The 45997-nt window shown below is 53.2% G+C and carries 43 protein-coding genes and 1 pseudogene; 10 read left to right on the top strand and 34 right to left on the bottom strand.

Features of this window, described 5'->3' with window-relative positions:
- Positions 1–241 precede the first annotated feature (241 nt).
- The 3 genes from J7M22_13900 to J7M22_13890 all read right to left on the bottom strand — a co-directional run bounded on the left by J7M22_13900 (position 242) and on the right by J7M22_13890 (position 1276).
- Complete coding sequence (locus J7M22_13900; protein MCD6507698.1) at positions 242–592, bottom strand: DUF86 domain-containing protein; 351 nt, start codon at positions 590–592, stop codon at positions 242–244.
- 3 nt (positions 593–595) lie between these two features.
- A complete protein-coding gene (locus tag J7M22_13895) occupies positions 596–916 on the bottom strand; it encodes a nucleotidyltransferase family protein (protein MCD6507697.1) in 321 nt (106 codons plus the stop codon).
- A gap of 123 nt (positions 917–1039) precedes the next feature.
- Positions 1040–1276 carry a DUF2283 domain-containing protein gene (locus J7M22_13890; GenBank protein ID MCD6507696.1) on the bottom strand — a complete coding sequence of 79 codons (237 nt, stop codon included), beginning with the start codon at positions 1274–1276 and terminating at the stop codon, positions 1040–1042.
- A 432-nt stretch (positions 1277–1708) separates the two neighbouring features.
- On the opposite strand from J7M22_13890, the gene J7M22_13885 reads away from it, so the two are divergent.
- A complete protein-coding gene (locus J7M22_13885; GenBank protein MCD6507695.1) occupies positions 1709–2170 on the top strand; it encodes a phage integrase N-terminal SAM-like domain-containing protein in 462 nt (153 codons plus the stop codon).
- A gap of 131 nt (positions 2171–2301) precedes the next feature.
- Positions 2302–5421, top strand: coding sequence for a beta-galactosidase (locus J7M22_13880; protein MCD6507694.1), 3120 nt, complete (start codon positions 2302–2304; stop codon positions 5419–5421).
- 22 nt (positions 5422–5443) lie between these two features.
- Here the strand turns inward: J7M22_13880 and J7M22_13875 are convergent, their stop codons facing one another.
- The 3 genes from J7M22_13875 to J7M22_13865 form a co-directional block, all read right to left on the bottom strand.
- The gene (locus J7M22_13875; protein ID MCD6507693.1) at positions 5444–6904 is read right to left on the bottom strand and encodes a tetratricopeptide repeat protein; all 1461 of its coding nucleotides are present in this window, start codon (positions 6902–6904) and stop codon (positions 5444–5446) included.
- A gap of 122 nt (positions 6905–7026) precedes the next feature.
- Entirely contained in the window at positions 7027–7824 is a 798-nt protein-coding gene (locus J7M22_13870; GenBank protein MCD6507692.1) for an adenosylcobinamide-GDP ribazoletransferase, read from the bottom strand.
- 19 nt (positions 7825–7843) lie between these two features.
- Positions 7844–10399: a VWA domain-containing protein gene (locus J7M22_13865; protein ID MCD6507691.1), complete on the bottom strand. Its 2556-nt coding sequence runs from the start codon at positions 10397–10399 to the stop codon at positions 7844–7846.
- A gap of 207 nt (positions 10400–10606) precedes the next feature.
- On the opposite strand from J7M22_13865, the gene J7M22_13860 reads away from it, so the two are divergent.
- The gene (locus J7M22_13860) at positions 10607–12181 is read left to right on the top strand and encodes a GH32 C-terminal domain-containing protein (GenBank protein ID MCD6507690.1); all 1575 of its coding nucleotides are present in this window, start codon (positions 10607–10609) and stop codon (positions 12179–12181) included.
- Positions 12182–12185: 4 nt separating this feature from the next.
- Positions 12186–12908 carry a class I SAM-dependent methyltransferase gene (locus tag J7M22_13855; GenBank protein MCD6507689.1) on the top strand — a complete coding sequence of 241 codons (723 nt, stop codon included), beginning with the start codon at positions 12186–12188 and terminating at the stop codon, positions 12906–12908.
- Positions 12909–12950: 42 nt separating this feature from the next.
- Here J7M22_13855 and J7M22_13850 read toward each other — a convergent pair whose 3' ends face one another.
- The 8 genes and pseudogenes from J7M22_13850 to J7M22_13815 form a co-directional block, all read right to left on the bottom strand.
- On the bottom strand, positions 12951–13202 hold the full coding sequence (locus tag J7M22_13850; GenBank protein MCD6507688.1) for a type II toxin-antitoxin system HicA family toxin: 252 nt from the start codon (positions 13200–13202) through the stop codon (positions 12951–12953).
- A 113-nt stretch (positions 13203–13315) separates the two neighbouring features.
- A pseudogene (locus J7M22_13845) lies at positions 13316–13471 on the bottom strand (type II toxin-antitoxin system HicB family antitoxin).
- A 264-nt stretch (positions 13472–13735) separates the two neighbouring features.
- A complete protein-coding gene (locus tag J7M22_13840) occupies positions 13736–14926 on the bottom strand; it encodes a VWA domain-containing protein (protein ID MCD6507687.1) in 1191 nt (396 codons plus the stop codon).
- Between the two features lie 91 nt (positions 14927–15017).
- A complete protein-coding gene (gene miaA / locus J7M22_13835) occupies positions 15018–15989 on the bottom strand; it encodes a tRNA (adenosine(37)-N6)-dimethylallyltransferase MiaA (GenBank protein MCD6507686.1) in 972 nt (323 codons plus the stop codon).
- Between the two features lie 8 nt (positions 15990–15997).
- Positions 15998–18364, bottom strand: coding sequence for a hypothetical protein (locus J7M22_13830; protein MCD6507685.1), 2367 nt, complete (start codon positions 18362–18364; stop codon positions 15998–16000).
- Between the two features lie 19 nt (positions 18365–18383).
- The gene (locus J7M22_13825) at positions 18384–19841 is read right to left on the bottom strand and encodes a hypothetical protein (GenBank protein MCD6507684.1); all 1458 of its coding nucleotides are present in this window, start codon (positions 19839–19841) and stop codon (positions 18384–18386) included.
- A gap of 78 nt (positions 19842–19919) precedes the next feature.
- A complete protein-coding gene (locus tag J7M22_13820; protein MCD6507683.1) occupies positions 19920–23030 on the bottom strand; it encodes an alpha-mannosidase in 3111 nt (1036 codons plus the stop codon).
- A gap of 99 nt (positions 23031–23129) precedes the next feature.
- The gene (locus J7M22_13815; protein ID MCD6507682.1) at positions 23130–25742 is read right to left on the bottom strand and encodes a carbohydrate binding domain-containing protein; all 2613 of its coding nucleotides are present in this window, start codon (positions 25740–25742) and stop codon (positions 23130–23132) included.
- 136 nt (positions 25743–25878) lie between these two features.
- Between J7M22_13815 and J7M22_13810 the strand changes: the two genes are divergently transcribed.
- The 3 genes from J7M22_13810 to J7M22_13800 are packed head-to-tail and all read left to right on the top strand — an operon-like array spanning position 25879 to position 28307.
- Positions 25879–27000, top strand: coding sequence for a PorV/PorQ family protein (locus tag J7M22_13810; protein MCD6507681.1), 1122 nt, complete (start codon positions 25879–25881; stop codon positions 26998–27000).
- Positions 27001–27015: 15 nt separating this feature from the next.
- Entirely contained in the window at positions 27016–27756 is a 741-nt protein-coding gene (locus J7M22_13805) for a hypothetical protein (GenBank protein ID MCD6507680.1), read from the top strand.
- 11 nt (positions 27757–27767) lie between these two features.
- Positions 27768–28307, top strand: coding sequence for a hypothetical protein (locus J7M22_13800; protein MCD6507679.1), 540 nt, complete (start codon positions 27768–27770; stop codon positions 28305–28307).
- A gap of 23 nt (positions 28308–28330) precedes the next feature.
- On the opposite strand, the gene scpB is transcribed toward J7M22_13800, so the two are convergent.
- The 18 genes from scpB to J7M22_13710 form a co-directional block, all read right to left on the bottom strand.
- On the bottom strand, positions 28331–28864 hold the full coding sequence (scpB, locus tag J7M22_13795) for an SMC-Scp complex subunit ScpB (GenBank protein ID MCD6507678.1): 534 nt from the start codon (positions 28862–28864) through the stop codon (positions 28331–28333).
- Positions 28845–29618, bottom strand: coding sequence for a class I SAM-dependent methyltransferase (locus tag J7M22_13790; protein MCD6507677.1), 774 nt, complete (start codon positions 29616–29618; stop codon positions 28845–28847). The genes scpB and J7M22_13790 overlap by 20 nt, the downstream gene beginning before the upstream one ends.
- Positions 29599–30318, bottom strand: a complete 720-nt coding sequence (locus J7M22_13785; protein ID MCD6507676.1) for a segregation/condensation protein A — start codon at positions 30316–30318, stop codon at positions 29599–29601. Before J7M22_13785 ends, J7M22_13790 begins: the two co-directional genes overlap by 20 nt.
- Positions 30311–30763, bottom strand: a complete 453-nt coding sequence (locus J7M22_13780) for a type II toxin-antitoxin system VapC family toxin (protein MCD6507675.1) — start codon at positions 30761–30763, stop codon at positions 30311–30313. Before J7M22_13780 ends, J7M22_13785 begins: the two co-directional genes overlap by 8 nt.
- A complete protein-coding gene (locus tag J7M22_13775) occupies positions 30760–30978 on the bottom strand; it encodes a hypothetical protein (protein MCD6507674.1) in 219 nt (72 codons plus the stop codon). The genes J7M22_13780 and J7M22_13775 overlap by 4 nt, the downstream gene beginning before the upstream one ends.
- An 86-nt stretch (positions 30979–31064) precedes the next feature.
- Positions 31065–32045 (bottom strand): tryptophan--tRNA ligase, encoded by a 981-nt coding sequence (gene trpS, locus J7M22_13770; GenBank protein MCD6507673.1) that lies wholly within the window; start codon positions 32043–32045, stop codon positions 31065–31067.
- 15 nt (positions 32046–32060) lie between these two features.
- Positions 32061–32723, bottom strand: a complete 663-nt coding sequence (locus J7M22_13765) for a site-2 protease family protein (GenBank protein MCD6507672.1) — start codon at positions 32721–32723, stop codon at positions 32061–32063.
- Positions 32714–33976: a CCA tRNA nucleotidyltransferase gene (locus J7M22_13760; GenBank protein MCD6507671.1), complete on the bottom strand. Its 1263-nt coding sequence runs from the start codon at positions 33974–33976 to the stop codon at positions 32714–32716. Before J7M22_13760 ends, J7M22_13765 begins: the two co-directional genes overlap by 10 nt.
- A gap of 1 nt (position 33977) precedes the next feature.
- Complete coding sequence (gene xerD / locus J7M22_13755; protein MCD6507670.1) at positions 33978–34874, bottom strand: site-specific tyrosine recombinase XerD; 897 nt, start codon at positions 34872–34874, stop codon at positions 33978–33980.
- Complete coding sequence (gene dtd / locus J7M22_13750) at positions 34874–35323, bottom strand: D-tyrosyl-tRNA(Tyr) deacylase (protein MCD6507669.1); 450 nt, start codon at positions 35321–35323, stop codon at positions 34874–34876. The genes xerD and dtd overlap by 1 nt, the downstream gene beginning before the upstream one ends.
- The gene (locus J7M22_13745) at positions 35320–36009 is read right to left on the bottom strand and encodes a SagB/ThcOx family dehydrogenase (protein MCD6507668.1); all 690 of its coding nucleotides are present in this window, start codon (positions 36007–36009) and stop codon (positions 35320–35322) included. Before J7M22_13745 ends, dtd begins: the two co-directional genes overlap by 4 nt.
- 2 nt (positions 36010–36011) lie before the next feature.
- On the bottom strand, positions 36012–36998 hold the full coding sequence (locus J7M22_13740; GenBank protein MCD6507667.1) for a hypothetical protein: 987 nt from the start codon (positions 36996–36998) through the stop codon (positions 36012–36014).
- A 6-nt stretch (positions 36999–37004) separates the two neighbouring features.
- On the bottom strand, positions 37005–38180 hold the full coding sequence (locus tag J7M22_13735) for a hypothetical protein (GenBank protein ID MCD6507666.1): 1176 nt from the start codon (positions 38178–38180) through the stop codon (positions 37005–37007).
- Positions 38181–38254: 74 nt separating this feature from the next.
- A complete protein-coding gene (locus J7M22_13730; protein ID MCD6507665.1) occupies positions 38255–38977 on the bottom strand; it encodes a hypothetical protein in 723 nt (240 codons plus the stop codon).
- Between the two features lie 123 nt (positions 38978–39100).
- Positions 39101–40537: an aldehyde dehydrogenase EutE gene (locus tag J7M22_13725; GenBank protein MCD6507664.1), complete on the bottom strand. Its 1437-nt coding sequence runs from the start codon at positions 40535–40537 to the stop codon at positions 39101–39103.
- Positions 40538–40552: 15 nt separating this feature from the next.
- Positions 40553–40849, bottom strand: coding sequence for a BMC domain-containing protein (locus J7M22_13720; GenBank protein ID MCD6507663.1), 297 nt, complete (start codon positions 40847–40849; stop codon positions 40553–40555).
- Positions 40850–40873: 24 nt separating this feature from the next.
- Positions 40874–41584: a hypothetical protein gene (locus J7M22_13715; GenBank protein ID MCD6507662.1), complete on the bottom strand. Its 711-nt coding sequence runs from the start codon at positions 41582–41584 to the stop codon at positions 40874–40876.
- Entirely contained in the window at positions 41581–42390 is an 810-nt protein-coding gene (locus J7M22_13710; GenBank protein MCD6507661.1) for a class II aldolase/adducin family protein, read from the bottom strand. The genes J7M22_13715 and J7M22_13710 overlap by 4 nt, the downstream gene beginning before the upstream one ends.
- A 284-nt stretch (positions 42391–42674) precedes the next feature.
- On the opposite strand from J7M22_13710, the gene J7M22_13705 reads away from it, so the two are divergent.
- The 3 genes from J7M22_13705 to J7M22_13695 all read left to right on the top strand — a co-directional run bounded on the left by J7M22_13705 (position 42675) and on the right by J7M22_13695 (position 44688).
- Positions 42675–43073, top strand: a complete 399-nt coding sequence (locus tag J7M22_13705) for a hypothetical protein (GenBank protein ID MCD6507660.1) — start codon at positions 42675–42677, stop codon at positions 43071–43073.
- A gap of 140 nt (positions 43074–43213) precedes the next feature.
- On the top strand, positions 43214–44011 hold the full coding sequence (locus J7M22_13700) for a CPBP family intramembrane metalloprotease (protein MCD6507659.1): 798 nt from the start codon (positions 43214–43216) through the stop codon (positions 44009–44011).
- Positions 44005–44688 carry a hypothetical protein gene (locus J7M22_13695; protein MCD6507658.1) on the top strand — a complete coding sequence of 228 codons (684 nt, stop codon included), beginning with the start codon at positions 44005–44007 and terminating at the stop codon, positions 44686–44688. The genes J7M22_13700 and J7M22_13695 overlap by 7 nt, the downstream gene beginning before the upstream one ends.
- Before the next feature lie 75 nt (positions 44689–44763).
- Here the strand turns inward: J7M22_13695 and J7M22_13690 are convergent, their stop codons facing one another.
- Entirely contained in the window at positions 44764–44913 is a 150-nt protein-coding gene (locus J7M22_13690; protein MCD6507657.1) for a hypothetical protein, read from the bottom strand.
- 88 nt (positions 44914–45001) lie between these two features.
- Complete coding sequence (locus tag J7M22_13685) at positions 45002–45805, bottom strand: hypothetical protein (GenBank protein ID MCD6507656.1); 804 nt, start codon at positions 45803–45805, stop codon at positions 45002–45004.
- Positions 45806–45997 lie beyond the last annotated feature (192 nt).

Raw genomic sequence — 45997 nt, 5'->3', positions numbered from 1 at the left:
TATGTGAGTTTGTATCAGTTGCACATCAGGGTTGCGAGTATGAATCTGTTTGATGGTTTCAGGTATGTAATGGAGGTGATACTCTCTGAGGAACCTTCTCATCCCACCAACATCCTCGGTAAATAAGGGCGATCATAATTTTCGCTCATACTTTATTCCTTTCAATCAGCTAACGACCAAGCTCAGCCGCCCGCCGGAGCGCAGCGGGGCGGGTCGGCTGCAGCGAGAAGTTAGGCTCTCTTCAATAGGAATTTGTCGGTTCGCTTGGGAGTAACGAATTTATTTCGCCCAGCAAATCGGGTATATCCTTCTTAGTTGTTTTCCATACCTCATCCCAATCCACAATGTCATAACCGTGTATGAGATGATCACGCATCCCGACAATTAAAGACCAGGGAATGTGAGGATGTCGAGCCCGAAATTCACGTGAAAGCCGCTTGACAGCTTCCCCCATGACCAAAAGCTGATACAGAACCGCCGATTGGGTCTTGATGTCCTCGAAAAATTGCTCCTTGGTCATACCTTGAGTAAATTCGATCACCAATCGAGCGGCTTGGGCTATGTCGAGCAATGTTACCTCATCCCTTCGCATCGGTTACTCCGTTTTGGAGAAAAAGACCTTGGTCGTGTTCAGAACTTCCCGGCGAAACAGCCAATTCCTACTGCGTTCCAGAGCACGTTTGCTGATGAGGTCTACCTCACGGCCCAGCAATGTCTGCAATTCCTGCTGCATTTGAATATGGTTCAACAGGCTCCAATCCGCATCCGTGTCGAACTCGACAAGGATATCCACATCACTATCCGGCCCGAAATCATCCCGTAAGGCTGAGCCGAAGAGGGCCAGTTCACGGATTTTCCATCGCTGACAAAACTCTGCAATTTTATCTGCGGATATCACTGTAATCGGATTTTTCATCTTCGCCTTTCCCCGTTAGATGATATGGCCTAACGACCAAGCTCAGCCGCCCACCGGAGCGCCAGCGGAGGAGGGTCGGCTGCAGCGGATGTTAGGCGGCTCTTTGAGGGTGTATCCAACACCTCATGCTGGCGCAGAAGCCCTCTCCGTCAGGATCAGGTTAACAACGGGAAGCGCTCTCAATTCCAATCTTGACAGATCAATGATCTTGCTGGCATCTTCAATCTCAACCCCAATGACACGATTGTGCTCATCAAAGTCCAACACAACCCCTGGTGCAATCTCTTCAGACTCGGTGCTTACCCCTTCAACAAGTTTGATATACAATATGTCTGTTTCAGGATAATATTCGAAAACCATCTTTTATCTCCTCCTCAAGGCTTGAAACGACGGTCGAAGAAAGCGTTATGCACGGTCTCCCCATCCGGTTCTGTGATAACTCTCAGGTGCCTGTCCCTTTCAGCAATATACCCCCAATGACGAATGCGCCCATTAGGCTGCACCTCAGTGCGAATAGGATTATTAAGGACATGCTCAATCCATTCCATCTTGAGATAAGGGCGACGAGCCATGACGCTTATTCTGAAGTAAGCCGTCGTTTTCATGTGTCATTGCCAGCCATATCTGAATTCACATAGCCACCTAATATGATTATACAGACACCGTTTTTTACCCTTTTTATTGGGATTATGCGGATTCCGTATAATCCCAATAAAAATTGACTTATACAGCATGTTGTAGTAAAATTAAATTATCTTGAATTTTGGAGTATTGTAGCACAGGAAAGCCAATATGTCAAGACTTGTTCCCAGAAAGTCATATCAACCTTCATCTCCTCCAAAGCTCCTGGACAGGGTGAGGGAAACGTTACGTCGCAAGCATTACTCCTACCGCACCGAGCAAGCGTATGTCAACTGGATTAAACGCTACATCACCCACTTGGCAGTGAACGAAAACGTCGCTTCCTCCACTCAGAATCAAGTTCTCAGCGCGCTGCTGTTCCTCTACCGTGAGGTGTTCCGTCAGGAGCTAGGGCCTATTGATGCTTTACGCGCCAAGAAACCCAAACGTTTGCCCACCGTCCTGACCAAAAATGAAGTCCACCGTCTCCTCAACCACCTGTCAGGCATTTATCGGCTGATGGCTCAACTTCTCTATGGCTCCGGCCTGCGCTTGATGGAATGCCTACGTCTGCGCGTTAAGGATCTGGACTTCACCCGCCGTACTATTACCGTCCGCGATGGCAAAGGGTAGGAAGTCATGCGCAAAAGCCCTTACTCCGTTCGTAGCCCACTGGATGCCTGACCCTATCTTCTCCTCGTCAGCAATATGATGTAACCGATCGAACGCGAAACTCTGACGAACGATAAGGAGGAGTTTGAGGAATGAGAGAGGGTTTCCCCCTTATATTAACGCTTTTTCTGATCACATGTGCCTCTGGAGAGCAGCTCACGTTCCACGACGACTTTTCCGGCTATCCGGACGGTTCCTCAGGAGAGCCGGGATGGGAACCGCTATCGATCGGATGGACGGTCAAAGACGGCAGGTATGTGAACGACGAGCCGGTGAAGGTCTTCGCCCTCATAAGCTCGATTCCACACGTCAGGAGGCTTAAGATCGAGGCCACTCTGACGGTGATGGGGAAGAGCTCGAACGGCTGGAAGGTGGCGGGGATCGCCCTATACGAAAACAACCGTAACAACTGGCATCTAGCCCTGGTCGAATCGCCCGACTCACAGGGCGCCGAACATTTTTTCGAGCTTCAGGAGCTCTACGAAGGGGTATGGCTCGCTCAAAACCTGCCCCGAACGAAGCTCGCCCCTGAGGAAGGATTCAACTCCGGGATCGGATGGGAGTACGGCAAACCCTATCGCTTGAGGTTAACCCTCACCCCACAACGTATCCTCGGCGAGATATTCGATTCGGGCGGGAGGCTTCTTTTCAGGCAGGGGTATAGGTTCGATAATCCCAGATCGGTTTCCTTCGGCAGGCCCGCCCTTGATAATGGAGGCTTCATAGCCGCCTTCGACGACGTTAAGGTCGAGGCGGAGGAGGTGGTCGAGATGAAAGAGGAAGAAAGGGAAATACCGAGATATACGAAGTGCGCTTATGAGGGGATCAAAGGCGAGAGAACCGGCTTCTTCCACCTCGAGGAGAAAGACGGTAGATGGTGGGTTATCGATCCGAACGGGTGCGGTTTCTTCGCCATCGGGACGGATCACATCAGGTTCACCGGCCATTGGTGTGAAAAGCTGGGATATGCCCCGTATCACAAGAACAACCTCGAAAAATATGGGACTGAGGAGAGATGGGCCAAAGAAACGGTAAAGAGACTGCTGGATTGGGGTTTCAACCTGTTGGGGGCAGGACATTCTGAATCGCTCCGATACAGCGGTCTGGCACATACCCTCTTTCTGAGCTTCGGATCCGGATTTGCATCCTATGAGGATATTGTTCCTAAGGTCCACTGGACGGGCTTCCCGAACGTCTTCAGCCCGAAGTTCGAGAGATATTGCGATATGAAGGCCAGGGAGATCTGCTCGAAGGCGAAGGGTGATCCGTGGCTTTTCGGATATTTCCTGGATAACGAGCTGGAGTGGTATGGGAAGGTTCACAGGCCCTGGGGGATATTCACCGAGGCGGTCAAGAAACCTCCTGAACACACCGCCAAAAAGGCGTTGATCGATCTGCTTAAAAGGAGGTATCGCTCGATAGATGAGCTGAATGACGCTTGGGAGACCGACTTCAAATCGTTCAACGAGATGCTGGAGAGGACGGATTGGGGCGAGCCGAAGAGCGGAAATATGGAGAGGGATGCTATGGATTTCGTCGCTTTGGCGGCCGACAGATACTTCTCAATAGCCACCGCTGCGATAAGAAAGTACGATCCGAATCATATGATCCTCGGCTGTAGGTTCGCCGGGAACGCGCCTGATCCGGCATGGAGGGCCGCCGGCAGATATTGCGACATCGTCACCCTCAACTTCTATGGAAGGGTTGATCTGGATACCGGCGAACCGATCGGGTTAGAGGATCATCTGAGACGGTGTTACGAGCTTTCGGGACGGCCCTTGATGATAACCGAGTGGTCCTTCCCGGCGCTCGACAGCGGCCTGCCGTGCAAACACGGGGCCGGGATGAGGGTGGACACGCAGGAACAGAAAGCCAGATGTTTTGAGATCTATCAGACCACCTTCTTCTCGCTGCCCTTCGTCATCGGCTCGGACTACTTCATGTGGGTCGATGAGCCGGCCCTTGGAATCTCCAGCACCTTCCCCGAAGACAGCAACTACGGGCTCGTTAACGAAAAGGACGAGCCGTATTGGGAGTTTGTAAACGTCGTCAAAAGGATCAACCGGAGGGTCTATGAGATCAGGGAAAGGGGATATGAGAAGCGAAGGGCGCCGCGGCCGGAATCCGTCCCCTGGCCTAAGCCGTCTGAGGGGACGAGATGGATCGGAAGGGTGCCGATCCTTCTGGAGAATCCCCGGGAGGTTCCTACCTCCAATCCGTTCGTATCGCTGAGTTTGGATCAGATCTCATCCGATATCGACTGGTCGAAGCTCTCGCCGTCGCGGATCGTCGCCTTCGACTCCAAGGGTGAGGAGGTTCCGATCCAGATCGACTCGTTTGAAGACGGGAAGCTCTCGAAGTTCGACGAGATCTGCCTGAGATGTCCGCTTCGGCCGGGCGAGTCGAAGACGGTCTATCTCTATCTTGCGTCCGCGCCCGTGAGGGAAACGGCGAGGAAATCGCCGGAGGGGATCGAGCTGAAGGAGGAAAAGGATAGGATCGTGATATCCAACGGTTTCCTCACCTTGGTCAAATCGGGGGGAAGCGGCGATCTCGCGGACGAGCTTAAGCTGGATGGGACGCTCCTTGGAAGGATCTACCCGCTTTTGAGGGAGGAGATCGGCGGTGAGCTCCGGTATCCCGCTCCCGATTCGACGAAGATTCTGAGGGTCTCAGTCGGGCCGTTGAGGGTGGTCCTCTGGACCTTTCTCAGCTCACGCGGGATAGGAGCTTATCGGATAATGGGCAGGATTGCCGTGTATCCAAGGAGGAGATGGGTCTCTGTCAGGGTGTTTCGGATCGAAAATATCTCTGAGGGCGATTGGAAACTCCACGGCTATTTCATCTTCGCGTATCCTCAGATCGGCGGCTCGATCGAAGGAGATGAGGTCGGGGGGCCGGACGTGCCGAACTATTATCTTAACCTTGGGATGTGGGCCGATCGCGGGGTGGGGATGTTCTATGGGACGGCGAGCAGATCGAGCGGAGTGCATGTGCGCTACTGGATCGACACTGCTTACCATGCTGACGCTTTCAGATCGTTGGATCGGCCTCTTCCTCTTCCGCCCGGGAGCTCGTTCGAAGAGAGCAACGGAGTGGAGTTCGTCACCTTCGGCGGCAGGCTTGAGGGTGAGAGGCCATGGTCGTCCGTGCTCTTGGATGCCTTCCGTTCACCTGTCGTTCACCTTTATCCTCTGGAGGAAATCAGATGAACCGAGGGTGCAAGCTAAGCAGCTATCTGTTACCGACGTGCTCGCCGATGGATCTCAACATCTCCTCCGATTTCCTGTGACCGGGATCGATCCTGAGAGCCGTCTTAAACTCTGAGATCGCCCTTCCCTTCATACCGAGTTTCAGATAGCTCATAGCCAGATTATAATGTGCGTCGGCCCACCAAGGTGCGAGCTTCACAGCCGCCTTGAACTGTTTTGAGGCCTCGTTGAACATGCCGGATCTATAGAGGGCTATACCGAGGTTATATCTGCCCTCGGTGAAATTCGGTTTCAATTTGACGGCTTTTCTCAGGTGCTCCGCGGCCTTTCGCGGTCGGCCTAACTTCAGATAGATAACACCGAGGTTATATTGAGCCTCGAAGAAATCGGAATTCAAGCTCAAAGCGTTGTTAAGCATGTCGATCGCTTTATCGGATTTACCCAACCGACTCAGACAGAAGGCCGCGTTCAAGTAAGCCTTTTCCATCTTCGGGTCGAGCTGAAGCGCCTTTTTAAACTCTTTAATCGCCTCCTCATACTTCCCCTCCTTCTGAAGGGAAACACCTTTGTTGTAGGCCAGCTTGGCATCTCTTTTCCTCATTCCTTTGATCGCCTTCAGAAATTCCTCTATTCCCCCTCCATACCCCAACTTCTTTGCCTTTTGAAAGGCCAATTTAGAACTATTTAGATCTCCCAATTCGAAGGTCAAAACTCCGATGTTATACCACACCTGAGGATCTCCCGGTCTGAGCTTAGCCACCTCTCTGAACCACTTGAGCGCCTCTTCCCTACGATCCATCTTGGCATAACAAAGACCTAATCCCATCTTCGCATCAGTGGAAAGCGCCTCAGAATCGAGACATCTCATGAACTTACCGATAGCCCTCTCATACTTACCCATTTCCAGATATACGGTGCCGAGGTTGTAAAGCAGGGTGGGATCGTCAGGGGCGAGCTCTGCCGCTTGTTCCAGACGATTCTCCGCCTCCTTAAGCTTGCCCATTTTGAGGTAACAAAGGGCGAGATTGATCGAAACATCCACGATCATATCCGCCGAATTGGCGTTCCTCAGGGCCTCTGAATACCACTTAACCGCATCATCGGTCATTCCGCTCTCGAAGTGGAAAAAGCCCAGATTGTAGTCCACCGTCGCGGAATCCGGCTTCAACCTTTGCACCTTTTTTAGAGTTTCGATCGCCATGTCCAGATCCCCGGCCTCCTTATATTCCATGGCCATGTCAAAATACTTCCTCATCAGGAAGGTCCTCATCCTGTAGTTTCTGGAGTGATAGGCAGGAGGAGAGGAGTAGTGTCGTTTGATATATTCCGGATGGTTGAGGTAAAAACGTGCGACGTCCTCATCGATGCCGTGAGTTTTAGCGAATTCACGCACGGCATCTTCGTTCGGTCTCGTCCCTCTCCCCACATGAGCGCATGAGGGGAGAATAAGCGACGCAACGAGGACGATTATGAAGATCAGCATAATTTTGGGCCATCTCATACGACAAGTCATGGCGAATTCAGAATAACATATCATGTGAACGGTTTTCAAGCGAATCTGAGCCTTGTTCTCTTATCGATCATCCCCCGATTACCCAAATTATATCACGGCGGAGCGGATGAGAAAACTGAGATCGAGATCATAATCCCCAGCTCGCTCAAAAGACAGAAAGCGCCGAGAACATCGCCCGTGGTTCCTCCTATCTTATGTCTCGAAATCCTGGAAAGGATCATGGCGATTAATCCTGAGAGGATGAAACCTGTCAGGACGAAAACAGGGTAGAGGATCAGAAGAGGTATCAGATAGGCGGAGGCGATAAGCGCATTACGCCACCTATAGGGATAGAACGCCGCTCCCAACCCCTCCATCTTAGCGGGTCGGGAGAGGCCGAGAAGAAGGTTCATCGAGAACCTGGAGATCACACAAGCGACGAGGATCTGAGATACTTCGGCATCGAGCAGGATACTATATAGAGCCAGCACATATAGAGTGCCGAAGAAGAGCGCAAACGGTCCCACATCGCCCCTGGACATTATCTCCAGTCTTTTCTCCCTGCCGCTTTGATTCAAAAACCCATCCAGGGTATCAAGTAGACCGTCGAAGTGGAACAGGTTAAAAAGATAAAATGTAACCGCCATCGAGCTCAAAACAGCTATCTGAGGCGAGATGAGACCAAGCAGGTATCTGATTCCTATATATGACCCGGCACAAAGATACCCCACAATCGGGAAATGGGTCGGGATTCTCTCTATCTCCCCGTTCCCCCCGATCGGTATCCTGGAGAGGAAGGAGATGGTCAGTCGGATCTCATCTAAAATTCTCAACGCTTCCTTTGAGATCCTGAAGGCCATCTTGAACTTCGATATTGTCCTCCTCTTCACTCCGGGTTTCAGATAGCCCATGGTCTATCATCCGTCATCCTTACACTCTATGAGAGTACGAGCGTATCTTCAATAACCTTTCAATATACCTATCCTCCTCATCCCCCTCTGGGGGGATATCAGCGGGTTTCGGTGATGAGGGAGATGGGGCGGATCTGATCTTCACCTTTCGCATGATCAACTCCAGCATGACGAGGATCACCGAGGCCAAGATAAGCCATCTCCATATCGGCCTCAGGGAACGATGGGGAGATCTCACCGGTTTCCCGACGATCTCGGGATCGGCCTGATATACCCCTCCTGTCCCGGCAGCGAGTCTTCTGAGCAATGAGGCGTTGATCGTCAAGTTGGAGTATTCCGGCGAGTATGGGAGGTAAAGCGATCCACTCGCCACAAGCAGCTCATTTCCCCTGGCTTTAGGTATCACGATCGACACGGCATATCTCCCCAGTGAGAGCAGATTAAACTTGGCCTCATATCTCCCCGCCGATATTTCCTCCATTGGAATGGTCTGAACGTCGGAATCAGGACCTATCACCCTTGCCTGAAGAACCAATCCCGTGACCGGATATCCTCTTTTATCGATCATCTCAATTCTGGCTACTCCTCTGCCGTTTTCGATGCTCAGATTCAATTCTGACCTTTCCCTTTGCGGCATCAACCATCTTATGAGCTGCAGCCAGAACTTTGATCCCTCCTTCCATCTCGCCCATTCCTTCCCCCATTTACCGCCGATCTGAGAGGTGAAGGCGGCGACCTTGCCGAGCCCGTATCTCCAGACCGATAGTATCGGATCGCCTCTATCCGAGGCGAGGATCACCTGCGCGGCCCCCTTTTCCGATGTAGCGACATATCCGTCGAGGGGTGGCAGAGAACCGATGCCCGAAATTATAGGGTGTTTCATCTTGAGGATCGGCGTGAATCTGCCCTCCACGATCAGATCTCTCGTCGAGTGGATCTCTCTGACAAAGACGTTCGGAAGCTGGCTGAGGTCGTCGAGGTCATAATATCTTCCTTTACCGTCTCGTGCGATCTCAGTGAGTATCCCACGAGCCTCGTCCCCCACCGCTATGGCTGAGATGGTGATTCCGTTCGCGGCCATCCTGCGGACCAGCGGTGGGAAATTCCCTTGACTTCTGCCATCTGTGACCGCTATGACGTGTCTGAAAGGGAGATCGACCCGACGAAGCCAGTTATATGCGAGCTTCAGGGCAGCATAGAGGTTCGTGCCGCTTCCAGGTGAGATGGATCTCGCCTTTTTGATGAGTGCCTCCCGATCCTCCACCCTGCCCAGGGGGAAGACGATTCTGGGTTTGGCGTCGAATGCGATGCATCCGAAAAGATCATCCCCTCTCAGCGATCTGATGGCCGATTCGAGAGCCGCCTCGGCCAGATCTATCTTCCTATCCGTCCCGACGTAGTTGGCCATGCTGCCCGATTTGTCCACGAGGGCGACGAGCGCCATCCGCTGCTCCTTACCCCTCGGGTCCATATTAACCGGCGAGAGTTTCTCAATCGGAGTGTTAAAATATCCTCCTGCACCGAAAGCTCTATCGCCACCCAGTATCAGTACGCCTCCGCCAATCTGATTGGCGAAAAGCCGAATGGCCTCCATCTGGGCCTCATTGAATGCATTTGAAGGTAGATTCCCGATTATGATCACATCCTTATTTGCAAGCTTGGAGACGTCATCGGGGAAATGGTTCGGCTGCTGGATCTCCCCTAAAATCCCGTTCTTACGCGCCAGATCGAGGAAATATCCCCCCTCCTTTCTGTCTCCGACGAACAGCAACGAGGGTCTGCCTTTCACGGAGATCCAAGCATAAGCATCATTGTTGTTGGGTATGGTATCCGGCTCAGCCTCAAGGTGAAATCTATATTCGTAGTTCCCCTCCCCCTCTATCCGGTCCACCACGCGAATCGGATTGATCCCGCTCTTAATCGAGAGATTCAGATGTTTTATGATCTCGCCGTTTCGATATACGGTGATCCTACCTTTAGCCTTGGAGAGGCTCCGCGCTATAGCGACTAGTTCGATAGGAGCTCCGATCCTGACCGACCGTGGATGCCTCTCGTTTGGATCGAGCAACACCTCGCCGCCGAGATGTCTATATATGGGGACGGCGTAGACCTCCGCCCTTTCAGCCCTGAGGAGGGGTATCAGTGAGGAGGCATCGTTGAGGTTTTGATTGCCGTCGCTAAGGATCACGATCCTGCGCGGCATATCCGAAGGCAGGACGGAGAGGGCCAGTTTGATCGCCGATTCGATATCCGTTCTGCCCCGATCGATCGTCGAAACGATCCGGTCAGGCGCCAAATCCTTCTCCTCGGTGAGGGGGATCTCCAGCGAAGGATACCTGGCGAAGACGATCAGACACCATTTCGAGCCTTTCGGCAGGGAACGAACGTATTTCCTAAGCTCTCTAAGACCATCTTCTATCTTCCCGACGCTCTCCGAGATATCAAGCAGAAAGGCGATAGCAGGTCTGTTATGATACATGGGCAGCTTCAAATCGACGAGGGCGAGGAGGAGACACAATACCGCAGCACCTCTCATGATCAGCCCTATGGTCGTTCTCCCTCCAGATCGTCTCAAACTGATTCCCTCCAGCTTGCTGTTGTTCAAGATAGGGTATCTCCCCCGCCTTCAAGGGGAATTCTGATGATAGTATACTAAATCATAACTATCATTGAAAAGCCCTGAAGAAAGGACACGAAAATTGACAGGGGATTAACGGAGAGGTACAATACAGTGAAACCTGAAGATCCAATATACCTACGAACTTAATGAGAGGGAGATCCCATGGAACTGAGACTTGAGAGGAGATATATCAACCTCCCGGTAAAAAACGGGGCCCCGAAGCGGAGGATGAGATTCATAGTTGACGGGAAGGCGGTTCGCGAGTTTGAGATCGAACTGGCGGAAGGTGATCCCGATTTCTGGGCCTTCCTCGACATAAGCACTTTCACAGGGAGAAAAGCCGCTCTGGAGGTCGACGGACTGGATGAAAGCTCCGGAGCATTTGATCTGATCCATCAGGACGACATCATCGAAGGTTCAGAGGACCTCTACAGGGAGAAGTACCGACCTCAATTCCATTTCTCCACCCGACGAGGTTGGAGCAACGATCCCAACGGGCTGATCTACTACAAGGGTGAATACCATCTGTTCTATCAGCATAATCCCTATGGCTGCGGATGGGGCGATATGCATTGGGGACATGCTGTAAGCAGGGATCTCGTTCATTGGGAGGAGTTACCCATCGCCCTATATCCACACCACTTCGGCGACCACTGCTTCTCCGGCAGCGCCGTGGTGGACGTGGGAAACACCGCCGGATTTAAGACGGGCGATGAGGAGGTCATCGTCGCCGCCTTCACCAGCACGGAGCGCGGCGAGTGCATCGCCTATAGCAACGATCGCGGCCGCACGTTCACCGATTACGAGGGCAATCCTGTGGTCAAGCACCGCGGGCGCGATCCGAAGCTCATCTGGTATGAGCCCGCCGAACACTGGATTATGGCGGTCTACGATGAGTTCGATGAGGGACGCTACATCGCCTTTTACGCCTCCTCGGACTTGAAAAATTGGGAGTTCCGAAGCCGGATCGAAGGATATTACGAGTGCCCCGAGATCTTCGAGCTGCCAGTGGACGGCGATGGAGATAATAAGAGATGGGTTGTATACGCCGCCGACGGAGATTACGCTATCGGCTCGTTCGATGGGAGGAGGTTCATAACCGAATCCGGCAAACATCGCTTCAGCTACGGCAACTGTTTCTATGCGTCCCAGACCTGGAACAACATTCCGCCCGAGTATGGACGGCGCATCCAAATCGCCTGGGGGCGGGTGAACATGCCCGGAATGCCGTTCAATCAGATGATGCTCTTCCCCGTCGAGCTGACCCTGCGGACGACGGAGGATGGCATACGCATGTTCGCCGAACCGGTGAGGGAGGTGGAACTGTTACATGGGGAGGGGTGGGTTTGGAGGGATAAGCCGCTGGGAGAGGGCGAAAACCTCCTGGCCGGAATTGAAGGGGATCTCTTTCACATTCGATCCGAGTTCGAGCTGAAGGGGGCCGATAGGATCGGCTTCCGCATACGAAGCATACCCGTTACCTACGACGTGAGGGAAAGACGATTGGAGTGTCAGGGCTGTGAGGCACCCCTTAAGCCCCTAGGGGATAAAATCCGTTTGGAGATCCTGGTCGATCGAACCTCGATCGAGATCTTCGCCAATGACGGCCGAATCTATATGCCCATCGGCGTGATCCCACCAGATGAGGATAGGAGCCTCGAGATCTTCGCCCTTGGCGGGGAGGTCCTGGTGAGATCGATGGAGATATATGAGATGAGATCGGCGTGGAGGAGGTAAGAAAATGGAGGAGATCAGGGTCAAATGCGATTATCCCAACCTCTCCGAGGAGGAGAACATAGAGATCGCCATCAGGGAGATGAAGGGATACGGGATGTTGCCCGAAGATGGGGATTACGATCGTGAGAGGTTCGCCGCCCTCAGGAAGGCCGTTAGGGAAAATTTCGAGATCCCATGGACCAGCATCACCCCTCCTATGGAGAGGCTTCTCTACGCTATAGCGGCCATTCATCGTCCGCGTAACGTCGTCGGCATAGGCATCTTCTGCGGAAACACACTCGTGTGGAACGTAGGCCCTGCGTGTGGGCCCGGCAAGGTCTATCAGGCCGAACATCTGGTCGGTGTGGATGTGGATGAGAAGGCGATCCATATAGCCAGGGATAACTTCAAGAGAATAGGTGCGTCGGACGAGGTTGAGATACTCGCCGAGGACGGGCATGCCGTGTTGGAGAGGATAGATTACCCGATAGATCTGCTCTATCTGGACGCGCACGGCCCACTCCCGGGAACCAGCGGCCCCAGCACAAAGCTGATCTACCTGACCTTACTCGAAAGGGCCTATGACAGGATACCGCCGGGAGGAATCGTCGTCGCGCATGATACGTTGCCCGAATGGTTTATCCGGACTGCGGGGAAATACCTGGAATTCGTCCGAGATAGATCCAACTTCCGAATCAGCCTTTCCATTCAACCCGATAAGGAGGGGATTGAGGTGAGTCTCAAGTAGCTCTTTTCAGCCTCATCAGCCTTATCATCCTCCTTATGTTCATCAAGGCTTTGTCCTCTGGGAAGGCTCACCAGCGCTCAAAAATTCTCGCACAGTCAATCCTGCTTCGCGAATAATGGCGCGTAGTGTGCCAAGCGGAAGGACGCCGGGGTGGTGTGGGACAGTAGTTCGCCGACGGGTCCGCGGGTTATACCAGATTTCATGGCTACCTTTGGCTTGCCTATCGAAGACGAAACCTGCCGCCCGCAAACGCCGCACGACTTCCCGATATGTCATCGGGGTTAAACGGCTCATGTTCCTGCTGTTTCCGGTTCGATGCCGACAGGGATTCTTACGGTCGCTTTCCATCGACGCCTTTTCAAAGCTGCTCTCACCTTCGCCGGTAATGGGTCACCATGCTCCAGATAGGACTCAATCAATTTACGAGCCACGTCTTGGGCAATCTCCATTGTTTCTGCAATGGTGCGACCTTGTGCTACTAAGCCCTGCAAGTCGTCACTGGTTGCCAGATAACCGCCTTCTTCTAATGGCTCAATATGAATCGTGATAAGCACCTCGGACATGTTATCTACCTCCATTATTTAGATTCGCCCTCCGGTACTTCGACGGTAACCATTATACGGCATACCTGTATAGAGGTCAACGCTGTTATTGCGAAGCGTGGCGGGTTCAAGCCTGAGGCTTCAGCCTTAATAACCTTTCAATATACTTATCTTTCTCTTTTATCTCCTTCTCAGAGATATCACTGGGTCTAGAGGGAAAGGTTGAGAAAGATCTGATTCTCACCTTTCGCATGATCAACTCCAGCATGACGAGGATCACCGACACTAGGATAAGCCATCTCCATATGGCCATACTGCCCGATTTGTCCACGATGGCAACAAGCGCCATTCGCTGCTCCTTTCCCCTCGGGTCCATGTTAACCGGCGAGAACCTCTCGACCGGTTGAAATACCCCCCGGCGCCGAAAGCTCTGTCGCCGCCCAACATCAGCACGCCCCCGCCGATCTGGTTGACGAAAAGCCACATAGCCTCCATCTGGGCCTCCCTGAATGCGCTTGAGGGTAGATTCCCAATTACGATCACATCTTTATCCGCAAGCTTGGAGACGTCATCGGGGAAACGGCTCGGCGGGAGGATCTCCGCTGAAATCCCGTTCTTACGCGCCAGATCGAGAAAGTATCTCCCCTCCCTTTCACCCCCGACGAACAACAGCGAAGGTCTGCCCTTCACGGAAATCCAGGCGTAGGCGTCGTTATTGTTAGGCATGGTATCCGGCTCGGCTTCGAGGTGAAATCTGTACTCATAGCTTCCTTCCCCCTCTGTCCGATCCGTCACGCGAACCGGATTGATCCCGCTTCTAATCGAGAGGTTCAGATGTTTTATGATCTCGTCATTTCGATACAACGTGATTTCGCCTCTAGCCTTGGAGAGGCCCCGCGCTATGGCGACCAGCTCGATCGGCGTGCCAGCCCTGACCGACCGTGGAACCCTCACGTGTGGATCGAACAGCACCTCGCCGTCAAGATGTCTGTATATGGGGACGGTGTAGATCTCCGTCCCCTCAGCCCTGAGGAGGGGTATCAGCGAGGAGGCATCGTTGAGGTTCTGATTTCCGTCGCTCAGGATCACGATCCTGCGAGGTATATCGGATGGCAGAACGGAGAGGGCCAGCTTGATCGCCGATTCGATATCCGTCCTACCTCGATCGAGCGTCGAGGCGATCCGACCGGGTATCAAATCCCTCTCTTCGGTGAGAGGCATCTCCAGGGATGGGGTTTTGGCGAAGGCGATCAGGCACCACCTCGAACCTTCCGGCAGGGAGCGAACATATCTCCTGAGCTCTCTGAGACCGTCCTCTGGCTTTCCGACGCTCTCCGAGATATCGAGTAGGAAGGCGACGGCAGGTCTATCTCGACGTAGAGGTAGCTTTAAATCGGCCAGGGCAAAAAGAAGGCACAACACCGCCATCCCTCTCATGATCAGCCCTAAAATCGTCCTCCGTTTAAACCGTTTCAAGTTGGGCTCCCCTCCTGCTCTAATCCGTTGCACGTTCAACGTTTAACGTTATAACGTTTTTCGTTCCTGGTTACTCTCTCCTCGCTGACACTCAGTGGTAACATAAGCCTAAGACTTTGATCGCCTCCGCGGCCAGATCCTCGGCCGATCGAATCGTCGCGGCGTTGAGCCATACGAGCCTCCCATCACCCCTGAACCATATGATCTGCCTACGGGCATACTCTCTGGTTCGACGTTTGATTAGCTTTACAGCTTCATCCAGCGTGATCTCCCCGTATAAATGGGCCGCCAGTTCCCTGTAGCCTATCCCCTTCATCGAGTTTAAATCCCTGCCGTATCCCATCTCCAGCAGCCTTCGAACCTCGTCCACGAATCCCCTCTCGATCATTCGATCCACCCTCCTTTCGATCCTCCCATATAGCTCCCTCCTCTCCCTTATCAGGCAGAGGCCGATAAATCTGTATCTCGTTCGGCCTGATCCCCATTGTTTCCGTAATTCAGACATGGTCCGACCGGTCTTCTCGTAGACCTCAAGAGCCCTGATGATCCTGACCAGATCGTTGGGATGGATTTTCGACGCGTAATGCGGGTCGATCTTGCGGAGTCTTTCGTAGAGGGCGAGGTTGCCGCTTTCGCGTGCCTGACGCCTCAGACGTTCCCTCAGCTCCTCATCGGCCTCCGGCCCTTCGAACAGGCCGTCCACCAGGGCGCGGAAGTAAAGCCCGGTTCCCCCCACCAGGATTGGTATCCTCCCGCGACTTTTGATCTCATCTATGGCTTTATCGGCCAGCCTCTGGAAATCGGCGGCGGAGAAGCTCTCATCCGGGTAGACGCAATCGATGAGATGATGGGGCACGAGCTCCCGTTGTTTCGGGGATGGCTTAGCAGTGCCGATGTCCATATATCTGTAGACCTGTCGCGAGTCGGCGGAGACCACCTCTCCATCGATTTGCCCCGCCAGCTCCACCGACAGATCGGTCTTACCTACCGCCGTGGGGCCCAAGATACAGAGGAGGATATCCTTCTCCGTTAATCTGTTTTTCAACTCTTCAACTGCTCCCATCTTCCTTTTCACCCGCGCGTCCTGGAAAACCCGACGGCAAAGGTCACGGGATCCTTCAGTGAGGAGAGGGTGATCGTGAGTATGGGCGGCGACCAGGCATAGCTGTAATCCGAACCGAAACACGAAACGGAGGAGGGAACGAAGTCCGGGGGAACATATATGAAGATGTTTCCCTCCACCTCTCGGTATCCTCCCGTTGAGGCGAGCAGTGTGGAGCTCCTCCTATCCCATCCCGCCGAAAGTATCTCCACTCCACCCTGGCTGAAATGTATATCGGTCGATATGATCTGCGGGTGATTTCTCTGTTCCCTCAGGCATAATAACAGCACCGATCTGGGCGGGATGTCGTAGATATCTATCGATCTCTGAAATTCGCCCAGGAACTCATTCGTCCAGAACTCATGGGCGATATAGGATCTGGAGCTGCTCAGTCCGATATCGCTCATCTTTATCGATATGTCTCCCGGCAGATCCTCCCAGTTGAAAAGCCCCACCACCTTCCATGAATCGAAGTTCGACTTCACATCGAGAGACCATATCCTAGGACGTTCGGATTCCATTAGATCCACAGGGATGGCCGGCACGCCATATAGAGGCAGAATCTTCCCCAGAAGTTCCGCTCTATCTTTTGCCAGATCTATCAGGGAGCCAACCAGCGAGACCATGCCTCCGGAGAGCGCACAGGCGGTCAACAGGATCAGAACCTCGTTGAGCGGTCTGGGTTCGGAGATGGATATGGCATCGATGCTGTTCGTCCAGAGCACACCCTGACCGTAGAACTTGCTCGCCCATAATTTCGCCATCTCCGGTATTCCGTATTTATCCTCCCACCTCACATCAAACGGGTTTCTCCATGCGTCGATCGAAATGCTGTTGATGCTTGTGATCCCCACATTGTAGCTTGTGCAGCCATACTTCGGTATGACGAGCATGGGTCTTGCGGCCTCCACAACGGAGCTCAGACCTCGGCGGTATGCCTCGATCCTGGTGATCTCCTCATCCCTGTAAACCGGTGAGAAGGATGGGTCCAGATGATTTATGTATCCCGCCATGTCGAGCAGCAGCGCATCAAATCCCCATTTCTTGATCCTCTCGATCTGTTCTGTGACAAACAGGATAGCCTTTGGATCGGTCGGGTCGAGCAGGACAGACCTCCTCTCTCCCTCGTATACTCTATGTGTGGGAGAGCCGGTTCGATCTCTGAGGATACAGTCAAAAAGGTCATTTAAACCGGGCCATTCCTCATCCGCCTCAAAAGGCGAGAAATAAATCGCCGCCTTCATGTTGAATCGGTGGATCTTCTCGACGATGGGTTCCAGTCCGTTTGGGAACCCATCGGGTGCCGGCTCAGCCACTCCGTTCCATCTCTGCCATCCCCATGGCACCTCTATGTATTCGATCATCCCCTCGCCAAGCCTCAAGCTTCCGGGGTTCTTATCGATCCAATCGATGTTATCGGATATCCACTTCTCCGAGACAGATCCCGTCTTAGGTTTTGAGTTCCATCTAAGGGCTGGTTTCGGTGGCCTCGGAGCGTCGGAGATATCGGATACCAGCTTGACGTAGGTCTCCTGAGCGGAACGATAGAAATCGGTATAGTTGATGTAGACCGGTTCTGAGAAGGTCTCCTCACTGATGGATCTATTCCAGATCTGATACATCGACCATCTGTTTATGCCCTTGTAGTTCTTAAGCGGCTGAAGGTCGGAGTCGTATCCCATCTCGATCGACCCCCACCACTTGAAGAAGCCGAGGAAACCGAAGGATATAGAACGCTTGGATTCGGTGTCATAGATGAGGCCGTTATGGCATATCTCACCGCTTCCCGTCAGATCGACTTTATCCAACACCTCCCTGACGGAAGAGGGGTGATCGCTATAGGTGTTTAGATACACGTGATAGTTTGTAGGTTGTGATCCCAGGAAGATCCCGCCCACGGGCGATCCCATCCATGGTGAAACGGTTATCACGTCGATCCTATGCACCTTTACCTCGTCTCCCTCTTCAGGCTCAACGCTCGCTCCGATGACGAGATAGTTCTGCGACTCGTACAGGTTGAGGTAGATGTTCAAAGTGACTGAGATCGGGCCGGATTTACATTTATGGGAGAACCTAACCTGTATATAGGGGCCGGTCAGCTCATCCTCCATCATCTGCGTCGAGAAGCGGCGTTCCTCGGCATCTAGAGTTGTAAGGAACGTCCCACCTTCAAGCTCGACCCTGCAATATGCGTTTCTTATGACGTGATATCCCGATTTATCCTGATAACCCCATGTCCCATTGGCTAGATCGTAGGCCACCTGCAGGAGGGAGTTTTTGATGTTGAGTATATTGCCTCTTCTCTGAATCGATATCTTCCCTCGGACATCCGTCATCTGCCCCTCCTCCATGAGATTACCCGGATATGGTGAAGTTGAGGACGTTGGATTTGATAGGCGGCGTTTTGCCCATCAATGAGTCCATCCTGACATATACCTTCTCAAAATCTGGGTTTTTGGATTTGAGAAAGCGTATCTCCTCTCGAAGCCTCTGTATGGCCGTTTTCTTGGCGTCGGGACTAAGCTTCCTATCCATCCTCAAAGAGGTGATCTCGTCCTCTATCTCGATGAGATACGGGGACTTTTTAACATAGGTGGATCTGTACATATTCAGCCTCAAGGTTGTCTGAAGGGTATATGTTCCCGGCTTGAGATCGTAATAATCGAGCAGGTTATCGATTATCACCTCAGCCGTTTCACCCGCCTTGAGGGCGACCCCCGGCTTAACCTCGACGCTTCTTCCATCCAACCTCACGCTCTCAATGGGACCCTCCCGAACGATCTTCCTTTTCGGAGGAACGATATCGCCGGAGGAGGTTCTGATGGTTGTCTGAGAGAGCATCAGCTCAGGCGTGAGTTTTTCCAGGTTGAGATCGGACCTATTGGCCTTAAAGGTGAACTTGAGCTTTATGGGCTCACCTTGTGAGAAGGTGGTTTTCGGGATCTCCACCTTCAGGGAGGCTATTCCAGTTTCCCCTTCAGGGGTTGAGGACTTAGGAGGCTGAGCTTCGCTTTTCTCTATTTTCTTTGCCGGTATGCGAGGGGATTTGGATGCAGATATGGTGAAGCTGAGAATATTGGATTTGATAGGCGGCGTTCTACCCATCAATGAGTCCATCCTGACGCATACCTTCTCGAAATCGGGGTTTTTGGATTTGAGGAACCGTATCTCCTCCCTGAGCCTCTGTATGGCCGTCCTCTTGGCGTCGGGATCGAGCTTCCGATCCCTCTCCAGGGAGGTGATCTCGTTTTCTATCTCGAGCAGGCGCGGGGACTTCTTGATATAGGTGTATTTGTATACGTTCAATTTCAGGATCGTCTGTAACGTATATGTTCCCGGCTTGAGGTTGTAGTAATCGAGCAGATTATCGATCGTTACCTGTATCGTCTGTCCGGCCTTGAGCGTGACCCCTGGCGCAACATCGAAGCTCGAATCGCCGAAGCCAACTCTTTCAACGGCGCTTTTCGCTTCGATCCTCCCCTTCGGAAGCACGATATCGCCCGATGAGGTCTTTATGACCGTCTGCGAGAGAATGCCCTCCGGTGTGAAATTTATACTCTCCAGGTTGAGATCGAACTTATTGGCTTTAAAGGTGAACTTAAGCTTTATGGGTTCGCCCTGTGAGAAGGTGGTTTTCGGGATCTCCGCCTTCAGGGAGGCTATCTTAGCGGCCTTCTCCTCCGGAGCAGGGGGCTTGGGCTGGGCGGGCTGAGCGGCTGGTTGGGCTGATTTAAGAGCGCCTTTCTCCATCGGCACGCATCCGAAAGGGAGGGTCACCATTGCCAGGAAAAGGATGACATTGATGTATCTCATGCATCACACCTCCAAACATATAAGGTGTAATGCGTAGAGCGCCTAATGCCCTACGCATTACAGAATTCCCGCGATAATTTATGATCGAAACCGAAGCTTAAGCGTTTTAACCTCGTATGGTTTGACGTAGAGATCCACAGCGCCATCATCTAACTTCAACTCCTCGTCGTTCTCCTCCATCAGGTTACACTCGAAGACCCTATGGGGCGGGTTACTGAATTTGATCCTCACCTTTCCGCGCCAGCCGTGGGATTCATAAAGTCGAAGGATCAGATCATCCGTGTCCTCGGCCTTCTTGACGGTATCTATCACCACGCTTGTCCCGTCCATAGCGGCGAACCAACTGGAGGATGGGAGATCTCCGGGATGTGAGGATTCCAGATGAGCTATCAGCGGGACGTTCAGCTCGTATGCCCTCCTCACCGTCCGCGCATCTCTCCAGTCGCCCTTGTGCGGATAGAGGGAGTAGATGAAGAAATGTTCGCCCTGATCGGCGTTCGGATCGGGGCTGATCGGTGAACGCAGCAGCGAAAGTCTGATCACATTGTCCTTGATGCTATGGCCGTATTTGCAGTCGTTTAAGATGCTGACGCCGTATCCCGTCTCGGAGAGATCGGCCCATCTCTGAGCCGGAACCTCGAACTTGGCCCTATCCCAGCTTGTGTTCTGATGCGTTGGCCTTTCTATGGCTCCGAACTGGATCTCATATGTCGCCTTGGGCGAAAGCACATCAACCTCGAAGGCGACCTTCATCAGGGTCCTCTTCTCATGCCAATCCACATGTGTTATAAAATCTATACGGGGTATCGAGTCGTATATAGCTATAAGCTGATCTATCGAGGATCGTTCGGTGCGGAGTTTAACCCTGACGGCGGCGCGAACCGGTCCGCTTTCGGCGATCTTGACCGACTCGACCCGATCTACCTCCCACCGGATATCCTCGTAGTTGAAGTCTATGTCCCAGGCATCATGCGCATGGGGTCTGTCGTCAAAAAGCTCCAGGACGTTTCCCCTGCCGTTCTCAGCCAGCACCTCCCTATCGGCGAGCTTGTCGTAGAGCGAGATGATCTGTCCCTTATCGTTCAGCTTCACCCTGAAGAAGGCGTTTTCCAGGAGACGCTGATCAACCTTCAGCGCCATCGGCCTGGATCGGGTTCTCTTGCCGCGTATGAGCCGGTAGACGGAGTAGCCCAAAGGCGGAATCTCGCTGGCCTCGAAGAGTATCTCCTTGACCTTTCCATCGCTTCGGACGATCTGAGCCGGGACAGGTTCGCCGGACGGATCGAGTATGGTGAAATCATCCTCCTCCATCTCCACCTTTAAACTCGCCACATCGGATCGTGTCCACGATAGGGTGTTGAAGATCACGATGGCCTCGCCATCGCCTGAGGTATCTATTCTCGAGGCGATCGCCTTCAGGGCATCGGAGAGAACCTCGCCGCCAGCCTTCAACACCTTGGCGTAATCCCTATCGGCGTCCTCGTAGACCTCACCGATGGAGGAGCCGGGCAGGATGTCATGGAACTGATTGCAGAGTATGATCTTCCATCCCTCGTAGAGCTTCTCCTGTTGGTACGGCTCTCCCAGCAGCATGGCAACGGATGAGAAGATCTCGGCATCCCGATATAGAAGCTCGCTCTTGCGGTTGTTCCTCTTAGTCCTGCCCTGGGTGGTCTGACATGCGCGATGGAGCTCCAGGTACAGCTCGCCGTTCCAGACGGGGAGCTTGGATTTGTCCAGGTTTTTCTCGAGCCTGTCGAAATAATCCTGAACTTTTCCGAAGCGGCATCTGGGTATACCGGCCATGTTCTTAAGCCTCAGCCCGTTTTCCAGCATCTCCTTGGTCGGTCCGCCGCCTCCGTCGCCGTGTCCGAAGCTGAAGATCACCTCGTCGTAGATGTCCTTCTGCTTGAACCTGTTCCACTGTTCCAGACAATCCCGCGGCACGACGTTTCCATTGTAGTTGAGCGGGGGCATTGTCGCCAAAACTCTAGTACCGTCTATCCCCTGCCACCAGAAGAGGCTGTATGGGAACTTGTTGTACTGGCTCCAGTCTATCTTGGTGGTGACGAAGTAATCCACGCCGGCCTTTTTAAGGAGCTGGGGCAGCGACCAGGTGAACCCGAAGGCGTCCGGAAGCCAGCACACCCTGGAGTGTATCCCGAATTCCTTACGGAAGAACCTGTTCCCGTAGAGCAGTTGTCTGACGAGGGATTCGCCGGAGGAGATGTTGCTGTCCTGTTCCACCCACGTCGCCCCGATCGGCTCCCATCGTCCCTCCTTCACCCTGCGTTTGATCCCCTCGTAGATCTCGGGATAGTACTTTTTGGTGAACTCGTAGAGCTGGGGCTGACTCTGCGTGAAGTGATACTCCGGGTACTCCTCCATGTATTTGAGCACGGTCGAAAAGGTTCTAGCGCATTTGCGCTGCGTCTCGCGTAACGGCCAAAGCCAGGCGGTGTCTATGTGCGAATGCCCCGCGAGAAGCAGACTGCCCATACCGTAGCTGTTTTGGAACTCCTTCAGCCCTTCGTTCAGCTCCTTTCTCGCCCTTTTAATCGAGTCGAAGTATTCGGGCGATCCGATATGTTGCAGATCCACCATCTTGACGCATCGGTCGAGCAGGTTGAAGATCCTCCCTCTGATGGCTGAGTTTTCGGGCATCGTCAACGCCGACTCGGCAGCTACACGGACATCGAAGAGAAAGGAGCGAACCTCCTCGTTGAGGACCGCTATGTCGGCGTATTGGAAGGTGTGGATCTGGTGGAAGCGCGGGTTGCTGTAAGCCTCGATCATCACCTCGAACCGATCGCCCGCCTTGGCCTTTTGAGCGAGTGTGATCTCATCCCGGTTTCCATCGAGCCCCTGAACCGGACGCCCGTTTATATAGGCCAACGCCTCGCCGCCGGGACGGATCAGGAGGACCACCTTCTTGCCGTCCATCTCCTCCGGAACGGTGACCGTTGTCCTGAACCAGGTCGTTACGTCCAGACCGCCCCAGCTCGATCCGATCTGGAACGGTTCCCAGCCGGACTTCGGGGGGGCAGCAGGGCCCTGTTTATGGCCTGTCACGACATACTCCCATCCGGGGATCGCTCTGCGATCGGAGTAAACCGTCCCCGCTATCTCGTTCATCCTGTTGCGAATCTGACCTGCGATTATGTTCCGTTCGGCATCGAAAAACGGCATTCCCTCCTCCTTTCGCCTTCAAAAGCGTGAGAATAGGGGAGAAGCGAACTATGCGAGTTAAGTATAACAGAGAGCAAAGCATCGGTCAACCGCGCTCCTCTATCTCTCCGCCTTCACAGCATACCACACCGTTTCATACTCACGACCGAGGTGGAACGGAGAGGAGATCTGTCCCTTGCCCTTCGGTCGTCCGGAGCCGTCCAAAGCGAAGAGGATGAGAGGCGGTGAGCCGACCTCTCTGTGCAGGGATATCTCTCCCTCGACCGGCTCGATCAGTATCGGCGGCCCTCCCCATTGATCGTCGATACTGGTTCGCTCCTCATTCCAAACCATCCCCGTGTTGGCACAGCGCGCCGCCGCCACGATCAGGAGGCTTTCCGATCGACGGATCGGTTTCCCATCCGTGCTTATCACGCTTACGGCACAGAACGGCGTCTTCACCTCGATCGTCACGTCATCCAGTTTCACTTTTCTGTCTCCAAGCCAGCCGATGGCAGCCTGAAGGCGCGGCGTGTTTATCGTCATAAGTCCGGTCCTCTCACCGTTTGCCTCCCACGCTAACTCACCCGTGTCGCTAACGATTCGCCCCTTTGGCTCTTGGAATCCCACCTCATCGGCGCTTGTAGTTCGACCGGCATCAAATCCCACCACTCTGAACCGGTGCACCAGTGGCAGAAGAGGTGAGAGCTCGCCATCCGTGAAGAACTGTATCCCGTGTCGTTTTCCCCGAAGGCTATCGAAGGTTCGCTCCCTGCTGTAGGAGATGGTCACCAGCCTTTTCGCCGGTTTGATCGCTCCGGTGATGAAGGAGATCGAGGCGACAGGCATCTGACACAGCTTCGACACCTCGTTGCAGATATCGAAGTACCCCGTCACCACATCGCCGCTCAGCTCGCGATCGGTCCACCGATGGCCGAAGGTGTAGAAATAGACGGCGTCCCAATCCTGCAGAGCGGCATATGCGGCTATGACTAAAGGGGCCTCGCAGTCATACTCGTTCGGGAAGGGGTGATTGTATTCGCTCACGGTGAAGGGCTTTCCGAGCACCGATGATCGACACAGCCTTGCGATGGTCGACTCATGCGGTTTATCGAGCATAGGCGTGTTCTCGATAAACCAGTCGGTGCGTGACCATGGTTGACGGGGAAAATGCGGATGCTGCCAGTATGCATGACAGTCCATCAGGTCCATGAGCGATTGGGCCCACAGGTTCGGGAGGCCGTAGTTGTGATTTGTCCCCTCTATGAGGGCATGAACGCCGAGTTCGTCCTTCAAAAATCGATACATATCCAAGTAATACCTCTTTTCGAGCTCGAAGTAGAAGAGCGCCTCATCCCGAAATCGAGCGAGGGTATAGCTTGTGAACTCCTCAGGCTGTAACCTGTGCACCGTGCTGCTCCACGGATCCTCCCTCTCATGCAGCCCATAGATGGGTGCCTCCTGCAGGATAACGTCGTCTATCCACACGACGCCAGTTGCATCGCCGAGGTGGAAGCTCATTCGGACGGAGTCGTCATCCTCATCCATTCTGAACGTGAACTCATATCGCCGCCAATCGGAGGCGATCTCGAAACGCCCGTTTCCGTACCCGCGCCAGGGGCCGTCGTGACATACCTCGACTGAAAGGTTACGGGGCGTAGAGGCCCTGGCGTAAAAGACGACGCGATATGATTTATCCCCTCTCAGCTTCAGCCTCCTCTGTGTGAGCATCACGTGCCAGCGCGTATCGGTCACGTTTTCGATCGTGATCTTCGCACACGGGCTGTCGTCATATCCCTCATCGGTCACCTCAAATCTCGCCGCTGCCGGAGGTTTCAGGAAGAGCCCCCATCCGCTTTTCGCCTGGGAGAAATCCCCATTGACTAGCATTTGCGGCCCGGGCTCATGTGAGCCCACGCTCCATGCCCTTGCGAGGGCGTCTATCGATGGATACCTCCTGGTGAGCCATTCGTTGTAGAGCCGCGTCAATTCCTCGGCATAATAGGGCGGTATATCCGTCCAGGCGCCCTTTGGCGGCTCTGTTTGCTTGCCTCGTAGCCTGCCGGAGAGCCAGCCGTTGAACAGCGAGTTTTCGTTGGTCAGCTCCACGATGACCACAGCGGGATCTTCGGCATAGGTGAGGCCCGTATACGGGTTTCGATGGGTAAGCAACATGCGGGCATATTCCTTTTGAAGCTCTATCATGCGGGGATCAAATATGGTGCAGTATTTCGCGTATGCGAGCCAATCCGCCTGTTTCACGCCGTCGGCCTCCGTGAATCTGCGTCCCACATGTAGGTTCAAATTGACGTAGATCCCGCGTTTACGCAGGAGGTATATCAGATAATCCAGCCGATCGAGCTGCTCGGGATCGAAATGTCGCGTATCGGGATAGCTCTTATCGAATATCGTGTTGCCCCAGCGCGAGTCCATACCGTGGAAGCGCACCAGGTTGAAGCCGAACCGAGCCAGCCGATCGACGAGCTTCGGGGCTATCTCCTTGGATGGGAAACATCCTCCGCCAGACAGGTTTGTCCCCCAAAAGCGCGCTCTCGTGCCGTCGGTGAAATATAGATGGCCGTCGCGCACGGTGATGAACCCGTGCTTACCCGCCGGCGGATCAAACGATATGCTGGCATCCACCAGCGAATCGGATGGGATTTCCCAGGGGATATGGAACGGCACGTCCGGTTCTGCCGTATAGGCCATCCATACCATAAGCGTGACGAACATCCATACACCTCCTAAACCTCGCCCTTCCAACCGCCGATAATTCTACCAGAACATGGATTCTTTGTAAACGGTCGCCCCTAATGCTACGTTGAATGCGACGAAATTTCCATTGAGAGTGAGAGGAGAGTTACCCATGATGTCAAAGGAATGGGTTCGGAAGTTTCCATACTTTGTGACGTTGATCCTGCTGACGTTGGGGTTTATAGTTCCCTACGGTGAGGCGGGAGCGGGCAGGACGGCCGCTCAATTTCTCTCCCTGGGAGGAGGAACGAGAGCCGCGGCGATGGGTGAGGCCTACTCGACCTCGTCCGGCGACGTGATGGCGATACTGTGGAATCCAGGCGGGTTGGCAGGCGTTAAGGAGATTCAGACCGCCATATCCTATAACAACGCCGGCGCTCGCTTCGGCGAAGCGGGAGAGGGAATATACTACGGCATATTTGCCGCAGCCTTCCCCGCGGGCGATCTCGGCGTCTTCGGCCTCGGATTGCAGCTTAACGGCCAGGGTGTGATAGATGTGACCGTCGACTCGCCTGAGGTGGTCAGACAGGAATCGCTCGGCACGAACTGGGCGCTCACTCTCTCCTACGCCGACGAGTTCCTCCCGAACCTCAAAGCGGGCGTCAGCGGAAGGATCATCCGACAGAAGCTCGGTCCCGAATCGGCCACCGCCTATGCAGCCGATATAGGCCTGCAATACAGGATATCACCTCTGACGTTAGGGGTATCGGTGCAGAACTGGGGTACAAGGATACAGTTCAAAGACGCCAACCAGAGCGATCCGCTGCCCAGGACGATGAGAATGGGGGTGGGATTCCAGATACTGGACAGCAAGTATCATAAGGCCAGGATCACGGGCGACCTCGTGGCCTTCATCGACAAGTTCAAGGAGGACGAGGATGAGATGCAATTCGCTATCCAACAGCGTAAGGAGAAACTGATACAGGCGGGAGAGACACCACCAAGCGACGATGAGCTGAGACGTCAGATCGAGGAGGAACGGGGAATAGGCATATATGCCTTTAAGCCTTCCAACATGCAGAAAAGCCTGGGATTTGAATACTGGTTCGCCGATATCTTAGCCTTGAGAGTGGGATATAAGGATGACCCGTATGTACAGACGAGCTCCTTCAACGACAAGCTGAACTACGGCTTCGGCATCAGGTTCAAGAACTACCAGTTCGATTATGCCTCCATCCCCGGAGGAGGCCCGAATAACGTCAGGCTTAATACCTTCGACCTGCTTTTCAGGTTCTAATGACGGGAGGTGATCATGAGAGCTTCCATCTCTATTGCGCTCCTTCTCATGCTCCTCGTATCAATCGCCCCGGCCATAGGGGCTGAGCGGGTTTTGAACCCCCTCTTGAATCCCTCCTCTCAGGAGTATAAATCGCCGTCCAAAGCCGCTCTCTTCTCGCTTCTCCTTCCCGGATCGGGCGAGTTATACTCCGGTGCCAAGCGCGGGTATCTCTTCTTCATAACCGAGGCAGCCCTGATAACCTCATATGTGGCCTTCGATAGAAAAGCCGAGCAGTTGAGGGATGACTACGTCGCTGAGGTGAGGGCGAACGTGGGTTTTGACGGTGTGCCTGAGGAGAAGTGGCCCGACATGTTTGAGAAGTGGAACATGGAGGATTTCGAGCACGCCACGATGTTCGACAACTGGAGAAACGTCTACACGGATCAGGCTCCCGAATCGGAACAGGGCATACCGCTCGAGAGGGTGGGCAAGTTCTACTGGCTCGATCGTGAGGGCGTTAAGAACGAAAAACTTTCAGAGCGCGAAAACACCTCACAGCTCCGTCAAAGAGCCCTTCAATATAGGGAGGATAGCAACCGCTGGTTCAAACGAGCGAAGATGATGATCGGCGGTGTGGTGCTCAATCACGTGGTCAGCTTCGTCGACGCCCGGATAACGGCCAAGCTTCATAACAAAAAGCTCTCGCTCAAAACCTCCATGAGATTAACCCCAAACCGCGAGGACGTATCCCTCTGTCTTTCCTACACCTTCTGACAGGGACCGATATGCTCGATAAAGCCGTTTACGATAGGATCATGGCCGCCCTGAACTTCGAGGAGGGAGACAGGGTTCCCATCTGGGATTACATAGACAACAGGGCGGTCTATCGGTATTTTGCCGGCGACGAGCCCGATTATCTGAAGGGAATGGTCAAGGTCTACCACGGGCTAGGTATAGATCTATGTAGAGGCTTCGGCGCATCTTTCGACGAGTCGCAGGAGGGACAGAGAGGGAAAAACTGGATGATCTCAGGGATGACCCGATGGGTCACCAAACGGCCGATAAACTCACTTGAGGATCTGAATTGGAACTGTTCAGCTACGCCATCTACGAGGCTAGAGAACACCTGGAGCGATATCGCCTACAAGGATAAGCTCATGGTCTCACCAGAGTTCCCACGTCAGACCTTTATCCCCTGTCTCAGAAAGGTGGTCGAGCCTCTTAAGGAGGCGGGAATTAAGGTGATATTCCATAGCGACGGCAGTGTCATTCTCACCTTCTACGACGCCATAAAGCGATACGGAAGATATCCTATACGCCTATAGGGCTCCTCCGTCCCTAAGATCGGCTATGAATCGGTGAAGATTCCCTCCATCTCCTCAAGAGAAGGCAGATCGGATAGATCTTTAAGCCCGAAGTGATGGAGGAATTTATCGGTGGTCGAGTAGAGGAGCGGTCTTCCGGGGGAACGCTTTCTGCCGGATATGGTTATGAGCCCTTTGGCCAGAAGCGAGTTTATGACGCTATCGCTGTTGACCCCCCTTATGGCGTCCACCTCAGCCTTAGTTATCGGCTGTTTATAGGCGATTATCGCCAGCGTCTCCAGGGCGGACCTTGAGAGCCTTGTGGGAACCTGCTTGGTGTAGAACTTGCGCAGCCATTCGGCATGTTCCGGCCGCGTGGTCATCTGATATCCACCGGCGACCTCGACGATCTGCATCCCACCCAGTCGTTCCTCATACTCCGCCTTAAGCTCCTCCAAAATCGATCTGACCACCACCTCCTCGACCTCCAGGGTAGAGGCGATCCGATCGGGCTTGAGGGGATCACCGGATACGAACAGAAAAGCCTCTATTATCCCTTTAAGCTCCTTCGCCTCCATCCCCCACCCCCTTTAGCAAAGCGGCATAGTGGCAATAGTAAAGCCGGGCGGTCAATCTCCCTCCCAAAAGGCGCGAGAGGAGATAGATCAGATAGTTATAAATGTACCAGAACCCTCTCTTTTGAAACAGCATTCTCTCCCTGTCAAGGATGTATCTCCGAGAGCGACGTTTGACCAGCCCCCCTCTTCTATACAGATCATCCGCGCTCCTCTCGGTGAAAAAGATTACATGCCCGTATCTGTTATCCGGCCGCTTTCTCCCCCTTATGATTTTCCGAAGCCACCAGGTGAAATTAAGGATCGGCGTGTTCTCGATGGGTATCTCGACGAACACGAGCCTTGCGATCCTCGATGCCTCCCTTAAGACGGCTTTTGGCTCGGCGACATGTTCCAGAACGTGAGACAATATGGCGAGATCGAAGCTTTTGTCCGAAAACGGAAGCATGGCCGCATCCGCGACCAACGCCCCCCGAAGCCCTTTGATCCCGGCCGATCTGACGATCCTTATGGCCCTCTCCGACAGATCTACAGCATAATAGCTTTCAGCGAAATCCATCTCCGACAACCTCTTGATAACCGCTCCCGTTCCGGATCCGATATCGATAACGGAGCCGAAGTTCATGCCCCTTGTGAGATCGACGATATTTCTCACCTTATCCTCGGCACAGAGCGATCGCCATCGGATGAAGGACTCATCCACCTTCCCATATTGATCCTCATAAAACCTCCTCAGCTCACGCTCCCCCATCGTCATCGGCCTTACGCTTCCGAAGTATTATATCCCCGAACATGGTCGTCTGATAGGCTATCAGACGGTGAATTCTTATGAGCTCCAGTATCGCCAGGAAAGTGACGATCACCTCCCTCTTGGAAGCCAGTTCGGAGAAGATTCGGTTGAAGCTCAGTTCTTCCCTCTCCGACAACAAGGTCATGATTTGATCCATCTTGTCCTCAACGGTGATATCCTCCTCGCTGATCTCCATAGGTTCATCGGGAAACCTGGAGAGCACATCTCTCAGGGCGGAGAGCAGATCGAATAGGCTGGCTTCGATCGCATACTCTTTGTTCTCGAGTTCCCTCCGATCGACTTCCCTGAAGAAGATCTTCTCCCTTTCCATCTCAAGCGCTCTGAGTTTCTCCGCCGCCTCCTTGAACCTCTTGTATTCGAGCAATTGCCTCACCAGCTCCTCCCTGGCGCCCTCCACGAATTCGATCTCCTCGGGTGCAGGTGCGGGGAGCATGCTGCGTGATTTTATCTGAAGCAGGGTTGCCGCCATAACCAGGAATTCGGAGGCGACCTCAAGGTCCAACGCTTTCATCAGATCGAGATACTCCAGATATTGTCGCGTGATCTCGGCGATAGGGATATCGTATATGTCCATCTCGTTCTTCTGAATGAGATGGAGCAGCAGATCCAGCGGCCCTTGAAAGGTTTCCAGTTTCACCTCATACATGACCATCGCCGCCTTTTACATCAATTACCGATACCCCTTCTTCCCTTGCGATTTCTAAAAGGCCTTTATCAGCACATAGAAACTTATCTTCTTTATCACAAAAAACAAGAAAGAAAGCTAGTTGTAAGCTATCCAATGTCTTCAAAGATCTTGATCTTCCATGCTTTTGGATCAGATTTCGAGCTTCATCTATAACTAAGGGTGAAAACTGAAGGAGACCGTATCTAGCCTCAAGGTCTTCGCTAAACTTATCACAAACAGCTTTTAAAGCGAGTTCGCTTATCTCTTTCTCTCTGAATTTACGGTAAATTGCCGAAAGAAATTCAATCGCTGCTAGCTCTGAGATAACGACTTCTCCTTCTTTATAGATCTCAATAACATACTTTGATCCCTCTTCCTTGTGATATATCTTCACCAGTGCTGATGTATCAAGGAAATATCTCACAGTCTCTCTTCCCTCTCCGATATTATAGTATCAGCCCAGCAGGTTTTTGAGGATGAGGTTAACCTGTGTATTTCCTCTAAGCTCCAGCTTTTCATACTTCGTTTATCCTTTGTCTTGATATTTTTCATAAGTTTTATCTGATTATAAAGCAATAACAGCTCATTTGTGCTCATTTCATCGATTTCTTTGAGTATTTTCTCCCTTATGTTCTCCATTCCTCTATCCTCCGGGAGATCCCATATCGTCTAAAGTATATGGTCTTTACTCAGATCTTAGTTCCTTGTCGGAGAGGAGCGCCACACTAAAACAGTCCGATCGCCTCGCGGACCTCCTCCATCGTCTGTGAGGCGATTGTTCGGGCTCTGTGTGCGCACTCCTTCAATATATCCCTGACCTCATCCAGGTTCTCGCTCCAATAATTTCTCCTCTCGTGGAAGGGCTGGAGGTAAGTGCACAGGGCGTCGGCCATGTTCCGTTTACACTGCACGCATCCCAGCGCTCCGGATCTGCAATCCCTTTCTATCCGATCGATCTCCGCTGAGTTGTATATCCTATGATAGGCGAAGACGGTGCAAACCTCCGGATGACCGGGATCGTTCTTTCTGATCTTCTGCGGATCGGTGACCATCTGCATGACCTTTTTCCTGATCGTCTCAGGCGGATCGTTCAGATATATGCAGTTGCCGTAGCTCTTACTCATCTTCCTGCCGTCCGTTCCGGGCAGATTGGGCACCTCCGTGAGCAGCGCCTCGGGTTCGGGGAAGACCTTCCTTCCGAAGAGATGATTGAACCTTCTGACTATCTCACGGGAGAGCTCCAGATGCGGCAGTTGATCCTCGCCGACAGGGACGACTTCGGCTTTGTAGATGATTATGTCCGCCGTCATAAGAACGGGATATGCCAGGAATCCGAGAGATGGGCTCTGGCGGGTTCCCTCAAGTTTTTGAAGCATGTCCCTGTAGCTCGGCGTCCTTTCGGTCCATGGCACGGGCGTGACCATCGCCAACAACAGCATCAGCTCGGCGTGCTCCTTGACGTGGGATTGGACGAAGAGCGTGCTCCTTTCGGGATCTATCCCGGCGCTCAGCCAATCCACCGCCGCTTGGATCGTATACTCTCGCAGCATCTCCGTGTCGAGATGATCTGTCAGGGAATGCCAATCAGCTATGAAGGGAAAACACTCGTACTCCTCCTGTAATTTGACGCAGTTTTTCAACACCCCTTCCAGATGCCCCAGGTGAAGATATCCCGTCGGCCTTACGCCGCTGACGAGTCTTTTCATTCCGATCAACCTCCATCACATTCCGACCATTTTAGTCATAATCGTGAAAAGTCCGGCGGCTATGCCCCTGATAAAGATGAAAACCGGATTCGGTATCCTCAGGAGATATGGGATGAAGATCAATCCCATCAGCAGGGGCATGCTATATCTTTCGAGCTTCGCGAACTCATAGGCATGTCTGCGCGGCAGTATCCCAAGAAGTATGTTGAACCCGTCCAGAGGGGGAAGCGGGATCAGGTTAAAGCCAGCGAGATAGAGGCTTATCCAGACCGGTATGATCAATATTTTGCTCACGAGGTTCACCGTCAAGGGCGTGGGTTTGATGAGCAGCAGCCTTATCAGTATCACCCCTCCGAAGGCGAGCAGGATGTTCATCATCGGCCCAGCCAGCGCTATGAGGGCGTGATCCCTCTTTGGGTTCCTCAGGGATCTGAGGTCAACCGGCACGGGCTTCGCTCCGCCGAAGGCCGGCATGCCGGCCAGAAGCAGCATCAGAGGCAACAGTATCGTGCCGAAAGGGTCTATATGGGCGGCAGGATTGAGCGTCTTACGCCCCGCCATCTCCGCCGTCCTGTCCCCGAGCCAGCTCGCCACGGTCGCATGGGCGTATTCGTGAAACGAGAGAAGTATGATCACAAAGCCGAAGGAAAGGATCAAATTCGGTATGTTCAACGACACCGTATATACCCCCTGCTGATCAGGAATTCCCTCAATTGATACCTCGATTTCAGCTCGCCGTCAAGCTGGGCGTCAAACGCCTCCCTCAATATCTCGCCGAAGATCGGCCCGGGCTTCAATCCCATCTTTTTGAGGTCATCGCCCGATACGATCGGCTCGATATGCCTGAGCTCTTTGAGGTATTCGACGACAGAAGATTTTACCCGTTCATCACCCGTTTTGGCAAGTAAAAATAGTAGCGACTCGGGTGACCTCCCCTCAAACGCCCTGTATATCTCGCTTCTGCTCCTTCCCACCTCTACGCCTAGTATCTCCTTGGAATCCATCAATATCCGCTCCTCCTCCCTTGAGAGCGAGAACTCCCGGCAGATCGCCCTGATGGCATCAAGATGAAAGTGGCATATCATAGCGGCGAAATACACGAGAGGGAGATCTATCACATCTTCGATCCCCGATTTGCGCAGCAGATCCAACGCCCGACGTATCCCGCCGAAAAGGCGCATCGTCTCATCGGACGCGTCCACGTCGGGGCTGACGAAGCGAAGAAGTCCCACCTCGCGCATCCTTTTGATCGGCTTTTCGGGAAGATCCTCCGCCAGTATGAGCCTCATCTCATGCCAGATGCGTTGTCTGCTGACCTTGAACGGCATCTCATCATCTACCGCTCGCCTAAACAGCGAACTCGTATGCGGCTCGACGACAAAGTCGTATCTCGTTTCGAACCTCACGCATCTGAAAAGACGGGTGGGGTCGTCTATGAAGCTCATATCGTGCAAAACCCTGATGATCCCCTCTCTCAGATCCCTTAACCCGCCGTAGAGATCGACGATCTGGCCGAAGCGATTTGGATTCAGAGCCATGGCCATCGCGTTTATGGTGAAATCCCTTCTGAACAGATCCTCACGGATCGTTCCGGGTTCGACCTCCGGCAGAGCGCCGGGATGAGGATATCTTTCCCTGCGCGCCGTGACGACATCCATTCTCTTGATAGGGCCTTCTCTGAGCGAGAGAGTAGCCGTGCCGAACCTATCATATGAGATCACCTCACCTCCCATCTCGCGGGCCAGCATTTCGGCAAACCCCTTTCCATCCCCTTCGACGGTCACATCCAGATCGAGGTTCGGCACGCCGAGGATGAGATCTCTGACGAACCCGCCGACGGCATACGTCTGAATCCCCGCGTCCTCCCCTATCCTGCCTATTCGTCTCAAAAACTTCCGGATGTTTTCCGGAAGGCGATCTGCCAGCTTCATCCTACCCTCTGGGATGGAAGGTTTTGTGAAGGTCTCTGAGTCTCTCACGGCTTATATGGGTGTAGATCTGGGTGGTGGAGATGTTCGAATGGCCGAGCATCTCCTGAAGGTATCTCAGGTCGGCGCCCCGCTCAAGCATATGTGTGGCGAACGAATGTCTGAGGGTATGAGGTGAGACGTTCTTCTCTATCCCCGCCAGCTTTATGGCTTGCTTTATCACCTTCCATACGGCCTGTCGGCTGAGCTTATCCCCATTCCGATTGAGGAAAAGCCAGGGCTGAGATCGAGAGCCTGTAAGACAAGGTCGCCCCCTTTTAAGGTATTCCTCCAACGCCTTCAAAGCCGGGGTGCCGATGGGCACGAGACGTTCCTTATCCCCCTTGCCTTTGCATCTCAGATATCCCAGATCGGCCGAGATATCATCCGTTCGAAGCGATACGAGCTCCGATACCCTCACTCCGGTGGCGTAAAGCAGCTCGAGGATGGCTTTGTTTCTAAGCTGGATGGGCCTCTCCGCCCTCTCATATACCGAGAGCAGTCTCTCCACCTCATCGATGCTCAGCACCGTTGGCAGCCTCGCCCATCCCTTGGGCGGCTCGATCCCATCAACCGGAGATTCATCGATCAGTCTCTCGGCCATAAGAAATCTGTAAAAGCTCCTCAGGGAGGAGATATGGCGCGAGATGCTGCTTGAGCTCATGCCCCTACGGCTGAGCGATTCGACGTATCCCCTTATAATGTCCCGACTCACATCGCCGGGGAAACGCACTTTCAGAGATTCGAGAAAGGCGAGGAAATCCCTCAGATCGGTCTCATAAGAGGCGATCGTGTTCGGCGAGGCTCCTCTTTCAACCCTGAGATAATCTATGAAGTATCCGATGAACCTCTCGGGGGACATCAGAAGGACTTCCCGCTGTCCAGAAGTATCGTTACGGGGCCGTCATTTGTGAGGTTTACCTTCATATGAGCCTGGAACACGCCCTCTCGGGTGGGCACGCCTTCCTCTCTGAGGCGGAGGATGAAATAGGAATAGAGGACTTGGGCCTTATCGGGTTTCGCCGCCTGGGTGAAGCTGGGACGTCTCCCTTTTCGGCAATCGCCGTAGAGCGTGAACTGAGAGACCACCATGGCCTCGCCTCCGACATCGAGGACGGAGAGGTTCATCTTGCCCTTCTCGTCCTCGAAGATCCTCAAATTGGCGATCTTGTCCGCCAGATACTCGGCGTCGCTCTCCGTATCGCCCGCTCCGACGCCTAAGAAGATAAGCAACCCTTTGCCGATCCTCGAGACGATCTCTCCGTCGATGGAGACCGACGCCTCGCTCACCCTCTGAACGACGGCCCTCATCTTCTCCTCCTTCCGACGGGCATGATGTAAAGCGGCTCCTCCCCTTTAGGCAGGTTCAATATTTTCCTCACCTTGTTGTCATGGAACGCTCCCACGGCAACCGTGCCGAGGTTGAGGGCGGCGGCTTGGAGATAGACGTTCTGTGCGGCATGGCCGATCTCTATATGCACGTATCTTATGCCTCGCCTGCCATATCGCCACGTGGTTCTCTCGTAGATGGCCGTGAACACGATATCTATAGCTCCCCTCTTCACGCACTCCTGACCCAGCGCCGCCTTACTCAACTGTGACCGAAGGTCTCCGTCCATGAGTTTGACGATCACATGCCGACCCGGAACATAACGATACAGCCCCGGGGCGAGTCCATCGACGTTTCCCGCCACAAGGTAGGTCTCGAGAGGATACGTGGCCCCGGCGGAGGGGGAGGTCCTGAATCCGCGCGGGTCGGTAATGCCCTGAGCTGCCCACAGCAACTGTGAGACCTCCTGGAGCGTGAGCGGCTCATCGGTGTAATCTCGCACGGATCTTCTCTTGAGCAGTACCTCCTCGAGGGAAACGTCGCTTCGGTATCTGGGGTTGGGGAGCTCTATCTCCGATCCGGATTCCATACCTATATCTTGATCCCTCTCCTTACACGAAAAGAGGGCGAATATGATGACCGTTCCTGTCAGGATCAACCTGCCCATGGTCAAAACAACGGCGCCTCCGTCTCGCCGGGGGCGGCCGGCTTAATCGCCTCAGCCTTCCTGCCAGGAGAGGTTATGCTGAGGATAAGCTCGGGGGCGGTTCCAAACCCCGCGTTGAGGGTCGGTCCGCCGAACAGGTATTTAAGCCCAACGGCTATCGATGTGCCCATCTCGGAGCTATTCACCGCCCTTTTGGTGACTACATCTCCTATGCCGAAGAGCTGCTCGGTGAAGGCCACCTCAGCTCCGCCGAAAAAGTAAACCATGAGCGAATCCGCCGTTCTCTGAAGCTTCGAGGAGCTATACGCGCCGACGCCGCTGTGGAGCTTGAAGAGATTCAGCTTCTCCGTTCCGGCCAGATATATCCCCATGCCGAAGAAGGGGAAGCCGTCCGCGGGCGTGTCGTCCACGAACTGCCCGGCCGAATCGACCCTGTCATCGCCCGTATATCCGATCTCCGCCGTCGCGCCAACCGCCAGCGATGGGAGCCCATCGCCCATCTCGGGCTTGATGATGTATTTGAAGCCCAGGTTCACGTCGAAGATCGGCTGACGGTAGATCCTGGCGACCTTCATTTCCCCCTTGTGAACCTCATAGTAATCCTCTATGATCTTCTGCCCTTGATCCGTGCTGAGGGTCATGCCGAGGTTGAGATCCAATCTGTCGGAGATCCCGTAACAGAGCTTTAGAGGCACTAGGTAAGATTGAGCCTCGAACGACACGCTGTGCAGCTCTTTGAAGAAATCACCCACCACCACCTTCTGGAGGATCGGGTTGGATTTGGGATTCTGAGGTATCTTCTTCCTATATCTGATCATGCTAAGTGAGAACTGATATCCTCCGTCTCCGAGCGTCTCGGCGGTCGGGATCCGCATAAGCGCCGGCGTAGCCGGGATCTCGACCTTCACGGCGGTCGCCGGCTCAACAGCGAAAGTGAGCGTTAAGGGGATAATAAAAAGGATCAAAGAGGACAGCCTCAATCGGTCCATCATGCTTTACCTCCTCTGAGGGGATTGCCGGGATGGAGAGGATATCTCCGGAAGCGGGCTCTCGTCATACGATCCATCCTCCCTGGGCGTGTTGTCGAAGGCGGTTATGGCGTACTCCCTGAGGGATATCCCCGTAAGACCTATGACGTATCTTTCGCCCATAACTTTATATTTGGTGGCGTTTGGATCGTTGATGGTTGCCTTAAGCTCCCAGAATCCTCCGGTCGGATCACGACTGTAAATCCTGTATCCGGCGATATCCGGAACGTTCACCTTCTTCCAGATGATGGTGATGTTGTATACGTTCTGCCGGGGCTCAGGAATCATCCTCACTATGACGGGAGCTGGAGGGGGCAGATTAGGCGATTCGGCATAGAAGAGTTCAGATCGACTCTCAACGCCGAACTCATCGACGGCGACCACCTTATACGCCTTGATCGTCTTGTCCCTTTTGAAATCAATATCGATGAAATACTGTTCCTCGGGCTTGAGCGGATACAGTTTGTCGTATTTCAGCTCATACAGCAGATTCAGCTTCTCCGGCACCTCATCCTTGCTCCGAACGACCGCCCCGTAAACCCTGTATGCAGCGATATCCTTCGGCGGGACATAATCCGGCCACAGCAGCGTCACCCTCAAATCCTGAGGTTTGCCCAATATGGGTTTAATGGGAGGAGGAGGCACGCTGGGAGCGCCCCGCACGTAATGCCATACCACCGGAAGTTCCTTTGAGCTCGGCTCGTATTTGGGCTCAAGAGGCAAACTCGGATCGGGCACCTCCACCCCGTTTTCGTCCACATATGAGATCCTATAGATGTAAAAGAACCTTTCTCCGTCTCTCTTCGGATCGTTCTTGAGCCCCGAATCGACATACCTATACTCGGTCCTCTCCTCGCCGGTCGCCGGGTCGATCTCTACAGGTATCTCCGCTATCATTTTGAACTGAGGGACGGGATCGCCCGTAAAGGCTCTGTATATCCTGTATTCTTTTACGCCCTTAAGCCCGATTCCCCTCCACGAGATGGTTATCTGGCTATCCCCTGGGATGAGCGAGAGTTCAACCGGCGCTCCGGCCGTTCTGACGTTTTGAGGGTCAAACGGGTTTTGATGTAGATCCTCGGAACATCCGACGAAGATCCAAATTGAGGTGAAAACGGCGATGATCACCGACCGCTTCTTCATGTCTGTTTTTCCTCCGGATAGATCCGACAGGGATGGGGCATTCGGTGACATCCGCCCCATCCCTTATCGGCAGCTCAGAATCTCACCGTGGCCGGCTGTGCCATTCTGATCGCCATGCTATGCTTGAAATTGAAAACGAATTCCGTGGACTCATATCTCCCCGTGGGCTTTTCAGGAACGAAGGTTATGGGGACGTGAACGAAGACCTTCTGTGCCCTGAGAACCGTCATGGTGAATGGGACGAATCCCTCAACCTTTTCGCCGGGCTTCACCGTTTTATCGGCGGGGAGTCGGGTTTCAAGCAGGATCTCCCTGGCCTTATTGAGCCCGTTCTTGACGGAGACGTCCATCATCCTTCTCATCCTAAACCTTTCGACCAGAAGGTCGTAGGTCAGAGGGATATACTTGTTCTCGCGGTTATCCACCATATAGAACTTGGCAGGATCGACGATGATCTTCCGTTTGCTGTTATTCTGGATGGTGATGTAGAAAACATCGACTTTCTCGCTCTGCTTCCAGGATTCCTTGTAATAGAAGGGCGAGGTCATGGACCCGACGTTGAACCTTCTGTCAAGGTCATATTTCCTCCAATATTGGACGGAGATGGTCACGTCATCTTTGGTGATCGTGATCGTCTTGGTCTTCGGATCGACCTTGGCCTCGGGGGGTTGTTCCTCCGAGGGAGATATAGGCGGCAGATTTCTCAGCGCCTGCCCTTTGATGCAGCCGTTCAGGGAGATCAGGCCTAGCAGGGAGAAGGCCATGAGGGCGACTATAATCATTCTGGCTTTATGCATCGATCTCCTCCTTACTTTCGATTTTAACCTCCCCGGTTTTTATCGCCTGGGGAGGCTACGTATCAAAGACAGAGGTAACCGCCATCACAGCGGTTGAATCTCTCATTTCCCGTTCACCCCGCTTTATGGAAGGGTGTTGACTGAGATGCCTTTAACCAGGGTTACACGCCTTTCGCGGGTAAACGTGGAGGGTTTGGTAAATCCCTCCCCTGTTGATCCTGCCATCGACATGGCTACGAATCCTTCTCCTTCCTCTCCGACGCACGCGTATGAAGGCCCGTTGACCACAAGCACGGTCGTCCGGATCGCCCTCGCGAACTCGGTTATCCTGGATATGTCTCCGGAGTGGATGATCGCCGTATGTCTATTGCCGCCCTCGGTTTTGACGGCCATCTCGAGCGCCTCCCTGAAATCTCTGGCCCTGACTATCGGGACGATCGGCATCAGGAACTCCTCGACCACGATCGGATGATCTGGATGTGTTTCGAATATCAACACCTTGACCTCATCCCTTGTTCTGATGCCAGCTCGTTGAAGGATATAGGAGGCATCCTTGCCTATATATTCTCTAGCGGGATGTCCGTCCTGAATGACCAGGGATTCGACCGCCTCCAGCTCGCGTCCTTTCAACAGATAACACCCGTTTTCGATCATCCCTCTGATGAACTCGTCCGCGACGCTCTGGAGGACGAAGACAGATTTCTCCCCTATACAGAGGATATTGTTGTCGAAGAAGGAGCCTTCGGTCACATCTCTGGCCGCCTTTGCCACGTCCGCGGTCTCATCCACCACAACGGGTGGATTTCCAGGACCGGCAGCTATGGCCTTTTTGCCGCTTGAAAGCGCCGCCCTCACGACGCTGCCACCGCCTGTGGCGACTATCACGTCCACATCGGGATGATCCATTATCTGCTTGGCCAGCCTCAGGTTTGGCTCTCGCATGGCCACCATCAGATTCGGGGGACCGCCTGCTTCGACGATGGCCTGGTTCAATACCGTCATCGTCCTGATGGTGCATTCTTTAGCGCCGGGGTGTGGGCTGAATACGATGGAATTTCCGGCGGAGATCATGCAGATCCCGTTGTTGATCACGGTAGAGGTCGGATTGGTGATAGGGCAGATGGCGTTTATCACCCCGAACGGTGCGCGCTCGACAAGGGTCATACCATTATCGCCCGTCTGAACTTGAGGGAGGATATCCTCGACCCCGGGCGTATAGAGGGCGGCATTTTGGTTTTTTATCACCTTGTGCTCATATCTGCCCATCTGCGTCTCCTCGACGGCCATCCTGGCAAGCATCTCAGAGTTCTTCAGGGCGGCATCCCTCATCGCCTGTATTATGCGTTTTCTCCCCTCCATACCGATCTGCATCAACTGCTTTTGAGCCTCCTTAGCGACCTTTACCGCCTCGTCAACATCATCGAAGACGCCTTCCCGCGAGGTTCTGACCACCGGTCTGGAGGGCTGCGATGCCCTTTCGGGCAAGCTCCCCTGTTCCCTCAGGGAGCGCACAACCTGTATCACGATCTCCCTTATCTTATCCTGATCTATCTCAGCCATGGCACTCCCCTAGATTCAAATTTCGCTTGTCTCGCCTGAGCCGCCGGGCAATATGGACTCCACCTCGGAGTGAGGTCTGGGTATAACATGGACGGATACGAGTTCACCGACGGCCTTAGCTGCCTCGGCTCCGGCCTCAACTGCCGCCTTGACGGCGCCGACGTCGCCTCTCACCATAACGGTGACGTATCCGCCGCCGACCAGAACCTTGCCGATAAGCTTGACATTGGCGGCCTTGACCATGGCATCGGCCGCCTCGATGGAGCCGACCAAACCTCTCGTTTCGATCATCCCAAGCGCTTCATTTGCCATTTTCCCATTGACCTCCTGTTAGTTTCAAAAATACCTCCTCAATTTCTCTATGCAATCCCTCATATAATCGTCATGCCCGTATCTCTCCTCGAACACCTTGAGTATCTCCCTAGCGGCGCGTCTGTTTCCCTGAAACCCGCTGAGTTTTCTGTCGACGAGCCCCAGGTAGAGGAAATGGATAGACTTATCCATCCCCTTCCTCGGCTCATTTTCCGTGAGGGACTGAAGCCTTTCCACGTCGAAGACCTCCGCCACCTGCCTGAGCATCAGCCGATCCTCGCTGTAAAGCCCCGCGGCGAGAAGCCTGACGAGAATGCACGGATTATCCAGCTTGGCCTCAACTAAAATCCCTCTCTCCCTCACCTTCGGATACTCCTCGCTCATCCTCCCGAGGAACATTTCCACCTGATTTCTGGACTCCTTTGAGAATTTCCCCAATTCCTCCATATATTCCAGGGCATCCATAACGTCGGTCCCTGCCATAAACCGCGGCAGATTATAGCTTATATCCTTCAACACCTCGGTGTTCCTCGCCCTTTTAAGCTCACGGACCGTCAGATCGATGAGCTGATGAAAGGTCTCGACGTATCCCTTCAGCTCGGGGTTTTCACTTAGAATAGTTTTGGGCAGGAAGCTCTCAGGGAACACCCTTTGAGCGTCCTCATTCCAGCCCCTTCGCACATAGATGCTGGGTATGCCTTTAAGCTTTTTCACCCATGACCACAGCGATCTCATGATCTTTCAAGCTCCTTCAGCACCATCTTAGTGATCTTATCGATCAGCTCCTCGTCGGATATCCGAGAGACTGACTCCTCGGCGGGCACGTTCAAAGGGATACCATCGACGAACGCCTGTGCTGCCTTGAGCACAGGACACTGATCGCATAGCGGGTTCTTGGTGGAAATTCGGAGCCTCTCCCTCAATTCCATCAATCTCCTCACATCCTCCTCGCTAAGCTGTCTCGGCCCTCCCAACGATCGGGCTATCCAGAGGATATGGGCGAAATGTTCCAGTGTCTCCATCTTGTAATACGCCCCGTAAACATCGGGTCCCACCGTCAGAGCCCCATGATTGGCCAGCAACACGGCATCACAGCATCTTATATACTCGCCCACCTTATCAGCCAGCTCCTCGGTCGATGGCGGGGCATAAGGGGCTATCGGGACGATGCCGAGTGTGAGGATCACCTCGGGCAGGATCAACTCGTCCAGGGGGATGCCCGCCACGGCGAAGGCCGTGCTTATCGGCGGATGGGCGTGAACGACCGCCCTGACATCCGGCCGTTCCCTGTAAACCCTGATGTGAAACTTTATCTCAGATGAAGGGTTAAGATACCCTTCGAGCTTCTCCCCCTCCATATTGACCTTGACGAGCTGGTCGGTCGTCAGAAATCCTTTGCTCATCCCCGTCGGCGTGGCGATCACCTCATCATCGGAAATCCTCACGCTGACATTGCCGTCATTCGAAGCCACGTATCCCCTGTTATATATCCTCCGGCAGACCTCTACGATGTCCTTCCTGTATTCTCCCTCGCTCTTCATCGCATTCCCTGTCATCTGAAATCAGAGAAATCTTATCACAATCTTTCCCCAACGTCAAGCTAAATTCTCCCGATGCAGGACTTCTCACGTTATTTTATCCTTTCCCCTTTATTTGTCAAGGCTTTCTCACAATTCTGTCTCCCCCACTTGTCTATTTCCCGCTTCATAATCTGCTTCCCATGACCCTTTCTCAAACTGGGAGTGGATCAGCTGCTCTATTTTTCTTGACAGGCTGATTCTAGTGTTGTAGTATTTAGATACTTCTTAAGCCGAAGGAGGATACCATGAGATTGATCTCTCTGATTGCCTTGGTGCTTGTCTGTGCTTTGACGCTCAACCCGATATTGGCCTTGGCTCAGCAGAGAGCTGAGATCGAAGAGGCAAAGGCAGCGGCCGAAGCCGACGCAAAAGCTAATACGAATACAGGTCTGTGGTTCGTCGCCGGATGCTTGGGAGGATGGGTGGGATTGCTCGTCGCTTACATCTATCAGCCATCACCGCCCGCTTCAAGATTGCTGGGAAAATCGCCGGAATACGTAGCCGCTTATACCGATGCATATAAGGACGCTGCTAAAAGGATTCAAGTTAAGTGGGCCTGGACAGGATGTCTTGCCTATGCCGCGGGAGTATTAGCATATGTGGCTTTGGCAATGGCTGCCTCGCTTTCAACAACTGCGGAGTAGAATCCTCCATGAAGCATCTCCTCATCATCCCAATGCTGATTCTCTCATCCATTTTTCCATCTAACGCTGAGTGTGAGTATGAACCCTTTGTGATGGGCAACCTAAATGTTTTTCCAGGCCTCGGTCATGCCTGGATGGGGATGTGGAGGGAGACGGTCAAGGATTTGACTTGCACCTTATCACCCCTGACCGCAGGAATAGGTTTAGCTCTTGCCATGGACGATCATGACGGCGATTCCCTCGACCTTCCCTCTATGAGAGCCGGTGTGATCGCCGCGCCTATGCTCTTTACCGCTCAGAATATGTGGTTTTACGGAATGTATCGGGCTTACCGAGATGCTCTCAAGCTGACCGATCCGTCTCAGTCGGCAGAAGGATTAAACCGGCTTTACGGAAAACCCTTTGACTCGAAACTCCTCCGATCTCCTCCTGTGTTTCTAGGCGTTATGGGCTTTACAGGTTTAGCCACGGGTTTGATGTTTATCCTCGACCACTATCATGTAAGCCTTCTCGACAGGGATAGGGTTGATATCTTCGGCCTCAAATCTACACCTCAGATTGGGCTCCTCCTGCATGCGGGATACTATGGAGCCCTTTTCTCAGGGGTCGGCGTTGGCGAAGAGGCGTTGTTCCGAGGGATGATACAGACCGAAATCGAAAGAGCCACTGGTTCACCTAAGCTGGCTATCCTGGGACAGTCCCTGATATTCGGACTCGCCCATGCACTTAATTCGGATGAACCTGAGGAGAGGCTTCTATCGTCCATCTGGACAAGTCTCCTAGGAGGGTATATGGGTTTGATCTACAGGAAAAGCGGGGAAGATCTGGGGTCCTCAATGGCTTTTCACTACTGGTATGACGTTCTGCTCAGCATGGCAAGCTATATCCTCGATCCCGATACAGGAGCTTTGACCTTCAAGGTGGGATACGGATGGTGAATTTATTTCTCATCCCCCTTCTTATCATAATGATAGATACCGATAGCTTCGTCGTGGACTTTCATAGGACAGTTTTCGAAATGAACAGAGCGGATCTCACCTCTGGAAGGATATACAAGCTTCCCAATGGTTTGATCCATGTCGAGGTGAATCAGCCTCTGAGACAGATTATGAGGCTTAAGGGAAATAAAATGCTGATATATTATCCTGATAGAGGAAAAGCCTTTAGGATTATATCGAGCTCCCCTTTCCTCCTTCCCTTTGTAAATGCCATTACGGTCTCGATATATCCCCAACGTCAACTCGGTCGTAAGGGATTTAAGCTCGAGCGTTACGACAGGCAAGGAGACAAAATGTACATGTATTGGATCCCCCCTAAAAAAGCGCGTAAGCAGGTCGGATCCCTTGTCCTATGTATGAAGTCGGGAAAGGTGATCTATACCGAGACCAGAAGCCCAAAAGGAGATATCATATCCAGATCGTGGTTTTCAAATTACATTAATCTCTCCGGATATCCTGTGCCTACAAAGCTTGTATCAGAGGTAAGATCAAACGGAAAGCTTACCCGCGAGGAAGTGCTTTTCGAAAAGCCCATCTTCAACCCACCTATTCCCGATAAAGTCTTGAACTTCTCCATACCAACATCGGTCGAAGTTAAGGAAGTGAAATGGAAGTAGGATAAAGCTGGGAGTTAGATTAGAAATCCCGCTTTCTTGCGGCCAGCCAAGATTAGCCTATCTTTCACAGCGCCGTTACAGTTTAAACCTCGTCCATCCCTGCGCTTTCTGTTCCTCGAGCAGCTCCATGTTCGGTGTGTGTATCTTCGATTCGGGGTTGAGACAACTTAGATCTCCATACCCCATATCATCGGCAAGGATGAAAACGATGTTCGGGAGTTTCATCCGATTTCTACTTCCTAGAAGCTCATTCCTAAGCCGTTGGGGGTTATTATATCCTGAAGATTTAAGCGTTTCAACTTCGCTTGAACACCTACTCTTTCAAGCTGAGATGCTCCAGATCCACCTCGCTGAACATCTCCTCCTCGCTCACCGTGAGTCCTCTCTCCTTGTTCCTCTCCCTCATCCTTTCGTCCCTCGCCTCCTTAGACCTCAGCCTCCTCAGCTCTTCCTCACGCGGCCCTTCAAGAGCCGTCTGCAGGAATAGCTCACGCAGTATCTGGATGAAAAGGCCCTCATCCGCCGCCCAGATCATATCCGCCAGTATCCTGGCCCGTTCGTCGTAGTAGATGAGCCCCTCCGGATTTATGACACCCTCTTCTATCAGCTCCCATTTGTACTCTCCGCCCTTATAGGCGGGATCGATATCTATCCGATCTCTGAAAAGCTCCACAAGGATGTCGATGCTGACCCTCGTCAGGAGGCGATCGATATCCTCGAAATCGAGGTTGATAAGCTCGAAGAACCACAGTTCCAGCATCTCCTCGTTTAACTCCCCATGCTCGTCCCAGATGGTCATGTCGATCATTTCCTCCAACTGCTGAGGCGAGACCGCTGAGAGTATGCCGCAGGCAAACCCTGTGCCCAGGAGGGAATCCACGACCTGAAGCACAACCTCGATCTTGCTTTTCTGCACCAGCTCCGTGCAGTCGGGCACGAGATAGTAAAGCTCCTCGCGTTTTTGAGGATCAGGTGTGGCCTCGATTATGGCGAGTTGCTCCTCGATGGAATATCTCTGAAAGATCTCTGAGGCCTTCAGAGGATGCATCATTAGCAATCTTTCCCCCTCGATCTTCGGATCAAGCAGCTTTATCCTATCATCTTTCTTCCTCTCCAATTATGAACCCTCCCGATATACCGTATTTAAACCTCCGTTCATATTATCGCTGAGTTGATTACCAGCGTACGGGCGAAGAATCTTTCGCCCCATTCGCATCAAGTTAAGAATCGCCAAGAGCAAGTAAGATCTGAAAAGTTGCCGGATGAGCACGACGTTTGTTCATGCGACATGTTTGCTCTATCAACTCCT

It is taken from the genome of Candidatus Poribacteria bacterium (genome assembly GCA_021162805.1).
Lineage (GTDB): Bacteria > Poribacteria > WGA-4E > B28-G17 > B28-G17 > JAGGXZ01.
This window is presented reverse-complemented; position numbering and strand designations above follow the sequence as displayed.

Coding starts and splice junctions, on each gene's coding strand:
- J7M22_13900 (MCD6507698.1), bottom strand. CDS start 592: ATGCGAAGGGATGAGGTAACATTGCTCGACATAGCCCAAGCCGCTCGA.
- J7M22_13895 (MCD6507697.1), bottom strand. CDS start 916: ATGAAAAATCCGATTACAGTGATATCCGCAGATAAAATTGCAGAGTTT.
- J7M22_13890 (MCD6507696.1), bottom strand. CDS start 1,276: ATGGTTTTCGAATATTATCCTGAAACAGACATATTGTATATCAAACTT.
- J7M22_13885 (MCD6507695.1), top strand. CDS start 1,709: ATGTCAAGACTTGTTCCCAGAAAGTCATATCAACCTTCATCTCCTCCA.
- J7M22_13880 (MCD6507694.1), top strand. CDS start 2,302: ATGAGAGAGGGTTTCCCCCTTATATTAACGCTTTTTCTGATCACATGT.
- J7M22_13875 (MCD6507693.1), bottom strand. CDS start 6,904: ATGCTGATCTTCATAATCGTCCTCGTTGCGTCGCTTATTCTCCCCTCA.
- J7M22_13870 (MCD6507692.1), bottom strand. CDS start 7,824: ATGGGCTATCTGAAACCCGGAGTGAAGAGGAGGACAATATCGAAGTTC.
- J7M22_13860 (MCD6507690.1), top strand. CDS start 10,607: ATGGAACTGAGACTTGAGAGGAGATATATCAACCTCCCGGTAAAAAAC.
- J7M22_13855 (MCD6507689.1), top strand. CDS start 12,186: ATGGAGGAGATCAGGGTCAAATGCGATTATCCCAACCTCTCCGAGGAG.
- J7M22_13850 (MCD6507688.1), bottom strand. CDS start 13,202: ATGAGCCGTTTAACCCCGATGACATATCGGGAAGTCGTGCGGCGTTTG.
- miaA (MCD6507686.1), bottom strand. CDS start 15,989: ATGGGAGCAGTTGAAGAGTTGAAAAACAGATTAACGGAGAAGGATATC.
- J7M22_13830 (MCD6507685.1), bottom strand. CDS start 18,364: ATGACGGATGTCCGAGGGAAGATATCGATTCAGAGAAGAGGCAATATA.
- J7M22_13825 (MCD6507684.1), bottom strand. CDS start 19,841: ATGAGATACATCAATGTCATCCTTTTCCTGGCAATGGTGACCCTCCCT.
- J7M22_13820 (MCD6507683.1), bottom strand. CDS start 23,030: ATGCCGTTTTTCGATGCCGAACGGAACATAATCGCAGGTCAGATTCGC.
- J7M22_13815 (MCD6507682.1), bottom strand. CDS start 25,742: ATGTTCGTCACGCTTATGGTATGGATGGCCTATACGGCAGAACCGGAC.
- J7M22_13810 (MCD6507681.1), top strand. CDS start 25,879: ATGTCAAAGGAATGGGTTCGGAAGTTTCCATACTTTGTGACGTTGATC.
- J7M22_13805 (MCD6507680.1), top strand. CDS start 27,016: ATGAGAGCTTCCATCTCTATTGCGCTCCTTCTCATGCTCCTCGTATCA.
- J7M22_13800 (MCD6507679.1), top strand. CDS start 27,768: ATGCTCGATAAAGCCGTTTACGATAGGATCATGGCCGCCCTGAACTTC.
- scpB (MCD6507678.1), bottom strand. CDS start 28,864: ATGGAGGCGAAGGAGCTTAAAGGGATAATAGAGGCTTTTCTGTTCGTA.
- J7M22_13790 (MCD6507677.1), bottom strand. CDS start 29,618: ATGACGATGGGGGAGCGTGAGCTGAGGAGGTTTTATGAGGATCAATAT.
- J7M22_13785 (MCD6507676.1), bottom strand. CDS start 30,318: ATGTATGAGGTGAAACTGGAAACCTTTCAAGGGCCGCTGGATCTGCTG.
- J7M22_13775 (MCD6507674.1), bottom strand. CDS start 30,978: ATGGAGAACATAAGGGAGAAAATACTCAAAGAAATCGATGAAATGAGC.
- trpS (MCD6507673.1), bottom strand. CDS start 32,045: ATGAAAAGACTCGTCAGCGGCGTAAGGCCGACGGGATATCTTCACCTG.
- J7M22_13760 (MCD6507671.1), bottom strand. CDS start 33,976: ATGAAGCTGGCAGATCGCCTTCCGGAAAACATCCGGAAGTTTTTGAGA.
- xerD (MCD6507670.1), bottom strand. CDS start 34,874: ATGTCCCCCGAGAGGTTCATCGGATACTTCATAGATTATCTCAGGGTT.
- dtd (MCD6507669.1), bottom strand. CDS start 35,323: ATGAGGGCCGTCGTTCAGAGGGTGAGCGAGGCGTCGGTCTCCATCGAC.
- J7M22_13745 (MCD6507668.1), bottom strand. CDS start 36,009: ATGGGCAGGTTGATCCTGACAGGAACGGTCATCATATTCGCCCTCTTT.
- J7M22_13740 (MCD6507667.1), bottom strand. CDS start 36,998: ATGGACCGATTGAGGCTGTCCTCTTTGATCCTTTTTATTATCCCCTTA.
- J7M22_13735 (MCD6507666.1), bottom strand. CDS start 38,180: ATGAAGAAGCGGTCGGTGATCATCGCCGTTTTCACCTCAATTTGGATC.
- J7M22_13730 (MCD6507665.1), bottom strand. CDS start 38,977: ATGCATAAAGCCAGAATGATTATAGTCGCCCTCATGGCCTTCTCCCTG.
- J7M22_13725 (MCD6507664.1), bottom strand. CDS start 40,537: ATGGCTGAGATAGATCAGGATAAGATAAGGGAGATCGTGATACAGGTT.
- J7M22_13720 (MCD6507663.1), bottom strand. CDS start 40,849: ATGGCAAATGAAGCGCTTGGGATGATCGAAACGAGAGGTTTGGTCGGC.
- J7M22_13715 (MCD6507662.1), bottom strand. CDS start 41,584: ATGAGATCGCTGTGGTCATGGGTGAAAAAGCTTAAAGGCATACCCAGC.
- J7M22_13710 (MCD6507661.1), bottom strand. CDS start 42,390: ATGAAGAGCGAGGGAGAATACAGGAAGGACATCGTAGAGGTCTGCCGG.
- J7M22_13705 (MCD6507660.1), top strand. CDS start 42,675: ATGAGATTGATCTCTCTGATTGCCTTGGTGCTTGTCTGTGCTTTGACG.
- J7M22_13700 (MCD6507659.1), top strand. CDS start 43,214: ATGTGGAGGGAGACGGTCAAGGATTTGACTTGCACCTTATCACCCCTG.
- J7M22_13695 (MCD6507658.1), top strand. CDS start 44,005: ATGGTGAATTTATTTCTCATCCCCCTTCTTATCATAATGATAGATACC.
- J7M22_13690 (MCD6507657.1), bottom strand. CDS start 44,913: ATGAAACTCCCGAACATCGTTTTCATCCTTGCCGATGATATGGGGTAT.